The sequence below is a fragment of the Streptomyces sp. NPDC012510 genome (assembly GCF_042955065.1).
In the GTDB taxonomy this organism is placed as follows: domain Bacteria; phylum Actinomycetota; class Actinomycetes; order Streptomycetales; family Streptomycetaceae; genus Streptomyces.
Genome location: NZ_JBIBEN010000035.1, coordinates 1 through 57,671, shown reverse-complemented (window position 1 = coordinate 57,671; position 57,671 = coordinate 1). Strand labels below are relative to the sequence as shown.

The 57,671-nt window shown below is 70.5% G+C and carries 46 protein-coding genes, 1 tRNA gene and 1 pseudogene (1 of these 48 running past the window's edge); 18 read left to right on the top strand and 30 right to left on the bottom strand.

Features of this window, described 5'->3' with window-relative positions; genetic code table 11:
• The 9 genes from tmk to bldG form a co-directional block, all read right to left on the bottom strand.
• Positions 1–2,478 carry the 5' portion of a dTMP kinase gene (gene tmk / locus ACFY9I_RS39690; protein ID WP_391011639.1) on the bottom strand. Its footprint begins 873 nt before the window's first position, so only the first 2,478 of its 3,351 coding nucleotides appear in the window; its start codon is at positions 2,476–2,478; its stop codon lies off the left edge, out of view.
• Positions 2,479–2,713: 235 nt separating this feature from the next.
• On the bottom strand, positions 2,714–5,599 hold the full coding sequence (gene topA, locus ACFY9I_RS39685; RefSeq protein WP_391011636.1) for a type I DNA topoisomerase: 2,886 nt from the start codon (positions 5,597–5,599) through the stop codon (positions 2,714–2,716).
• Between the two features lie 306 nt (positions 5,600–5,905).
• On the bottom strand, positions 5,906–6,103 hold the full coding sequence (locus ACFY9I_RS39680) for a hypothetical protein (protein ID WP_391011633.1): 198 nt from the start codon (positions 6,101–6,103) through the stop codon (positions 5,906–5,908).
• Positions 6,104–6,198: 95 nt separating this feature from the next.
• A complete protein-coding gene (locus ACFY9I_RS39675; protein WP_391011630.1) occupies positions 6,199–8,637 on the bottom strand; it encodes a protein kinase in 2,439 nt (812 codons plus the stop codon).
• A gap of 297 nt (positions 8,638–8,934) precedes the next feature.
• On the bottom strand, positions 8,935–10,467 hold the full coding sequence (locus tag ACFY9I_RS39670) for a methyltransferase (RefSeq protein WP_391011627.1): 1,533 nt from the start codon (positions 10,465–10,467) through the stop codon (positions 8,935–8,937).
• A gap of 319 nt (positions 10,468–10,786) precedes the next feature.
• Positions 10,787–11,380, bottom strand: a complete 594-nt coding sequence (locus tag ACFY9I_RS39665; RefSeq protein ID WP_391011624.1) for a small secreted protein — start codon at positions 11,378–11,380, stop codon at positions 10,787–10,789.
• A gap of 225 nt (positions 11,381–11,605) precedes the next feature.
• Positions 11,606–14,011 carry a sodium-translocating pyrophosphatase gene (locus ACFY9I_RS39660; RefSeq protein WP_391011622.1) on the bottom strand — a complete coding sequence of 802 codons (2,406 nt, stop codon included), beginning with the start codon at positions 14,009–14,011 and terminating at the stop codon, positions 11,606–11,608.
• A 323-nt stretch (positions 14,012–14,334) separates the two neighbouring features.
• Positions 14,335–14,769: an ATP-binding protein gene (locus ACFY9I_RS39655; RefSeq protein WP_391011619.1), complete on the bottom strand. Its 435-nt coding sequence runs from the start codon at positions 14,767–14,769 to the stop codon at positions 14,335–14,337.
• Between the two features lie 112 nt (positions 14,770–14,881).
• Positions 14,882–15,223 (bottom strand): anti-sigma factor antagonist BldG, encoded by a 342-nt coding sequence (gene bldG / locus ACFY9I_RS39650; RefSeq protein WP_005475923.1) that lies wholly within the window; start codon positions 15,221–15,223, stop codon positions 14,882–14,884.
• 83 nt (positions 15,224–15,306) lie between these two features.
• Between bldG and ACFY9I_RS39645 the strand changes: the two genes are divergently transcribed.
• Complete coding sequence (locus tag ACFY9I_RS39645) at positions 15,307–17,772, top strand: DEAD/DEAH box helicase (protein ID WP_391011616.1); 2,466 nt, start codon at positions 15,307–15,309, stop codon at positions 17,770–17,772.
• On the opposite strand, the gene ACFY9I_RS39640 is transcribed toward ACFY9I_RS39645, so the two are convergent.
• From ACFY9I_RS39640 to ssd, 7 genes are all read right to left on the bottom strand, one after another.
• On the bottom strand, positions 17,769–18,203 hold the full coding sequence (locus tag ACFY9I_RS39640; RefSeq protein ID WP_391011656.1) for an Rv3654c family TadE-like protein: 435 nt from the start codon (positions 18,201–18,203) through the stop codon (positions 17,769–17,771). The genes ACFY9I_RS39645 and ACFY9I_RS39640 overlap by 4 nt on opposite strands.
• Before the next feature lie 242 nt (positions 18,204–18,445).
• Positions 18,446–18,853 carry a TadE family type IV pilus minor pilin gene (locus tag ACFY9I_RS39635; RefSeq protein ID WP_391011613.1) on the bottom strand — a complete coding sequence of 136 codons (408 nt, stop codon included), beginning with the start codon at positions 18,851–18,853 and terminating at the stop codon, positions 18,446–18,448.
• Positions 18,840–19,064, bottom strand: a complete 225-nt coding sequence (locus ACFY9I_RS39630) for a DUF4244 domain-containing protein (RefSeq protein ID WP_391011653.1) — start codon at positions 19,062–19,064, stop codon at positions 18,840–18,842. Before ACFY9I_RS39630 ends, ACFY9I_RS39635 begins: the two co-directional genes overlap by 14 nt.
• Before the next feature lie 180 nt (positions 19,065–19,244).
• Positions 19,245–20,033: a type II secretion system F family protein gene (locus ACFY9I_RS39625; RefSeq protein ID WP_391011610.1), complete on the bottom strand. Its 789-nt coding sequence runs from the start codon at positions 20,031–20,033 to the stop codon at positions 19,245–19,247.
• A complete protein-coding gene (locus ACFY9I_RS39620) occupies positions 20,030–20,869 on the bottom strand; it encodes a type II secretion system F family protein (protein ID WP_391011651.1) in 840 nt (279 codons plus the stop codon). The genes ACFY9I_RS39625 and ACFY9I_RS39620 overlap by 4 nt, the downstream gene beginning before the upstream one ends.
• Before the next feature lie 14 nt (positions 20,870–20,883).
• Positions 20,884–22,143, bottom strand: coding sequence for a TadA family conjugal transfer-associated ATPase (locus tag ACFY9I_RS39615; protein WP_391011607.1), 1,260 nt, complete (start codon positions 22,141–22,143; stop codon positions 20,884–20,886).
• Complete coding sequence (gene ssd / locus ACFY9I_RS39610; RefSeq protein WP_391011604.1) at positions 22,140–23,234, bottom strand: septum site-determining protein Ssd; 1,095 nt, start codon at positions 23,232–23,234, stop codon at positions 22,140–22,142. Before ssd ends, ACFY9I_RS39615 begins: the two co-directional genes overlap by 4 nt.
• A gap of 673 nt (positions 23,235–23,907) precedes the next feature.
• Here ssd and ACFY9I_RS39605 point away from each other — a divergent pair.
• Positions 23,908–24,732, top strand: coding sequence for an HAD-IB family hydrolase (locus ACFY9I_RS39605; RefSeq protein ID WP_391011602.1), 825 nt, complete (start codon positions 23,908–23,910; stop codon positions 24,730–24,732).
• Between the two features lie 372 nt (positions 24,733–25,104).
• Here the strand turns inward: ACFY9I_RS39605 and ACFY9I_RS39600 are convergent, their stop codons facing one another.
• Positions 25,105–25,938 carry an oxidoreductase gene (locus tag ACFY9I_RS39600; RefSeq protein WP_391011599.1) on the bottom strand — a complete coding sequence of 278 codons (834 nt, stop codon included), beginning with the start codon at positions 25,936–25,938 and terminating at the stop codon, positions 25,105–25,107.
• A gap of 99 nt (positions 25,939–26,037) precedes the next feature.
• Here ACFY9I_RS39600 and ACFY9I_RS39595 point away from each other — a divergent pair, with 99 nt between their 5' ends.
• A complete protein-coding gene (locus ACFY9I_RS39595) occupies positions 26,038–27,018 on the top strand; it encodes an ATP-binding protein (RefSeq protein WP_391011597.1) in 981 nt (326 codons plus the stop codon).
• A gap of 154 nt (positions 27,019–27,172) precedes the next feature.
• On the opposite strand, the gene ACFY9I_RS39590 is transcribed toward ACFY9I_RS39595, so the two are convergent.
• A complete protein-coding gene (locus ACFY9I_RS39590; protein ID WP_391011594.1) occupies positions 27,173–28,510 on the bottom strand; it encodes a hypothetical protein in 1,338 nt (445 codons plus the stop codon).
• Between the two features lie 264 nt (positions 28,511–28,774).
• Between ACFY9I_RS39590 and ACFY9I_RS39585 the strand changes: the two genes are divergently transcribed.
• The 6 genes from ACFY9I_RS39585 to ACFY9I_RS39560 all read left to right on the top strand — a co-directional run bounded on the left by ACFY9I_RS39585 (position 28,775) and on the right by ACFY9I_RS39560 (position 36,685).
• Positions 28,775–31,240 (top strand): SulP family inorganic anion transporter, encoded by a 2,466-nt coding sequence (locus tag ACFY9I_RS39585; RefSeq protein WP_391011592.1) that lies wholly within the window; start codon positions 28,775–28,777, stop codon positions 31,238–31,240.
• A gap of 161 nt (positions 31,241–31,401) precedes the next feature.
• Positions 31,402–33,357, top strand: coding sequence for an acetate--CoA ligase (acs, locus tag ACFY9I_RS39580; RefSeq protein WP_391011589.1), 1,956 nt, complete (start codon positions 31,402–31,404; stop codon positions 33,355–33,357).
• Positions 33,358–33,509: 152 nt separating this feature from the next.
• Positions 33,510–34,913, top strand: a complete 1,404-nt coding sequence (gene nhaA / locus ACFY9I_RS39575; RefSeq protein ID WP_391011587.1) for a Na+/H+ antiporter NhaA — start codon at positions 33,510–33,512, stop codon at positions 34,911–34,913.
• 57 nt (positions 34,914–34,970) lie between these two features.
• Positions 34,971–35,450 (top strand): phage holin family protein, encoded by a 480-nt coding sequence (locus ACFY9I_RS39570; protein ID WP_391011585.1) that lies wholly within the window; start codon positions 34,971–34,973, stop codon positions 35,448–35,450.
• Positions 35,447–36,409, top strand: a complete 963-nt coding sequence (locus ACFY9I_RS39565; RefSeq protein WP_391011583.1) for an alpha/beta fold hydrolase — start codon at positions 35,447–35,449, stop codon at positions 36,407–36,409. The genes ACFY9I_RS39570 and ACFY9I_RS39565 overlap by 4 nt, the downstream gene beginning before the upstream one ends.
• A 96-nt stretch (positions 36,410–36,505) precedes the next feature.
• Positions 36,506–36,685 carry a hypothetical protein gene (locus ACFY9I_RS39560; RefSeq protein WP_391011580.1) on the top strand — a complete coding sequence of 60 codons (180 nt, stop codon included), beginning with the start codon at positions 36,506–36,508 and terminating at the stop codon, positions 36,683–36,685.
• Between the two features lie 51 nt (positions 36,686–36,736).
• Here the strand turns inward: ACFY9I_RS39560 and ACFY9I_RS39555 are convergent, their stop codons facing one another.
• From ACFY9I_RS39555 to nth, 3 genes are all read right to left on the bottom strand, one after another.
• Positions 36,737–37,936 carry a MarP family serine protease gene (locus tag ACFY9I_RS39555; RefSeq protein WP_391011577.1) on the bottom strand — a complete coding sequence of 400 codons (1,200 nt, stop codon included), beginning with the start codon at positions 37,934–37,936 and terminating at the stop codon, positions 36,737–36,739.
• A gap of 118 nt (positions 37,937–38,054) precedes the next feature.
• Positions 38,055–38,786, bottom strand: coding sequence for an NUDIX domain-containing protein (locus tag ACFY9I_RS39550; protein WP_391011574.1), 732 nt, complete (start codon positions 38,784–38,786; stop codon positions 38,055–38,057).
• Between the two features lie 145 nt (positions 38,787–38,931).
• The gene (gene nth, locus ACFY9I_RS39545) at positions 38,932–39,888 is read right to left on the bottom strand and encodes an endonuclease III (RefSeq protein WP_391011572.1); all 957 of its coding nucleotides are present in this window, start codon (positions 39,886–39,888) and stop codon (positions 38,932–38,934) included.
• Between the two features lie 327 nt (positions 39,889–40,215).
• Between nth and ACFY9I_RS39540 the strand changes: the two genes are divergently transcribed.
• Both ACFY9I_RS39540 and ACFY9I_RS39535 read left to right on the top strand, forming a co-directional pair.
• A complete protein-coding gene (locus tag ACFY9I_RS39540; protein ID WP_005476003.1) occupies positions 40,216–40,890 on the top strand; it encodes a Crp/Fnr family transcriptional regulator in 675 nt (224 codons plus the stop codon).
• Positions 40,891–41,219: 329 nt separating this feature from the next.
• The gene (locus ACFY9I_RS39535; RefSeq protein ID WP_391011569.1) at positions 41,220–42,056 is read left to right on the top strand and encodes a nucleotidyltransferase domain-containing protein; all 837 of its coding nucleotides are present in this window, start codon (positions 41,220–41,222) and stop codon (positions 42,054–42,056) included.
• A gap of 217 nt (positions 42,057–42,273) precedes the next feature.
• On the opposite strand, the gene ACFY9I_RS39530 is transcribed toward ACFY9I_RS39535, so the two are convergent.
• The 4 genes from ACFY9I_RS39530 to ACFY9I_RS39515 all read right to left on the bottom strand — a co-directional run bounded on the left by ACFY9I_RS39530 (position 42,274) and on the right by ACFY9I_RS39515 (position 44,663).
• Positions 42,274–43,104 (bottom strand): MBL fold metallo-hydrolase, encoded by an 831-nt coding sequence (locus tag ACFY9I_RS39530; protein ID WP_391011566.1) that lies wholly within the window; start codon positions 43,102–43,104, stop codon positions 42,274–42,276.
• Positions 43,101–43,970 carry an NUDIX hydrolase gene (locus tag ACFY9I_RS39525; RefSeq protein WP_391011564.1) on the bottom strand — a complete coding sequence of 290 codons (870 nt, stop codon included), beginning with the start codon at positions 43,968–43,970 and terminating at the stop codon, positions 43,101–43,103. Before ACFY9I_RS39525 ends, ACFY9I_RS39530 begins: the two co-directional genes overlap by 4 nt.
• A gap of 70 nt (positions 43,971–44,040) precedes the next feature.
• Complete coding sequence (locus ACFY9I_RS39520; protein WP_391011561.1) at positions 44,041–44,508, bottom strand: Atu1372/SO_1960 family protein; 468 nt, start codon at positions 44,506–44,508, stop codon at positions 44,041–44,043.
• On the bottom strand, positions 44,505–44,663 hold the full coding sequence (locus tag ACFY9I_RS39515) for a DUF4177 domain-containing protein (RefSeq protein ID WP_086785308.1): 159 nt from the start codon (positions 44,661–44,663) through the stop codon (positions 44,505–44,507). The genes ACFY9I_RS39520 and ACFY9I_RS39515 overlap by 4 nt, the downstream gene beginning before the upstream one ends.
• A 185-nt stretch (positions 44,664–44,848) precedes the next feature.
• Between ACFY9I_RS39515 and ACFY9I_RS39510 the strand changes: the two genes are divergently transcribed.
• Entirely contained in the window at positions 44,849–45,826 is a 978-nt protein-coding gene (locus ACFY9I_RS39510; protein WP_391011558.1) for an ArsA-related P-loop ATPase, read from the top strand.
• Positions 45,823–47,262, top strand: a complete 1,440-nt coding sequence (locus ACFY9I_RS39505) for an ArsA-related P-loop ATPase (RefSeq protein ID WP_391011555.1) — start codon at positions 45,823–45,825, stop codon at positions 47,260–47,262. Before ACFY9I_RS39510 ends, ACFY9I_RS39505 begins: the two co-directional genes overlap by 4 nt.
• Before the next feature lie 252 nt (positions 47,263–47,514).
• Here the strand turns inward: ACFY9I_RS39505 and wblA are convergent, their stop codons facing one another.
• Together wblA and ACFY9I_RS39495 are read right to left on the bottom strand one after the other, a co-directional pair.
• Positions 47,515–47,853, bottom strand: coding sequence for a transcriptional regulator WblA (wblA, locus tag ACFY9I_RS39500; RefSeq protein ID WP_033524587.1), 339 nt, complete (start codon positions 47,851–47,853; stop codon positions 47,515–47,517).
• A gap of 415 nt (positions 47,854–48,268) precedes the next feature.
• Complete coding sequence (locus ACFY9I_RS39495) at positions 48,269–48,610, bottom strand: hypothetical protein (RefSeq protein ID WP_391011552.1); 342 nt, start codon at positions 48,608–48,610, stop codon at positions 48,269–48,271.
• Between the two features lie 120 nt (positions 48,611–48,730).
• Here ACFY9I_RS39495 and ACFY9I_RS39490 point away from each other — a divergent pair, with 120 nt between their 5' ends.
• Positions 48,731–51,031 (top strand): transglycosylase domain-containing protein, encoded by a 2,301-nt coding sequence (locus ACFY9I_RS39490; RefSeq protein WP_391011549.1) that lies wholly within the window; start codon positions 48,731–48,733, stop codon positions 51,029–51,031.
• A 409-nt stretch (positions 51,032–51,440) separates the two neighbouring features.
• On the opposite strand, the gene ACFY9I_RS39485 is transcribed toward ACFY9I_RS39490, so the two are convergent.
• Positions 51,441–51,908, bottom strand: coding sequence for a GatB/YqeY domain-containing protein (locus tag ACFY9I_RS39485; protein ID WP_391011546.1), 468 nt, complete (start codon positions 51,906–51,908; stop codon positions 51,441–51,443).
• Positions 51,909–52,084: 176 nt separating this feature from the next.
• On the opposite strand from ACFY9I_RS39485, the gene ACFY9I_RS39480 reads away from it, so the two are divergent.
• From ACFY9I_RS39480 to ACFY9I_RS39470, 3 genes are all read left to right on the top strand, one after another.
• Positions 52,085–53,014: a metallophosphoesterase gene (locus ACFY9I_RS39480; protein WP_391011543.1), complete on the top strand. Its 930-nt coding sequence runs from the start codon at positions 52,085–52,087 to the stop codon at positions 53,012–53,014.
• Between the two features lie 201 nt (positions 53,015–53,215).
• Complete coding sequence (locus tag ACFY9I_RS39475) at positions 53,216–54,058, top strand: Pr6Pr family membrane protein (RefSeq protein WP_391011540.1); 843 nt, start codon at positions 53,216–53,218, stop codon at positions 54,056–54,058.
• A 29-nt stretch (positions 54,059–54,087) separates the two neighbouring features.
• A tRNA-Pro gene (locus ACFY9I_RS39470) sits at positions 54,088–54,161 on the top strand.
• A 113-nt stretch (positions 54,162–54,274) separates the two neighbouring features.
• Here the strand turns inward: ACFY9I_RS39470 and ACFY9I_RS39465 are convergent.
• Positions 54,275–54,466, bottom strand: a pseudogene (locus tag ACFY9I_RS39465) (site-specific integrase); the annotation flags it as partial.
• A gap of 58 nt (positions 54,467–54,524) precedes the next feature.
• A complete protein-coding gene (locus ACFY9I_RS39460; protein WP_391011538.1) occupies positions 54,525–56,366 on the bottom strand; it encodes an IS481 family transposase in 1,842 nt (613 codons plus the stop codon).
• Between the two features lie 873 nt (positions 56,367–57,239).
• Here ACFY9I_RS39460 and ACFY9I_RS39455 point away from each other — a divergent pair.
• A complete protein-coding gene (locus tag ACFY9I_RS39455) occupies positions 57,240–57,611 on the top strand; it encodes a trypco2 family protein (RefSeq protein ID WP_391011535.1) in 372 nt (123 codons plus the stop codon).
• The last annotated feature ends 60 nt before the right edge of the window (positions 57,612–57,671 follow it).

Genomic DNA, 57,671 nt, shown 5'->3' with positions numbered 1-57,671 from the left:
GTGACGACGCCGTTCCTCCTCGGCCCTCCGCCGTTCCTCTTCCTCGGCCCGAGCCTTCTCCTCCGCGAGGAGCCGCGCCTGCTCCTCCTCGGCACGACGACGCGCCTCCTCGGCCCGCCGCCGGGCCTCCTCGGCCTGCCGCTCAGCCTCGCGCCGCTGGGCCTCCTCCAGCTCGCGCCGCTTGCGCTCCTCCTCCTCGGCACGCAGCCGGGCGAGTTCCTCCTGACGCTCCCGCTCCAGGCGCTCCTCCTCGGCCTTCCGCGCGGCCTCTTCCTCGGCCTTGCGCCGCGCCTCCTCCTCGGCCTGGCGCCGCGCCTCCTCCTGCGCCTCGATCTCGGCCTCGGACAGCGGAAGCATCACATCCAGCCGATGCCTGACGACCGTCGTGACCGCCTCGGGGTCCTGCCCGGCGTCCACCACCAGGTACCTGCCGGCGTCCGCCGCGGCCAGCGTCAGGAATCCCGCCCGCACCCGCTCGTGGAACTCGACCGGCTCCGACTCCAAGCGGTCCGGCGCCTCGGTGAACCGCTCCCGCGCTGCCTCCGGCGACACATCCAGCAGCACCGTCAGATGAGGCACGAGCCCATCGGTCGCCCACCGCGAGATCCGCGCGATCTCGGTCGGCGAGAGATCCCGCCCGGCTCCCTGGTACGCCACGGACGAGTCGATGTACCGGTCCGAGATGACCACCGCGCCCCGCTCCAGCGCGGGCCGCACCACGGTGTCCACATGCTCGGCACGGTCCGCCGCGTAAAGAAGCGCCTCCGCCCTGTGCGACAAGCCTGCGGAGGACACGTCCAGCAAGATCGACCGCAGCCGCTTGCCCACCGGAGTCGCCCCCGGCTCCCGCGTCACCACGACCTCGTGGCCCTTGGCCCGGATCCACTCGGCGAGCGCCTCGACCTGGGTGGACTTCCCCGCACCGTCACCGCCTTCCACGGCGATGAAGAAGCCGGTCCCGGCGGGCGCCTGCTCCGGATCGTCGCCGCCTAGCAGGGCATCGCGCAGATCCTGCCGCAGCGGCACTCCGGACCGATCGTCGACCTTGGCGAGCACCAGCGCGGCCACCGGCAGCAGCAACGCCCCCACCAGCATCAGCGTGAACGCCGCGCCCCCGTGTGCGAACACGAACTTGCCGCTTTCCAGCCGGTGCGGCCCGATGACGGCGGCGAGCAGCGGGGCGACGAGCACCGCCAACGCCACGAACACTCGTACGACGGCGTGCAGATGCTCGGTCGTCCGGCCGCGACGGAAGTCCTCTGCCTCCTGGTCGAGCAGGGTGTGCCCGGTGTTCGCGGCGATCCCCGCGCCGGCTCCCGCCAGGCCCATGATCAGCAGCACGCTGGTGACATCCGGCACCAGGCCGGCCGCGAGCAGCGCTACACCCGTGAAAGCGATCGCCAGCGCGAGCAGCCGGCGCCGTGACAGCGAGGGCAGGACGGCCGGCGCCCGACGGATCCCGAGAACGACGCCACCCGTCAGCGCGGCGACGAGCAGCCCGTACAACACGGGTCCGCCACCCAGATCCTTGGCGTGCAGTACCGCGACGGCCACGGCGGCGGCGACCGCACCGGCGACGGCCCCACAAGCCGGCACCAGGATCGGGATCGCGCCGGTACGGCCCTTGTCCACACCCGTCCCGGTCCTGGGCCGGCGCAGCCCCTCCAGCGGTGACCGCGCGCGCGGCGTACGCGTCTTCGGCAGCTCCAGGAAGGTCACCAAGGACAGCGAGGCGGCGAAGAGCCCGGCGGCGACGTACGAGGCGAGCGCGGCCTGGTGCTGACCGAACCAGTCGACGCCCGCGCCGAGCAGGTTGTTGAGGAGCGCGGCGACGACGAGCACGGTGGCCGCCAGGGGCACCGCCACGAATCCGGTGCGCAGGGCCAGGCGCCGCAGCGCGTCCATGTGGTCCGGCAGCGGTCGTACGGTCGCGCCCTCCAGCGGCGGAGCGGGCAGCAGGGCGGGGGCCGCGCTCTCCCGGCACACCGTCCAGAACCGTTCGGCGACACCGGTCACGAACACGGTGACCAGCAGCACCGCGAGCGCGTTGTCCGGCGTCCAGTCGATCCACAGGGGCGCCACGATCAGCAGCAGGACCCGCACCCCGTCCGCGCCGACCATGGTCCAACGGCGGTCGAGCGGACCCTCCTGGGCGGTCAGCGAGGTGAGCGGCCCGAGCAGCACGGCGCCGAAGAGCAGGGTCGCGAGTGCCCGGGTGCCGAAGACGACGGCGACCGTCAGGGCGACGCCTCGGTAGCCGCCGCCGAAGGGGGCCTCGGCGATCGCCGTCTGGAAGGTGAGGAGCACCAGCACGAACAGTGCGAGCACATCGCCCACACCGCCCACCAGCTGGGCGCTCCACAACCGTTTCAGCTGAGGCAGGCGCAGCAGCGCCCGTACGGCGCGCTCCCTGGAGTCGGCTGCCAGGGCGTCGTCGGGGGCCGGGTCGTGGGCCGTAGGCTGCTCGGCTCGCATCATGCTTTCAGCCTATCGGCACCCACCGACACCCCGAGCAGCGCCCGAACGCACGCACAGCTCCACACCAAGTCGCGTAAATCGCGCACGTTCAGCGAAGGAGAGGTGAAGATTTCAGCCACGTCGAAGGACGGCCGACCCGCGGCGCGGGGAACTGCGCGGCCAGCCACAGCCGACCGGCAGCCGCCGATCCGCCGAGTCGCCGATCCGCCGAGCCGCCGCCCGAACCTCCGGGCTGCTAGGAGCTCTCCCCGGCCGCCGTCGCCTTCTTCGCGGCCGTCTTCTTCGCCGGAGCCGCCTTCTTGGCCGCGGCGGTCTTCGAAGCAGCCGTCTTCGAAGCAGCCGTCTTCTTCGCAGCGGCGGCCGTCTTGGCCGGCGCGGCCTTCTTCGCGGCGGTCTTGGTCGCCGTCTTCTTCGCGGGCGCCTTCTTCGCCGTCTTCTTGGCGGGCCCCTTCGCCCGCTTCTCCGCCAGCAGTTCGAACCCTCGCTCGGGCGTGATCGTCTCCACGCTGTCCCCGGACCGCAGCGTCGCATTGGTCTCGCCATCGGTGACGTACGGCCCGAAACGCCCGTCCTTCACCACGACCGGCTTCCCGCTGACGGGGTCGGCGCCCAGTTCCTTGAGCGGCGGCTTGGCCGCGGCCCGCCCCCGCTGCTTGGGCTGGGAGTAGATCTCCAGCGCCTCCTCGAGGGTGATCGTGAAGAGTTGCTCCTCGGACTGCAGCGAACGCGAGTCGGTGCCCTTCTTGAGATAAGGCCCGTACCGCCCGTTCTGCGCGGTGATCTCCTGTCCCTCGGCGTCGGCGCCGACGACACGCGGCAGCGACATCAGCTTCAGCGCGTCGTCCAGGGTGACCGTGTCCAGGGACATCGACTTGAACAGCGAGGCCGTACGCGGCTTGACCGCGTTCTTGCCCGTCTTCGGCGTGCCCTCGGGGAGGACCTCCGTGACGTACGGCCCGTAACGCCCGTCCTTGGCGACGATCTGGTGTCCGGTCGCCGGATCGGTGCCCAACTCGAAGTCGCCGCTGGGCTTGGCCAGCAGTTCCTCCGCCAGTTCGATGCTCAGCTCGTCGGGCGCCAGGTCCTCGGGGACGTCGGCGCGCTGGTGGCCCTCGGCGTCCTTCTCACCACGCTCGACGTACGGGCCGTAGCGGCCGACGCGCAGCACGATGCCGTTACCGACAGGGAACGACGACACCTCGCGGGCGTCGATCGCGCCCAGGTCCGTCACCAGTTCCTTCAGCCCACCGAGGTGGTCCCCGTCTCCGTTGCCGGCCTCCGCCGCGCTGCCGTTGGCACCCTCGACGGAGTGGGCGTCGGCCGCGGTCTCGCCGAAGTAGAACCGCTTCAGCCACGGCACGGCCCGGGCCTCGCCGCGCGCGATGCGGTCGAGGTCGTCCTCCATCTTGGCGGTGAAGTCGTAGTCGACGAGCCGCCCGAAGTGCTTCTCCAGCAGGTTGACCACGGCGAAGCTCAGGAAGGACGGCACGAGGGCCGTGCCCTTCTTGAACACGTAGCCACGGTCGAGGATCGTGCCGATGATGGACGCGTACGTCGACGGGCGGCCGATCTCCCGCTCTTCCAGCTCCTTGACCAGCGACGCCTCGGTGTAGCGGGCCGGCGGCTTGGTGGCGTGCCCGTCGACCGTGATCTCCTCGGCCACGAGCGCGTCGCCCTCGCCGACCTGCGGCAGCCTGCGCTCGCGGTCGTCCAGCTCGGCGTTGGGGTCGTCGGCGCCCTCGACGTAGGCCTTGAGGAAGCCATGGAAGGTGATCGTCTTGCCGGAGGCGCTGAACTCGGCGTCCCGGCCGTCGGCGGCGGTGCCACCGATCTTCACCGTGACGCTGTTCCCGGTCGCGTCCTTCATCTGGGAGGCGACGGTCCGCTTCCAGATCAGCTCGTAGAGCCTGAACTGGTCGCCGGTCAGCCCGGTCTCGGCAGGCGTGCGGAAACGATCACCCGAGGGGCGGATCGCCTCGTGCGCCTCCTGCGCGTTTTTGACCTTCCCGGCGTACGTACGCGGCTGCGCCGGCAGGTAGTCGGCGCCGTAGAGCTGAGTGACCTGGGCGCGGGCGGCGGCCACAGCGGTGTCGCTGAGCGTCGTGGAGTCCGTACGCATATAGGTGATGAAGCCGTTCTCGTACAGCTTCTGCGCCACCTGCATCGTCGCCTTGGCCCCGAAACCCAGCTTGCGCGAGGCCTCCTGCTGGAGCGTCGTCGTACGGAACGGGGCGTACGGCGAGCGGCGGTACGGCTTGGACTCGACGGAGCGGACCGCGAACCGGGTGTTCTCCAGAGCGGCGGCCAGCGCGCGGGCGTTCGCCTCGTCCAGATGCAGGACGTTCGCGCCCTTCAACTGGCCGAGCGAGTCGAAGTCACGGCCCTGGGCGACACGGCGGCCGTCGACGGACTGCAGGCGCGCGACCAGCGACGACGGGTCGGAGGCGTCACCGGTGCGGCCGGTGGCGAAGGTGCCGGTCAGGTCCCAGTACTCGGCCGAGCGGAAGGCGATTCGCTCCCGCTCCCGCTCCACGACGAGCCGGGTCGCGACGGACTGGACGCGGCCCGCCGACAGGCGCGGCATGACCTTCTTCCACAGGACCGGCGAGACTTCGTAGCCGTAGAGGCGGTCGAGGATGCGGCGGGTCTCTTGGGCGTCGACGAGCTTCTGGTTCAGCTCGCGCGGGTTGGCGACGGCGGCCTGGATCGCGGCCTTGGTGATCTCGTGGAAGACCATCCGCTTGACCGGGACCTTGGGCTTCAGCACCTCCTGGAGGTGCCAGGCGATGGCCTCGCCCTCGCGGTCCTCATCGGTGGCGAGGAAGAGCTCGTCGGAGTCCTTCAGCAGATCCTTGAGCTTCTTGACCTGGGCCTTCTTGTCCGCGTTGACCACATAGATGGGCGCGAAGTCGTGTTCGACGTCCACGCCGAGGCGGCGCACCTCGCCGGTGTACTTCTCGGGCACCTCCGCGGCGCCGTTGGGAAGGTCGCGGATGTGCCCCACGCTCGCCTCGACGATGTAGCCGGGGCCGAGATAGCCCTTGATCGTCTTCGCCTTGGCAGGCGACTCGACGATCACGAGTCGGCGGCCGCCCTTCGCGGTCTCGCTGGTCGGGGACAACTTCGCTCTTCTCTCCGGTCGACGCTGGGTTCCCCCAGGCTTGCGCACCGGGGCGGGCGCCCCCTGGAGCCGGTGCCTCGCACGGGGCTCGGCGGTCGGCCCGGGGGTCGGGTCATGCTGACGCTGCGGAGTGTGACGGTACATCCCGCCCCCGTGTCAAACGGGAAAAGCCCGCAACGGCCACTCGAACGGTAACCCGACTACCGCCATTCCTGCCGCCCGGCGTGTGCATCGATCCGTTCGGGGCGATGCGGAGGGTCACCTCTCCGTTACCGCGGCTACCCTGTCCCGGCTTGCGGAGCCCGCTCAGAGCCAGGTGAAGCACCAGGCGCCGAGCACCAGGGAGGTGATCGCCACGACGCTCGCGAATGTCGCCGATGTCACGGGACGCACTCCGTGGGCGACGGGCTCGCCCTGGCGCAACCGGGTCGTGGTCCAGAGCAGCAGCCCGCCCCCGAACAGGGCGAACACCACCCCCACGAAGATCGCCGGCCCGCTCTCCATGTCTCGTCCTCCCACCCCTCGACCGCCCGGGACGGGAGACTGGCACGGACGGGAAGCGGGCGCGCGAACCCGGGGTGAACACCAGGAGTGGGACCTCAGACCGATCCGGGCGTGGGTATCTTCCCGGTCGTCTTCGACACATCGGCGTTGCGCACCGTGCACACCACCTTGTTGAAGCCCTTCTCCCATTGCGTCTTGTCGGAGATCCAGCCCGACACGATCAGGTCAGCTCCGGGTGCCCAAGTCGACTCGAACCTGTTGGTGCACAGCTTGCCCCCTTCGTCGAGGGCGCCCTTGAAGGTCATGCTGTCCGGGGCCTGCACCGATCCAACCACCTGGTCGGTGTGCGCTTGGGCACAGTCGGTCAGTGGGGCGTCGTACCCCTCCTCCCTGGTGGTGTAGTCCCAGCAGTCACCGATGGCCATCTGGGTGGGCCACAGCTTCATGCCCGCGTCACGGAGTCGGCCCACCTCGCCGCCGATCGGGACGTGCTTGCCGAGTACGAGACATGCCGTACCGCCCTTGGCGGCGGTGAAGCCCTCTGCCGTCGGGACGAGCGCGTAGACCCCCGCGTCGGGCAGGGCCTCGGCCACCGGGCCGGCCTGGCCGGCGCAGCGCTGGGCGCCGCCCGCCTCGGCGTCCGCGTGGTCCGACGCCGTCTCTATCGCCACCACCTGGCCGTCGGGCCAGTCCTCGTCGCAGTCCACCACGCCGAGGTCGGGCACCGACTCGAACGCCGTCCCCGTCCAGACCGCCTTGACGCAGTCCCCCACCTGCAGCGCCTTCTTGAGGGCGGCCTGCTCGCCGTAGGGGTACTCCGACCCCGGCGGCGACACCAGCGCCCCCGGCGTCTGGGAGGGAGAGGGACCTGACGGGCCGTCCGTCCAGTTGACGACCGCCCACGTCCCGCCGCCCGCCACCAGCAGGACGGCGACGACGATCGCCACGATCGCAGCCGCGGGCGTCCCGCGCTTCGGCCCACCGGGCGGCAGACCCGCGGCCGTGACGGTCGCGAACCCCGCGTTCCCCGGCGGTTGAGCGCCACCGGCCGCGTACGGCGTCGACGGACCGGCCGCGTACGACGGCGACTGATGGCCCACCCTGCCGCCGTACCCCGACGGCTGACCGCCCGCGCCACCTCCGTACGGGGCCGGCCGGGGGCCGGGGGCACCGCCGTGCGGCGGCGACTGGCCTCCGGCGGCGCCCCCGTAGGGCGTGGGCCGACCGCCCCCGTACGGGTTGTAGCCGTCGTAGGGGCCGCGCTGCCCCTGCTGCCAGGGGTCGTACGGCGAAGGACCGCCCGGCGATCCGGCGGGGGTGGCCGGACCGGCGCCCGGAGTGGACGGACCGCCCGTCGGGGTGTGCGGGGTGTTCGGTGACGCGGGCCCCCCGGGGACGTGCGGCGCCGCGGCCGCCCCCGGAGTGTTCGGAACCCCCGGGGTCTGCGGTGTGTACGGCGTGTGGGGCGCGCCCGGTGTGTTCGGTGTGGCCGCGATGCCGTGCTGTCCGGCGGCCACATAGCCGGGTGGGGCGCCCGCCACATATCCGGGGGGTGCGCCGACGTTCGCCTGGCCGCCGGGCGTGACGGGTGTGCCGGGAGCCGGTCCGAAGCCCTCCGGCGCCGACGCGGGGGTGGCTCCCCAGCCCGGCGGTGCTGACACGCCGCCCGTGTCCGCGACCCGCCCCAGGCCGCGTGCCACCGCCTCCGGCGACAGGCGGCGCACCGGGTCCTTGATGAGCAACCCGTGCAGGACGGGGGCCAGTTCACCGGCGTGGACCGGGGGCGCCGGCTCCTCGCCGAGCAGGGCCGTGAGCGTGGCGTACTCGCCATGGCGGTCGAAGGGGCCTCGGCCCTCGACCGCCGCGTACAGCGTGGCGCCGAGCGAGAACAGGTCGGCGGCCGGGGTGGGCGGCTCGCCCCGCGCGCGCTCGGGTGCCAGATACCCGGGGGTGCCGAGGATGCCGGCGGTGGCCGTGAGCCGGGGTTCGTGGGACTCCGGCTGGAGCGCGATGCCGTAGTCGGTGAGCAGCACGCGGGCGTAGGGGTCTCCCGAGGCGTCGGCCGCGAGGAGGATGTTGGCCGGCTTCACATCGCGGTGGAGTATGCCGATCCGGTGCCCCGCCGTGAGCGCGTCGAGGACGGCGAGCCCGATCCGGGCGGCCTGCTCGGGCGGGAGCGGCCCCCGCTGCCGCAGGACCGCCTGAAGGTCGACGGCGTCCGGCACGTACTCCATGACGATCCAGGGCAGGCCCTCGTGCAGCACCACGTCATGGACCGTCGCCACATGCGGATGGCCACGCAGCCGCGCGGCGTGCCGGGCCTCGCTGCGGGCGCGGGCGATGCGCTGGGCAGGCTCGGCCGCGGACACCGGCACGTCGGGCAGGGAGATCTCCTTCATGGAGACCTCGCAGGCCAACTCCTCGTCATGGGCGAGCCAGACCTTGCCCATGCCGCCCGCGCCCAGCGTGCGCAGCAGGCGGTAGCGGCCGTTGATGATCCTTCCCTGGCCCTGCTCCGGCGTATCCCCCGCCATCGCGATCCCCCGATCCCCCAGAGACAGCGCGTGCCTCCCCCGAGGACACGTCGAATCCGTCTCTAGAAAATAGCTTCGCACGCACCACTGACAGGAGTCCTTTTACCGACCAATCCAGACAGAGGGGGCACATGCGCCCCAGCCATGCGCATGTGCCCCAGGTGTCACGCTCAGGGGCGCCGGGCGCGGTACCAGTACGGTCACCGCACCGTGCGGAAATCGTCACGGGCGGAAATCGTCACGGGCGGAAATCGTCACCGGGCGGCGGAGCACGGCCGGCTCCCGCCGCCGGACGGCTCAGGGAGCCGGTTCCAGGAAGCCTTGTTCGACGAGGAGCCGGATCTGGACCGGGGTGCGGTCGCGCAGTGCCACCGGATCCTCCCCGACGAGCTGGGCGATGGCGTCCAGAATCCGGCCCGCGCTGAGCGTGCCATCGCACACGCCGGCGAATCCCGCGCCGACCGTGTCCACCTTCGTGGCCCGGCGCATACCCCGGTTCTGACGCAGCACCACATGCTCGGGATCCTCGGCGCCCGGCAGCCCGACCTGCTCCTGGACAACTTCGGCGGTGAGCCGGAAGTGTGCGGCGAGGAGCGCCGCGTCGTCGTTCGCCCGCAGGTAGTCGACGCGCGAGAAGTGCTGCCGCACGGTCTCACCGAGCGGCTGTTCGACCGGATGCGGCCACTCCTCCACGGTGACGGAGGGCGCGGACTCTGCGGCGGCCGACTTCCGCAGCGTGATCCATCCGAACCCGACGCCCTTCACCTTCCGCGCCTCGAACTCGTCGAGCCACGCGTCGTACCGCGTCTGGTACTCGGCCACGTCACCGCGGTGGTCACCCGCGTCCCGCAGCCACAGCTCCGCGTACTGCGCGACGTCCTGGACCTCCCGCTGCACGATCCACGCGTCGCACCCGCGCGGCACCCACGACCGCAGCCGCTCCTGCCAGTCCTCCCCCTCCACGTGCTGCCAGTTGGCGAGGAACTGCGCGTACCCTCCCTCGGTCAGCCGTTCCCCCGCCTGCGACACGAGCGTGCGGCACAGATCGTCCCCGTCCATCCCGCCGTCCCGGTAGGTCAGTCGGGCACCGGGCGAGATCACGAACGGGGGATTCGACACGATGAGGTCGTACCTCTCGTCCTCCGGGACCGGCTCGAAGAGCGAGCCCTGACGCAGCTCGGCCGCCGGTGCCCCGGAGAGCGCCAGCGTGAGCGCCGTGATGTGCAGCGCGCGCGGGTTGAGATCGGTCGCCGTCACGCGCGTGGCGTGCTGGGCGGCGTGCAACACCTGGATGCCGGATCCGGTGCCGAGGTCGAGGGCGGAGGCGACAGGCCTCCGTACGGTGATCCCGGCGAGTGTCGTGGACGCCCCACCCACCCCGAGCACGACCCCTTCGTCCCTGCTCCCGACACCCCCGGCACCGCCGACCGCGCACCCCAGGTCGGACACGATGAACCAGTCCTCACCACCCGGCCCGCCGTACGGCCGCACATCGACGGCGGCGGCGACCTCGTCACCGTCCTCACCGACGCGCACGAGCCACCCGCTCTCCACGCACGCGTCGACGGGCAACACAGCCTCCACGCGCGTGCGTGTCACCGGCTGCTGCAAAAGGAACAGCCGCACCAGCGCCTCGAGCGCCGTCTCCCCGCGCGTCGCCCTGAGCGCCGGCACGACTTCACTCCGCGCCAGGGCCGCGTACGCGGACGCCCCGAGCAGTTCCAGCAGCCCGTCCGCGGTGAAGTCGGCGCCGAGCAACGCCTCCCGAAGCCGCACGGTGACATCGGTCCGGTCGGTGGAGGGCAAGGACGACAGCTTGGAGTTACTCACGACGCTCAGCGTAGCCGGGCAGCCCCGACGCCCCACCCAACCGCGACGACAGCGCCGCCGCCTCCCACACGACCGTTCCCAGCCGCCGGACAACCGCGCCACCGACCCGCCGCACAGCCGTTCCGGGCTGCGGGCGGCTGGGAACGGCTGTGCGGCACGGGTGGGCGCAGCGGCACCTCGTCACCGCCGAGCGCGGAACCCGACCGCGCCCAGCCCACCGCCGGGCGCACGATCCGCCCCCGGCCCACCCCGGCCAGCGGCGACAGTGGGCGCCCGGTCGAGCCCCGGCCCAGTCACCCCACCGCCGAGGGCCACCCGATCAGCTCTTCGTAGGCACAGCCGGTGCCGACGCCGCGCCGGACGTGGTCGCGGACCTGCAGCTCTCCTGCTCGGCCATCGCCTGCCCCACCTCCCCCTTCTCCAGCTCCTTGAGCGCGTCGCTCCCGGTCTTGCTCAGCTTCTCCAGCTCCGTGGCCACGCCTTCGAGACCGTCCGCGAACTTCGCCTGGTCCTTCGTGTTCAGCGCGTCCGACTTCTTCTTCAGATCGGCGTACGCCGTCGACAACTGGTTCAGCTCCGCGACCGCGGCCTTCTGCTTCTTCTGGCCGTCCTCGACATCCGGCGCCCCGGCCTGCTGAATGGCCGTCGCCATGGCCTTGTAGGCGTCGGAGATGTCCTGGAAGCCCTGGGAGTCGGCCTTCTGCACGTCCTCCGGTGCGCTGTCGTCCGAGGTCTCCTTCTGGATCGAGGCGTTGGCCGCCGCGATCTTCTTGATCTGCGGCTGCACGGAGTCGCAGACCTCCTTGGCCCAGGAGTTCAGCTTGTCGTTCGTCTCGTCGTCGCCGCCGCAGCCGGACAGCGCCAGTACCAGTACCGCACCGCCGGACAGTGCGGCCGCGAGCTTCTTGTTCACCGGATTGGTCCCTTCCGTGGCTCTCGGCCCCGGAACATACACGCCGGATGCACGACACCTGTGTGCCGAGCACCCTCCGTGCAGCCTTTTATAACCATTCGCACCAAGAGAGATTCGCTCACGAAGAGCGCCGAGGGGACACAGAGGGCGGGCGGCCGACACGTCAACACGCGCCGACCGCCCGCCCCTTGAGCTGGGCCCTCGTGAGCCCTGCCGCCGGACCCCCTACGAAACCACCGCCGGGTCCGCCGACTTGGCCACCCGCTCGGAGTTGCCTTCGTCACCCATGGCGATTCCGCGTCGCTTCGACACGTACACCGCCCCGACGATCACGGCGATCGCTGCCGCGGCGATGGCGACGCGCAGTCCGACGCTCTTGTCCTCGCCGTAGCTGAACTGGACGATCGCGGGCGCGATGAGCAGCGCGACGAGGTTCATCACCTTCAGCAGCGGGTTGATGGCCGGTCCCGCCGTGTCCTTGAACGGGTCGCCCACCGTGTCGCCGATGACGGTCGCGGCATGGGCCTCACTGCCCTTGCCGCCGTGGTGGCCGTCCTCGACAAGCTTCTTGGCGTTGTCCCACGCGCCACCGGAGTTGGCGAGGAAGACCGCCATCAGCGTCCCGGTCCCGATCGCACCAGCGAGATAGGCGCCAAGCGCGCCCACCCCGAGCGTGAACCCGATCGCGATCGGCGCCATGACGGCGAGCAGACCCGGAGTGGCCAGCTCCCGCAGGGCGTCCTTGGTGCAGATGTCGACGACCCGGCCGTACTCCGGCTTCTCGCTGTAGTCCATGATCCCGGGGTGCTCGCGGAACTGCCGCCGCACCTCGTAGACCACCGAACCCGCCGACCGCGAGACCGCGTTGATCGCCAGCCCCGAGAAGAGGAAGACGACCGCCGCGCCCGCCACGAGCCCGACGAGGTTGTTGGGCTGCGAGATGTCCATCATCAGGTTCATGGGCGCGCCTTCACCGGCGACCTTCTCGCCGACGTCGTTCGCGGCCGTGAGGATCGCGTCCCGGTACGAACCGAAGAGCGCGGCGGCGGCGAGGACGGCCGTGGCGATGGCGATGCCCTTGGTGATGGCCTTGGTGGTGTTGCCGACGGCGTCCAGGTCGGTGAGCACCTGCGCGCCCGCGCCCTCGACGTCGCCGGACATCTCGGCGATGCCCTGCGCGTTGTCGGATACCGGCCCGAAGGTGTCCATGGCGACGATGACGCCGACCGTGGTGAGCAGACCGGTGCCGGCCAGCGCCACCGCGAACAGCGCGAGCAGGATCGACGTACCGCCGAGCAGGAACGCCCCGTACACGCCGAGGCCGATCAACAGGGCGGTGTAGACGGCCGATTCGAGACCGATGGAGATACCGGCGAGGACGACGGTGGCCGCGCCGGTGAGCGAACTCTTGCCGATGTCCTTCACGGGACGCCGGCTGGTCTCGGTGAAGTAGCCGGTCAGCTGCTGGATCAGCGCGGCCAGCAGGATGCCGATGGCCACCGCGACGACCGCGAGGACCCGGGGGTCGCCGCCGTGGCCCGCGATCGCCGTGTCCGTGACCCCGTCGAGGTCGGCGTACGACGACGGCAGGTAGGCGTAGACGGCGACGGCCACCAGTACCAGGGAGATCACCGCGGAGATGAAGAAGCCCCGGTTGATGGCGGACATGCCGCTGCGGTCGCTGCGGCGTGGGGCCACCGCGAAGATGCCGACCATCGCGGTGATCACGCCGATCGCGGGCACGATCAGCGGGAACGCGAGACCGGCGTCGCCGAACGCCGCCTTGCCGAGGATCAGCGCGGCGACGAGCGTGACGGCGTACGACTCGAACAGGTCGGCCGCCATGCCCGCACAGTCGCCGACGTTGTCGCCCACGTTGTCGGCGATGGTCGCGGCATTGCGCGGGTCGTCCTCCGGAATGCCCTGCTCGACCTTGCCGACCAGGTCGGCGCCGACGTCGGCGGCCTTGGTGAAGATGCCGCCGCCGACACGCATGAACATGGCGATGAGCGCGGCCCCTAGGCCGAAGCCCTCCAGCACCTTCGGCGCGTCGGCCGCGTACACGAGGACCACGCAGGACGCGCCGAGGAGGCCGAGCCCCACCGTGAACATGCCGACGACGCCGCCGGTGCGAAATGCGATCTTCATCGCTTTGTGCGAGACGGCGGTGAGATCTTTTTCCGGCTCGCCTTCCGCCGGTGTCGCTTCCCGGGCCGCCGCGGCGACGCGCACATTGCTTCGCACGGCGAGCCACATACCGATATAACCGGTGGCCGCCGAGAACGCCGCGCCGATCAAGAAGAACACCGATCGTCCGATGCGCTGATTCCAGTCGTCCGCAGGCAGCAGCATGAGCAGGAAGAACACGACGACGGCGAATACACCGAGCGTGCGCAACTGCCGTGCCAGATAGGCGTTGGCGCCTTCCTGCACAGCCGCCGCGATCTTCTTCATGCTCTCGGTGCCCTCGCCCGCCGCGAGCACCTGGCGGACCAGGACCCCGGCGACGGCAAGTGCGGCCAGTGCCACGACACCGATCACCAGAACGATGATCCGGTTGTCGTCGGTCAGCACCGCTGCTGCGAAGTTCGTGGTGTGGTCAAACCTTTGAGGGGTAGAAAGCCCCGCCATTCGTCCTCCTTGACGCTTGGGCTGAGCTCAAGATGTGGACGGATTGTAGGGAGCGGACCCTGATCAAAACAGTGCGCGACAAACAGAATTGACCTTCGCATGCTCTTCAGCAAATGATCCGCACGCGGCCAGATTACTCGAAAGAAGTAACGCCTCAAAGGCATTGACGCTTGATCAAATTATGGAGTGCTGATCGTGAATTCCTTCACGAATTCCGGCAACCTGATGAACGGTGATCGGAATAAATGCCGAATAAACACGAAGGGCCCTGCTCAGCAGGGCCCTCGCGGTACTACTTGAAGTGGTGAGATCAGGATCAGGTCTCAGGGCAGGACGGCGACCGACGGTGTCGTCGGCCAGGTCATCCTGATCACCCCGCCGTTCTCTCCGGCGGACACCTCGACGTCGTCGACGAGGCCGCTGATGACCGCGAGACCCATGTCGTCCTCCTCGAGGTCGACGTCCGCGTCGCCGCCGGCGCCCGATGTCCTGGCACCGGGGACGGTGTGCGGCGCATCGTCGCCCACCTCGATGGAGAACTGTTTCTCCTCCTCGATCAGCGACACCCGCACCGGCGCCGAGATACCGCTGCTCTGATGCAGTCCGACGGCGCGGGTGCACGCCTCGCCGACGGCCAACCTGACCTCGTCGAGGACGGCCTCGTCCACTCCGGCCCTGCGCGCCACCGCTGCCGCCACCAGTCGGGCGGTCCGGACGTGCTCGGGCAGCGCGCTGAAGCGGAGTTCAACGGTGGCCATGCATCCCCCTCGGAACTACGGGCGTGCTGTCGGAGGGCCGGGCCACGGACCCGGTCCCCCTCACTCTCACTTGTCTCTTGCCGTTCCGGGCACGAGGCCCGGGCGGGCGTGATCAGTCGGTGGCCGCCACCGCTTCGTCGACCGAGGTGTGAATCGGGAACACCTTGGTCAGACCGGTGATGCGGAAGATCTTCAAAATCCGCTCCTGATTGCACACCAGGCGCAGCGAGCCCTCATGGGCCCGTACTCGCTTCAGGCCGCCCACCAGAACGCCGAGCCCGGTGGAGTCGAGGAAGTCGACGCCCTCCATGTCGACGACGAGGTGGAAACTCCCGTCGTTGACCAGCTCGACCAGCTGCTCACGCAGCTTGGGCGCGGTATAAACGTCGATTTCGCCACCGACCTCGACGACCGTACGATCGCCGACGGTACGGGTCGACAGGGACAGGTCCACGGATCCTCCAGCACCTTGCTATCGAGCGTTCGCCCCTCGGGACACCTCGGCTTGAAAGCCCCCGGGACGGTTCGCCAGCCGCGATGGCATTCAATCACTTACCGGCAGGCGTGCACGACGCCTTGGCTCCATTGTCCGTCACGCCGGTGACACACTCGATGCCGATGGCCAAGAATCACCGATCCGATCGATCCTCGACGGACACCGCCCCCAGCCCCTCGCCGGGCACGGTCCTGGACCGCCTCGCGTCGGGCCCGAGCCGGGCTTCGCGCATCACTCATACGGAGCATGTGCCCCCGCGCGCGGGCCGCCATGCCGTCTGGCCTGATCGGATCCGCTCGGAGGTCGTCGCCGCCGTACAGGCCTCGGGAATCGAACATCCCTGGGCCCACCAGGCACGCGTCGCCGAGCACGCGCTGGACGGCGACTCGGTCGTCGTCGCCACGGGTACCGCCTCCGGCAAGTCGCTCGCCTACCTCATGCCGGTGCTGTCGCGCCTCCTGGACGGCGCCGAGGCCCCCAACGGCCGGGGGGCGACCACGCTCTACCTGGCCCCCACCAAAGCGCTCGCGGCGGATCAGTGCCGGTCAGTGAAGGAACTTTCACAACCTCTGGGAAACGCCGTACGCCCGGCCGTGTACGACGGCGACACCCCCGTCGAGGAACGCGAGTGGATCCGGCAGTACGCCAACTACGTCCTCACCAACCCCGACATGCTCCACCGGGGGATCCTCCCCTCCCACCCCCGCTGGTCCTCCTTCCTGCGCGCCCTCACGTACGTCGTCGTCGACGAGTGCCACACCTATCGCGGTGTCTTCGGCTCGCACGTCGCCCAGGTCCTGCGCCGTCTGCGTCGCCTGTGCGCCCGGTACGGCGCCGAACCCGTCTTCCTGCTGGCCTCCGCGACCGCCGCCGAACCCGCAGTTGCCGCCGGCCGTCTCACCGGCCTGCGGGTCATCGAGGTCGCGGACGACGCCTCACCCCGCGGTGAACTGGTGTTCGCCCTCTGGGAGCCCCCGCTCACCGAGCTCCACGGCGAGAAGGGCGCACCGGTCCGGCGTACGGCCACCGCCGAGACGGCCGACCTCCTGACCGATCTGACCGTCCAGGGCGTCCGCTCGGTCGCCTTCGTCCGCTCCCGGCGCGGCGCCGAGCTGATCTCGGTGATCGCCCAGGAACGCCTCGCCGAGGTGGACCGCTCCCTCGCCCGCCGCGTGGCCGCCTACCGCGGCGGCTACCTCCCCGAGGAACGCCGCGCCCTCGAACGCGCCCTCCACTCCGGTGAACTCCTCGGCCTCGCCGCCACCACCGCCCTCGAACTCGGCGTCGACATCTCCGGCCTGGACGCCGTCCTCATCGCCGGCTATCCGGGCACCCGCGCCTCCCTGTGGCAACAGGCAGGCCGAGCCGGACGCTCCGGCCAGGGCGCCCTCGCCGTCCTCGTCGCCCGCGACGACCCGCTGGACACCTTCCTCGTCCACCACCCCGAGGCCCTGTTCGACCAACCGGTGGAATCGACCGTCCTCGACCCCGACAACCCGTACGTCCTCGCCCCGCACCTCTGCGCCGCGGCGGAGGAGATGCCCCTCACCGACGAGGACCTCGCCCTGTTCGGCCCGTCCTGCGAAGAACTGCTGCCGCAACTGGAGGCCGCGAAACTGCTCCGTCGGCGCGCCAAGGCGTGGCACTGGACCCGCCGCGAACGAGCCGCCGACCTGACCGACATCCGGGGCCAGGGCGGCCGCCCCGTCCAGGTCGTCGAGACCGGCACGGGCCGCCTCCTCGGCACGGTCGACGCGGGCGCCGCCCACACCAGCGTCCACGAGGGCGCGGTCCATCTGCACCAGGGCCGCACCTACCTGGTGCGCGAACTGGACCTGGAGGACTCCGTCGCCCTCGTCCAGCAGGCAGACCCGCCCTATGCGACGGTCGCCCGCGACACCACCGCCATCTCCGTCCTGGAGACCGACACCGAAGTCCCCTGGGGTGACGGCCGGTTGTGCTACGGCTCCGTCGAAGTCACCAACCAGGTCGTCTCCTTCCTCCGCCGCCGCCTCATCACCGGCGAGGTGTTGGGCGAGTCCAAGCTCGATCTCCCTCCTCGTACGCTGCGGACCCGCGCCGTGTGGTGGACCGTCACCGAGGACCAGCTCGACGCGGCCCGGATCAGCCCCGAGATCCTCGGCGGTGCCCTGCACGCCGCCGAACACGCCTCCATCGGCATGCTCCCCCTCTTCGCCACCTGCGACCGCTGGGACATCGGCGGCGTCTCCGTCCCGCTCCACCCGGACACCCTGCTGCCGACCGTCTTCGTCTACGACGGCCACCCCGGCGGCGCGGGATTCGCGGAGCGCGCCTTCCACACCGCCCGTGACTGGCTCACCGCCACCCGCCAGGCCATCGCCTCCTGCGAGTGCGACGCCGGGTGCCCGTCCTGCATCCAGTCCCCCAAGTGCGGCAACGGGAACGATCCGCTGCACAAGCGGGGGGCCGTGCGGCTGCTGACCGAACTGCTGCGCGGCGCTCCGCGGGAGGACCGGGTGCCTTAGGGCTCGGGTGCCTTGAGCCCCGGGTCTACGGGGTCACAAGGGCCCGGGGCCGAGGGCCGGGGGCCGCAGAGCTCGGGAGCTCCCTGGGGATCTGGCGACTGCCGGTCGTATGTGGCTGATCGCGCAGTTCCCCGCACCCCTCGCGGGACGCTCCGGGGAGCCTCCTGGCCCGGTGGGCCCGCCCGTGCCCTGGACTCGGCAGTGAGCGGGCCCGTCCCCGAGGCCGCCGTGAGGTCCGAGATCTCTCCCTCGACCTCGCATCGCATGATGCGGCCGCCCTGGGCCCTCGCCACGCGCTCGGCGGTCGCACAGGCGCCCTCGCCGCCCTTCATCCAGTGGTCGGCGGCGGCAAGGGCCGCGAGGTCGGCCGTGGCTGCCGCCCGATGACGGATCACGTAGACCTGTCCCATGGCGAGTACGGCACCGAACACGACGCACAACACGGCGATCACACCGACCGCCCAGACCGTCGCGGAGCCTCTGTCCGAGCGCGCGTAGCGCGCCGAGCGGACGCGACGGACCGAGAGGGCGCGGCAAACCGTGAGGGCACCGCGAGCCATGCTGGCACGACAGGTCAAGAGGACGCGGCGAACCGTGAGGGCGCGAAGGACCAAGACGGCGCGGTGCGCCGAGCGAGCGGGCCGTGGCAGGCCGGCCGGCCATGAGGAGTCGCTCACCCGGCCCCCACCTCCCCCGCCCCCACCGTCTCCTCCGCCAGCGCCACTGCCGTGTGGCTGAGGTCGAGCCCGAGTCCTTTCGGCCCGGGTGCCGGGGCGGAGACCAGCACCCGCACGAGGTCGCCCTCCCGGCCCATGGTCACCTCCGCCCCGTCCGGCGCTGCACGCCGGGCCGCCGCGAGAACCGTGGGAGACGGGTCCTGCCGGGCTGCCGCCCGGGCACCGGCCCGGGCGGCGTCCACGACCTGGATCTGCGCGCAGGCGGCGAACAGGGCCCACAGGAGGGCCGACGCGAAGAGAAGCATCACGGGCAGGACCATGGCAGCCTCGGCCGTCACGAACCCGTCGTCGCCGCTCAGGGCCCCACGGCGTCGCCGTGGCCCACGCGGCTCACGCCCCGCCATTGAGAGCCCGCGCGACGATCTCCTGCAGTTCCGCCTGGACCTGCCCACTGGTCACCACCTTGTAAAGCACCGCGGCGAACGCCACCGCCGCGATGATCCCCACCGCGTACTCGGAGGTCACCATCCCCGCGTCCCTCCGCGCCGCCCGCACCCGGCGCATCGCGGCCCGTCCGGCCCGAACCCGCACCGTTTCCCACACTGCCTTGTACATCTCAACCCCCATGAGGCTCTGTTCCGTCCGCCCGCCGATCACCGACGAATCGCTGCTGATCATCGGACATTTCTGATCATGCTGGTCATTGCTGGTCGTCACTGGCCATCGCTGGTTCGCTTCCACTCACCGACCCCCTTCGCTCGTTCACCTCCGCCCCGCCCCGCCCCGGCCCGCCCCTCACCCACCCCCTCCCAACAACCCGTCCGCCAGCCCGATCACCACCGGCAGGACCCCTACCGCGATGAAGGCGGGCAGGAAGCACAAGCCCACCGGTGCGGTGACCAGTACGGCGGCTCGGCGGGCGCGTTCCGTGGCCGAACGTCCCCACTCGGCACGGGCCTCGGCGGCGAGACGGGCGACCGGGTCGGCGGCCGGCACGCCGGACTCGTCGGCGCGTTGCAGGAGGCGCGCCAGGGCTCCGGCGCCGGGAAGCGCGGCCAACGCGCGCCACGCCTCGGCCGGTTCTCCTCCTAGCCGTGCCTCGGCCGCGCCCTTGGCGAGCCGCTCACCCACAGGCCCGCCCAAGGCCTCTCCCACAGCCTGCGCGGCCACCACGGGGCTCGCCCCGGCCGTGATGCAAGCGGCCAGCAGATCGGCGGCTAGCGGAAGTTGCCGAGCGGCGTCGGCGGCGGCGTAGGCCGTCTCCGGGTCACCGACCGCGCGCCGCGCCCTCCGCAGCCAGTACCAGGCTCCGGCCCCGGCGACCAGCCCGAGCATCAACCCCGGGAGGCCGCCGACGAGCGCCCAGCCTGCGCAGACGGCTCCGGCGACCGGCAGCCCTCGCCGTACGGCTCCCCGTGACACCAGGTGCCGCCGGGGCGGTGCGGCCGTGAGGGCGAGCACCCTTGCCAGTCGCATGCGCAGACGCCGTTCGCGTCGCGCGGCGTCGAGCGACCGGGCCAGCCACCACAAGGCGCCGACCGCGCAGACGGCCACCCCCAGCCTGTGGACAGCCTCGCCGCTCACGCCGCCTCAGCTCCCCGAACGATCCGTAGCGCCCACCACAGGCCGCCGCCTTCCAGTGCCGCGCCGACGAACAGACAGCCCAGCCCTGCCATGCTGTGCAGCACCACGTGCAGCGGGTCGGCGCCGAGCGCGGTGCCCAGCAGGAGGCCCAGCACCGGGAGCCCGGCGAGCATCACCGCCGTCGACCGGGCACCGGCCAACTGGGCGCGCAGGTCGGCCCGCTGGTCCCGTTCGGCGCGCAGGGCGCCCTCCAGGCGGTCGAGCCCGGCGGCGAGGCCCGCGCCCCGGTCCACGGCCACGCGCCAGCACGCGGCGAGCCCCAGCAACCCGTCTCCGCCGGGCTGCCGCGCAGCGTCGGCGAGCGCGCCCGGCACGTCCCCGCCGAACCGCGCCGCCGCCAGCACCAGGGCCTGGGCTTCACCGAGCCCGCCCGAGTCCCGTGCGGCCCGTGTCAACGCCTCACCCGGCTGCCATCCGGCCCGCACCTCCCCGGCGAGCGCCGCGCACAGCGCGACCACCGCATCGCCCCGCCTCTCCCGGTACCGGCGCTCCTCCGCCGCCCGCCGCACCCGCCTCAGCAGCGGTACCCCGGCCGCCCCCGCGAGCAACGGCAGCACCGAGGCCCCCAGCACCGCGATCACCACACCGGCCACCGGCGCCCACCACTCCGCCCGTAGCCCGCGCATGCGACCGGCCACCCGCATCCAGACCGGCGGTCCCACAGCCCCGCCACCGTCCAACAGCGACCGCGCCCGCCGACTCGCGGCGCCACGCCCGTCAGCCACCATCCAGGCCGCCACCCCGGCACACACCACGGCCACCACCCCGGCGGACATCTCCCCGACCCACGTCACCGCCGTTCACTCCCTTCAGGAAGCCCGTCACCGTGCACCCCGCCCAGGGACGCATCCCGCCCGTGCACCCCGCCGAAAGGCCCGTCGCCCCGGCCGTGCACCCCGCCCCGGAGCAACCCCCGCAGCCGCTCCCAGCCCCGTTCGTATGCGAAGGCCTCCGTGCCCCAGCGCAGCGCGGGCACCGTCATCACCAGCCCCGACTCGTCCCGCTCCAGCACATGCACCTCGTCGATCCGGCGCCGCCCGTCCCGGTCCCGAACCAGGTGCAGGACCACCGACAGGGCGGCCGCCAACTGGCTGTGCAACGCGGCCCGGTCCAGCCCCGCGGCCGTGCCGAGGGCCTCCAGACGGGCCGGCACCTGTCCCGCGGCGTTCGCGTGAAGAGTTCCGCAGCCGCCCTCGTGTCCCGTGTTCAGAGCGGCCAGCAGTGAGACGACCTCGGGGCCCCGCACTTCGCCGACGACCAGCCGGTCCGGGCGCATCCGCAGGGCCTGGCGTACCAGGTCCTGGAGCTCGACCAGGCCCACGCCCTCCTGGTTGGCGGGTCTGCCCTCCAGCCGCACCACGTGCGGGTGGTCGGGCCGCAGCTCCGCCGAGTCCTCGGCCAGCACGATCCGCTCCCCGGGGTCGACCAGACCGAGCAGCGCGCTCAGGAGCGTGGTCTTGCCGGTCCCCGTCCCGCCGCTGATGACGTACGACAACCGTGAGCGGATCAGAGCCCGCAGAATACGGTCGCCACCGGGCGGCACCGTGCCGGCCGACGCCAGTTCGGTGAGGGTGAAGGCACGGGGACGTACGACCCGGAGGGACAGGCACGTGGAGCCGACGGCCACCGGTGGGAGCACCGCGTGGAGCCGGGTGCCGTCCGGGAGCCGGGCGTCCACCCACGGCCGGGCGTCGTCCAGTCTGCGGCCCGCGACGGCCGCCAGGCGCTGCGCGAGCCGTCGTACGGCTGCCGCGTCCGGGAAGGAGACCCCGGTCAGTTCCAGGCCGCCGCCCCGGTCGACCCACACCCGGTCCGGCGCCGAGACCAGCACATCGGTGACCGACGGATCGGCCAGCAGTGGCTCCAGGGGCCCGCTCCCCACCAGCTCCGAACGCAACCGCTCCGCCGCTCCGAGCACCTCGGCGTCCCCGAGCACCCGTCCTCGCTCCCGCAGCGCCTGCGCCACCCGCGCGGCCGTCGGCTCGGCGCCACTCTCGACGAGCCACTGCCGCACGCCGTCCAACAGCCCGTCGTCAGCCGGCCTGCTCATCGCCCCTCACCCCCGGCCGCCACCCGCTCCCAGAAGCCCTCGCAGAACCGTGCGAGGGCTCCGCGTGGAAGCCCTCCTGGGGGCTTGCCTCCTTCCGGTGGCGGGGCCTCCGTGGGCACTTCTCCGGCGAGAGGGAGACCGAGGAGGCGGGCCACCTCGCGGTCGTCGAGGCCGGGGGCGTACGGACCGCGGACCGCGACACGGAGGTCACGCAGGACCATGCCGAAGGCGGAGGCGACTCGGGAGGCGGCGGCGAGGGCCCGCAGGTCGGCCGGGACGAGCAGGAGACCGAGGTCGATCTGGGCCAGGGCCTCGGCGACGCCCTCGTCGATGCGGCGCGGCAGGTCCACGACGACCGCGCCGCCGCGCCGCCGGCCCGCCGCGAGGACCGCGCGTACCGCCTGGGGTGGGACCACGACGGAGTCGCCCCGGCCCCAACTCAGGACGCGCAGGGAGTGCAGCGCGGGCAGCGACTCCTCCAGGGCACCACCGCCGACCCGGCCGCGTGAGGCCGCGAAGGCCGGCCAGCGCAGCCCCTCGGCACCCTCGCCGCCGAGGAGCACATCGAGGCCACCGCCCAGCGGATCGGCGTCCACGAGGAGCGTGCGCCTGCCCTGCCGCGCCGAGGTGACCGCTAGGGCGCAGGCCAACGTGGACGCCCCGGCGCCGCCTCGGCCGCCGATCACGCCGACGGTGAGCGCGGGCCTGCCGACCCCTTCGGCCACGTCGGCGATGCGGTCGACGAGCCACTGCTCGCCGTCCGGCAGCATCAGGACATGGTCGGCGCCGATCTCCACGGCCCGCTGCCAGACCCCTGAGTCGTCCTGGTCCCTGCCCACGAGCACCACGCCTCGTCTGCGCGCGGCCCCGCGCAGCCGCCGCGCCGCGTCGTCCCCGACGAGCACCAGCGGCGCCGTCTCCCACCTCCCCCGGCCCTGTGGCACGCCGTGGTGGACCTCCGGCCTGGCGCCGGCCGCAGCGCACAGCCGCAGCAGGTCGTCCAGCAGTTCCATGTCCTCGGTGACGATCAACGGCCTGCCCTGCCGCCCCTCGGCGGCGGACGGCCGGTCGTCGGTGATGGCTCCCGCCATGATCTCCAGCCCCCTTTCGACGCGCGTCCCGCACGAGCCCCGCGGTACACCCTGCGGCGCGCCGCGACTGCCGCCCGTGCCCGGACGCCCGCGTTCCAAGGCACCCGCCTGCGGGGTACCTGTGTCCGGAGCACCCGGCGTTGCGGGCGCTCCTGCTCAAGTCCTATGGAAGAACCGGCGATCGGCCGCCATAGGGCGGCCGCCGGAAACCGGCCATACGCGTCCGGGAAAGGGAAGCGGCCATGAACTCGCCGCTGTCGGGACGCGCTGGAATCACGGTGCATCGATCCCGGAAAACGTGTGGATCTTGGTGGATAACTGTGGACAACTTGATGGTTGTGGATATCGCCATCACCCGAACAGGCGGCTCGGAGCGCCTTCCACAGCGCAGCGCCGCAGCTACGGACAGTGATGGATCCTGTGCTCGGGCACAAGAAAGCCCGCAGGGACGCACAAGCGCCTCGCGGGCTGTGGAGAAGCGGGGAAAACGCACCCGGACATGCGACGACCCCCACCGGGGGGGAGAGTGGGGGTCGTCTCCACGGCCGACTCGGGGGGGGAGGAGCCGGACCGGGTTAGCACGGTCGCGAACGATCCGTGACTTCCATGGTGTACCCGAGAGGCCTCTCAGGCAAACCCACACGCCCCACACTAGCCCGAATGGTGGGCGCATATGCTCGGCCCCGTGGAAAACCACTCCTTGCCTCGCACAGCGGCCTTCTTCGACCTGGACAAGACGGTCATTGCGAAGTCGAGCACGCTCACCTTCAGCAAGTCGTTCTACCAAGGTGGCCTGATCAACCGCAGGGCCGCGTTGCGGACGGCGTACACCCAGTTCGTGTTCCTCGCGGGCGGCGCCGACCACGACCAGATGGAACGGATGCGGAAGTACCTGTCCGCGCTGTGCCGGGGGTGGAACGTCCAACAGGTGAAGGACATCGTCGCCGAGACGCTGCACGATCTGATCGACCCGATCATCTACGACGAGGCCGCCTCTCTCATCGAGGAGCACCACACCGCCGGGCGGGACGTCGTCATCGTCTCCACCTCCGGCGCCGAGGTGGTCGAACCGATCGGCGAACTCCTCGGTGCGGACCGGGTGGTGGCGACCCGGATGGTCGTCGGCGACGACGGCTGTTTCACCGGCGAGGTGGAGTACTACGCCTACGGCCCCACCAAGGCGGAGGCGATCCGGGAACTGGCCGAGTCCGAGGAGTACGACCTCGCGCACTGCTACGCGTACAGCGACTCGGCGACGGACCTGCCGATGCTGCAGGCCGTGGGCCACCCGCACGCGGTGAACCCGGACCGGACGCTGCGCAAGGAGGCCCTCGCGCGCGGATGGCCCATTCTCGACTTCCACCGCCCGGTGCGCCTCAAGCAGCGCCTGGCCGTACGGCCGCGCCCCGCGCTCCTCGCGGCCGCCGCCATAGGTGCCGCGGCCGCCACCGCGGGGCTCGTCTGGTATGCGAGCCGGCGCCGGGTGGCGACCGTGTGACCCGCGGTCGACACGCCTAGCCGATTGCCCCTCTTTGATCCCAAAAGTAAAGAAGCGCATCAAGGGGTTCCGCTTGCCCCGGTCCTGGAGTAGAAAGGATGCAAGGCCCGCGAGACCAAAGGACATCCGAGAGGATCACCTTTAACAACTCATTTTGGCCCCACGGACCCAGCATGGACACCAGGCACCCACGCGACGTCGACCCGTCGATTACGGGCCAGCCGCACCAGGTGACGGGCCGCAGTTCCCGGCCTGATGGGCACATATCGAGGACGCTTGGTAACCAGGTGAACATGCCAGCGGCGGTACGAATTCTCGTACCGCCGCAACCCTTTCCAGGGGTTTCCCGCTTCGTCAGCGGCGGCTTCCAGGCTAGGCCGCCCCGCGCTGCAGCGCCTCGCACACCGCCGTCGACTCGCGCGCGCCCAGTTCGATCGCCCTGCCGCAGTGGGTGATCCAGGCGGCCATCCCCTCCGGGGTGCCGGAGACATAGCCGTCGAGGGCGGCGAGATAGGCGGCCCGCCCCAGTTCCGCGTGACCGACCTCCGCCGGACAGACCGACTTGGGGTCGAGGCCACTGCCGATCAGGACGATCCGCTCGGCCGCGCGCGCGACGAGACCGTTGTGGAAACCGAAGGGCCGCAGGGCGAGCAGTTCGCCGTGGACGACGGCGGCGCTCACCAGTGCGGGCGCCGAACTGCCCGCGATGATCAGCTCGGAGAGGCCGTCAAGACGGCCGGCGACCTCGGCCGCACCCGGCAGGGGCAGCTCGACGAGGGGCTCGTCCACGGGCTCGCCGTCCTGTCGGGGACGCCCCACGCGCGCGTCGTCGCTGCCGGCCGCCACCAGATGCAGCCGGGCCAGCACCCGGAGGGGTGACTGGCGCCAGATCGACAGCAACTGGCCGGCCTCGGCCGTCAACCGCAGGGCGGCGCCCATGGCGCGGGCCTCGTCGTCGCCGTCCTGACCGCTGAAGTCGGTACGCCGCCGTACCTCTTCCAGGGCCCAGTCGGTCCCGGACAGCGCAGCCGAGCCGCGCGCGCCGCGCAGGGCCGCCTCGGAGGTGACGGCGTTGCTGCGACGCCGCATCACGCGGTGGCCGTAGACCCGGTCCACGGCCCTACGCACGGACTCCACGGACTCGGCCACACCGGGAAGCTCTCCGAGGGCCGCTAGCGGATCGGCGGCCGCACCTGTCGTACTCATGAGTTCGACCCTACGCGTACCCGAGGTCGACCCCTCGAAGGAGTGGTCTTTCACCGCTCGCGAACACGATCGGCGCTCATCCCACTACCGTTAGTGAACATGAAAATTGCTTTCGTCGGGAAGGGCGGGAGTGGCAAGACCACGCTGTCCTCCCTGTTCATCCGCCATCTCGCCGCCTCCGGAGCGCCGGTCGTCGCCGTCGACGCCGACATCAACCAGCATCTGGGCGCCGCCCTCGGCCTCGACGAGTCGGAGGCCGCCGAACTGCCCGCGATGGGCGATCGGCTGTCACTGATCAAGAACCATCTGCGCGGCTCCAACCCCCGGATCGCCTCCGCCGAGACGATGATCAAAACGACTCCGCCCGGCGACGGATCGCGTCTGGTGCGGATCTGCGAGCCCAACGCGATCTACGACGCCTGCGCCCGCCCGGTGGAACTCGACGGCGGGGCCGTCCGTTTGATGGTCACCGGCCCCTTCACCGACGCCGACCTGGGGGTCGCCTGCTACCACTCCAAGACGGGAGCGGTGGAGCTGTATCTGAACCACCTGGTGGACGGCCGTGACGAGTACGTGGTGGTCGACATGACGGCCGGCTCGGACTCCTTCGCCTCCGGCATGTTCACCCGCTTCGACATGACGTTCCTCGTCGCCGAGCCGACCCGGCGGGGCGTCTCCGTCTACCGCCAGTACAAGGAGTACGCCAGTGACTACGGCATCGCCCTGAAGGTGGTCGGCAACAAGGTGCACGGTCAGGACGACCTCGACTTCCTGCGCGCCGAGGTCGGGGACGACCTGCTGGTCACCCTCGGGCACTCGGACTGGGTGCGCGCCCTGGAGAAGGGCCGGCCGCCCCGCTTCGGGCACTTGGAGGAGCCCAACCGCCGGGCCCTTCGCACACTGCACGACGCCGCCGACGCCACCTATGAACTGCGCGACTGGGAGCGCTACACCCGTCAGATGGCGCAGTTCCACCTGAAGAACGCGACCAGTTGGGGCAACGAACGGATGGGGGCCGACCTTGCCGCGCAGATCGACCCCGACTTCGTGCTAGCCGAGGAGGTCGCGGCCCGGGTCTGACGTCCGCGCCGCTCGCCCCTTCGTCGGTCCGTCCCTCCGCTCGCTCGCCCCTTCGCCCGTCCGCCCTTCCGCCCTTCCATCCTTCCGCCCGCACGCCCTGCCCTCTTTCGCCACCTCTTGCGCCCACTGCCCCTTCGGCCCGTCTCCGCCTCGCTCAGCCCCTCGGCCTGGCCGCTGGGGCGCCCGGGACTCCCTTCGGAGCCGGTGCCGGTTCGGCGGAGGCGGAGAGGAAGCGCCTCCAGCCCCTCTTGGGGGACTGACCGACGTTCAGGGTGCGCAGCGTGTCCAGGACCTCCGGGTCCTGGGCGTCGAGCCAGTCGACGAGTTGACGGAAGGAGACGCAGCGGACCTCGGCCTTGCCGCAGACCGCCTTGATGGTCTCCTCGACGGCCCGCATATAGACGCCGCCGTTCCAGGACTCGAAGTGGTTGCCGATGATCAGGGGCGCGCGGTTGCCCTTGTAGGCACGCTCGAAGCCCGCGAGCAGACCGTCGCGGAACTGATCGCCCCAGTACTCCCGCTTGGCCAAGGGGCCCGGCCGGGCACCGGACTGGTTCATGTAGAAGTTGTAGTCCATGGTCAGCGTCTCGAACTCCCGGCCCGGAACGGGGACGAGTTGCATCGACAGGTCCCAGAGCCCTTCCTTCTTCTCGGGCCAGACCTGCTTGCGTACACCGCTGGTGTCGTAGCGGAAGTCCAGTTCGCGGGCTGCCCGCATGAAGTTCCGCTGACCCTCCAGGCAAGGGGTGCGGGCGCCGATCAGCTCCTTGTCGTAGTCGAAGGGCAGAGGCTCGGCCTTCTTCGTGCCGGTGTTGGTCCTCCATGTCTTTACGAACGCCTTGGCCTGGGCGATCTCGCTCTTCCACTCCTCCACTGACCACTCGCCGACTCCACCACCGGCGCCGCAGAAGTGCCCGTTGAAGTGCGTACCGATCTCGTTGCCCTCCAGCCAGGCGCCCCGCAGTTGGTCGACGGTGTCCCTGACGCCGCGGACATCGTTGAAGCCGATGTCCGACCGGCCCGGTGAGTGCTGGGGCGGGCGGTACAGGTCCCGTTTCTCCTCCGGGAGCAGGTAGACGCCGCTGAGGAAGTACGTCATCGTCGCGTCGCTGGCCCTGGCCACCTCGCGGAAGTGGGAGAAGAGCCGCTGGCTGTCCTCGCCCGCGCCGTCCCAGGAGAAGACCACGAACTGCGGGGGCCTCTGACCGGGCCTCATCCGCTCGGGTCGGGACAGATGCGGCTGTGCACCGGTGTAGGCGGTGGAGCCGTCGCCGATCAGCCGGACCCCGGCCTTCGGCGGAGCCGGGACGCCCTCCTCCTCGGCGGGCGCCCCCTTCTTCGCACCCTGCCCGCTCTGTCGGCCCTCCTTCTCCCGCGTCCTCACATCAGGAGAGCCGACGGTTCCCGTGTCGCCGATCCCGCAGCCGGCGAGCGCCGCGGCGCAGGTCGCGGCGAGCGTGACACCCACGGCGATCCTCTGGGTGACGGCCATCTTCCGCCCACCTTCTTCCTTGGCTCAGAGGCAGTGCGGACACAGTCACACAGAAGTGCGATCTCGATTAATACGACAAGCCGATAAAAAGCCTGCTTCCTCCTCAGGAGTGATCTGATCACCCATTTGCCAGGAATGTCCTTGCATACCCTTTACTCTGCATTACGATTCGTTTACTGAGCGTTGAGAAATCCCGCCACTAAGAAGCCGTGACCCACGGCCGCGAACCACGCGACCGCGCAGCCCCGGAGGAGACGGGAGAACATGTCCACCTGCGCCCCCACCCCCACCATCGACCCGGACTCGAACGTTACGGAGGGTGATCACCAACCGCACAGCCCCCCGGTGGAACCGCGCCGCCGGTTCCATGTCTCGGCCGACGATCTGTCCGCCTCCATCGCGGTCTTCCTGATCGCCCTCCCCTTGTCCCTGGGCATCGCCCTCGCCACCGGCGCCCCGCTCCAGGCCGGCCTCGTCGCCGCCGCCGTCGGCGGACTCGTCGCCGGACGCCTGGGCGGTTCCCCCCTCCAGGTCAGCGGCCCGGCGGCCGGTCTCACCGTCGTCACCGCCGACCTCATCCACCAGTACGGCTGGCGCACCACCTGCGCCATCACCGTCCTCGCCGGCCTCTCGCAGCTAGGCCTGGCCCATCTGCGCGTGGCGCGCTCGGCGCTCGCTGTCAGCCCCGCGATCGTGCACGGGATGCTCGCGGGCATCGGCGTCACCATCGCCGTCGCCCAACTGCACATCGTGCTCGGCGGCACCCCGCAGAGCTCGGTCAGTGCCAACGTGGCGGCCCTGCCCGCCCAGTTGGCGCGTCTGCAGCCCGCAGCGGTCGCCATGAGCACCCTCACACTCGTCCTGCTGCTCGTCTGGCCCCGGCTGCCCGGTCGGGTCGGCCGGCAACTGCGCATCGTCCCTGCCGCCCTCGTGGCCGTCGCGGGCGCCACGGTCGCGGCCATGGCCGCCGGGCTGAGCCTGCCCAAGGTCGAACTGCCGTCCTGGCGGAGCCACGCCCTGGCCGGACTGCCGGAAGGGCCGACGCTCGGTCTCGTCGCGGCCGTCCTCACCACCACGCTCGTGTGCAGCGTGCAGTCGCTCCTCGGGGCCGTGGCCGTGGACAAACTGGCGGCGGGCCAGACCGACGTACGGCGTTCGGACCTCGACCGCGAGCTACGCGGCCAGGGCGCGGCCAATGTCGTCTCCGGCGCTCTCGGCGGCCTCCCCATCGCCGGCGTCGCCGTCCGCAGCACGGCCAATGTCCGCGCCGGCGCCACCAGTCGGAACTCCACGATGCTGCACGGCGTCTGGGTGGTGGCGGCCACACTGCTCCTGGTCCCCGCCCTGGAGCTGATCCCCCTCGCCGCACTCGCCGCCCTGGTGATGGCCGTCGGCATCCAGATGGTCTCCCTGCACCACATCCGCACGGTCACCCGCCACCGTGAGGTGCTGGTCTACGTCGTCACCACCCACGGCGTCATTCTCCTCGGCGTTCTGGAAGGCGTGGCGATCGGCATCGCCGTGGCCATCGGGGTCGCCCTCCACCGCCTCACCCGCACCCGCATCACCCACGAGAAGAGGGAAGGAGTGCATCACGTCCACGCACGAGGACAGTTGACGTTCCTCGCCGTGCCGAGGCTGAGCCGCGCCCTGCACCAGATCCCCCAGGGGGCCACCGCCGTCGTGGAGCTGGACGGGTCGTTCATGGACCACGCGGCGTACGAGTCACTGCAGGACTGGCAGCACGCGCACCGGGCGCGCGGTGGCTCCGTGGAGATCACCAGCCGCGCTGGGACACATATCGCCGAACCCGTCGGCACCACGGCGGCCGGCTGCCGTTGCCGGCCTTGGACACCGTGGCGCAACCACCAGTGCGAGGCGCCGGCCACGCCCACCGCGGGCATCTGGGTAGAGGAAGCCGCCGAAGGCCCGAGCGGTCATCAACTGGCGCGCGGTATCAGCGCGTTCCAACGCAATACCGCACCTCTGGTGCGCGACGAGCTGGCCCGGCTCGCTCGTGAGGGGCAGCAGCCCTCGCAGCTCTTCCTGACCTGTGCCGACTCCCGGCTGGTCACTTCCATGATCACTTCCAGCGGCCCGGGTGACCTCTTCGTCGTACGCAACGTGGGCAACCTCGTGCCCCTTCCCGGCGAGGAGAGCGGCGACGACTCGGTTTCGGCCGCGATCGAGTACGCGGTGGACGTGCTGCACGTACGGTCCATCACCGTCTGCGGGCACTCAGGCTGCGGTGCCATGCAGGCCCTGCTCAAGGCCGATCCGCACGGCACGCAGACACCCCTCAAGCGCTGGCTGCGGCACGGCCGGCCGAGCCTGGACCGCGCGACCGACAAGAACCGGACGTGGGCCCGGCTCGCCGGCCGCGAGCCCGCCGACGCCGTCGAACAGCTCTGCCTCACCAACGTCATCCAGCAACTGGAGCATCTGAGAGCGCACGACTCCGTCGCCCGCGCCTTGCGCGAGGGCGCGCTCCAACTGAACGGGATGTACTTCCACGTGGGCGAGGCGCAGGCGTACCTGCTCACCGAGGAAGCCTCCGACGGAGGGGTCTTCGACCGCGTCACCGGAACGACCGCGGCGGAGGCGGCGACGGAGGCGACGGAGGCGACAGCGGAACCAGTGGTGCGGACGATGGCGGGAACGGCCGGGCCGGCCGGGCCAGCCGGATCGGCCGACCCCGCCGAGACGGTCCTGCACGACACGCGCACGTGAACCGAATACCGTCCCGGTCCGTGGGAACGGGTGGCGTCCTGGCCGCAGGGCCACCCGCCCACAGGTCTAAACCAATCCCGGGAAGGCCCTTGTCATCGAGGGGCCGGGTCTGATGAGCTGTGGCCTGGGACACAACGGACACCCTGGGAAAGGGAGATGTCGTGAGCAACGAAAGCCTGGCCAACCTCTTGAAGGAGGAGCGACGCTTCGCGCCGCCCGCTGACCTGGCCGCGAACGCCAACGTCACGGCCGAGGCGTACGAGCAGGCCAAGGCTGACAGGCTCGGCTTCTGGGCGGCTCAGGCCCGGCGGCTGACCTGGGCCAAGGAGCCGGCCGAGACACTGAACTGGTCGAACCCGCCGTTCGCCAAGTGGTTCGAGGACGGCGAGCTCAACGTCGCGTACAACTGCGTCGACCGCCATGTCGAGGCCGGCAACGGCGACCGGATCGCCATCCACTTCGAGGGCGAGCCCGGGGACAGCCGGGCCATCACCTACGCCCAGCTCAAGGACGAGGTGAGCAAGGCCGCGAACGCCCTGCTGGAGCTGGGAGTTCAGGCGGGCGACCGGGTCGCGGTCTACATGCCGATGATCCCGGAGACGGCCGTGGCGATGCTCGCCTGCGCCCGGATCGGCGCCGCGCACTCCGTCGTGTTCGGCGGCTTCTCCTCGGACGCGCTCGCGACCCGTATCCAGGACGCCGACGCGCGTGTGGTCATCACCTCCGACGGCGGCTACCGGCGCGGCAAGCCGTCCGCGCTCAAGCCGGCCGTGGACGAGGCGGTCGCCAAGGCGGGCAATGTCGAGCATGTGCTCGTCGTCCGCCGCACCGGTCAGGACGTCGCCTGGACCGACTCCCGTGACGTGTGGTGGCACGAGATCGTCGACCGGCAGTCCACCGAGCACGCCCCGCAGCCGTTCGGGGCCGAGCACCCGCTGTTCATCCTGTACACGTCCGGCACCACGGGTAAGCCCAAGGGCATCCTGCACACCTCCGGCGGTTACCTCACACAGACGTCGTACACCCATCACGCCGTCTTCGACCTCAAGCCGGAGACGGACGTGTACTGGTGCACGGCCGACGTCGGCTGGGTCACCGGCCACTCGTACATCGTCTACGGGCCGCTGGCGAACGGCGCGACGCAGGTGATGTACGAGGGCACGCCGGACACCCCGCACCAGGGGCGGTTCTGGGAGATCGTGCAGAAGTACGGGGTGACGATCCTGTACACGGCGCCCACGGCCATCCGTACGTTCATGAAGTGGGGCGACGACATCCCCGCGAAGTTCGACCTGTCCTCGCTGCGCGTCCTCGGGTCCGTCGGTGAGCCGATCAACCCCGAGGCGTGGATCTGGTATCGCAAGCACATCGGCGGGGACGTGACGCCGATCGTCGACACCTGGTGGCAGACCGAGACCGGCGCGATGATGATCTCGCCGCTGCCAGGCGTGACGCAGACCAAGCCGGGCTCCGCGCAGACGCCGCTGCCGGGCATCTCCGCGACCGTCGTCGACGACGAGGCGAACGAGGTGCCGAACGGCGGCGGTGGCTATCTGGTCCTCACCGAGCCGTGGCCGTCGATGCTGCGCACCATCTGGGGCGACGACCAGCGGTTCCTCGACACGTACTGGTCGCGGTTCGAGGGCAAGTACTTCGCCGGCGACGGGGCCAAGAAGGACGACGACGGGGACATCTGGCTCCTCGGACGCGTCGACGACGTGATGCTGGTGTCGGGCCACAACATCTCGACGACCGAGGTGGAGTCCGCGCTCGTCTCGCACCCGTCCGTGGCCGAGGCGGCCGTGGTCGGCGCGGCCGACGAGACCACCGGCCAGGCGATCGTGGCCTTCGTGATCCTGCGCGGTACGGCGGCCGAGACCGAGGACCTGGTCGGCGAGCTGCGCAACCACGTCGGGGCCACCCTCGGCCCGATCGCCAAGCCGAAGCGGATCCTGCCGGTGCAGGAACTGCCGAAGACCCGGTCGGGGAAGATCATGCGGCGACTGCTGCGCGACGTGGCGGAGAACAGGCAGCTCGGAGACGTCACGACGCTGACCGACTCCACGGTGATGGACCTGATCCAGGCCAAGCTGCCGGCGGCGCCCAGCGAGGACTGAGCCCGCGTACGTCCCCGCGAGACGACATACGTCCGTGAAGGGCACCCGGCGGCGAGCACGCCGGGTGCCCTTTAGCTAAGCTAAAGAACAGGTGTGCCGGGAAGTCTGGTCGGCGAGTGTTTCGTCATGCCCACCGACCGGAGGTCCCCACCGTGCCCGCGTCCCGCACGAACCCCACCCGCAAGTTCCTCGGCCGGCTCTCCCTGCCCGAGCGGACCTTCCTGGCGGACGCGCTGCGCACCGAGACCGTCGGCGGTGTACTGCTGCTCGCCGCTGCCGTCACCGCGCTGATCTGGGTCAACATCCCCGCGCTGCACGACAGCTACAAGAGCGTCAGTCACTTCCACTTCGGCCCCGAGGCACTCGGCCTCAACCTGTCCGTGGCGCACTGGGCGGCCGACGGGCTCCTCGCGGTCTTCTTCTTCGTCGCCGGCGTCGAACTCAAGCGCGAGCTGGTCGCCGGTGACCTCAGGGACCCCAGGGCGGCCGCGCTCCCGGTCGCCGCCGCACTGTGCGGCATGGCCGTACCGGCGCTGGTCTACACGCTCACCAACCTCACCGGAGGCGGCTCCCTGGCCGGCTGGGCGGTGCCCACCGCCACCGACATCGCCTTCGCTCTGGCCGTGCTCGCCGTCATCGGCACCTCCCTGCCGAACGCGCTGCGGGCCTTCCTGCTCACCCTCGCCGTCGTCGACGACCTGTTCGCCATCCTGATCATCGCGGTGTTCTTCACCGACGGCCTGAACTTCACCGCGCTCGGCGGCGCCTTCGCCGGTCTCGCCGTCTTCTGGGTGCTGCTGAGAAAGGGCGTGGGCGGCTGGTACGTGTACGTTCCGCTCGCCGTCGTTATCTGGGGGCTGATGTACAACAGCGGCGTCCACGCCACCATCGCCGGTGTCGCGATGGGCCTGATGCTGCGCTGCACCCGGCACGAGGGCGAGGAACGCTCCCCCGGCGAGCGCGTCGAGCACCTTGTGCGCCCCTTGTCCGCCGGTCTCGCCGTACCGCTGTTCGCCCTGTTCAGCGCGGGGGTCGCGATCTCGGGCAGCGCGCTCGCGCAGGTGTTCACCCAGCCCGAGACGCTCGGGGTGGTGCTCGGACTCGTCGTCGGCAAGGCGGTCGGGATCTTCGGCGGGACCTGGCTGACCGCCCGCTTCACCCGGGCCTCGCTCTCCGAGGACCTGACCTGGCCGGACGTCTTCGCGGTCGCCTCGCTCGCCGGGATCGGCTTCACCGTGTCGCTGCTCATCGGCGAACTGGCCTTCGAGGGCGACCAGGCGCTCACCGACGGCGTCAAGGCGGCTGTCCTCACCGGATCCCTCGTCGCGGCGGTCCTGGCGACCGTTCTGTTGAAGATACGCAATGCCAAGTACCAGGCGTTGTGGGCGGCCGAGGAGCGCGACGACGACCTCGACGGCGTCCCCGACATCTACGAACAGGACGACCCGGCGTACCACCTGCGCATGGCGGAGATCTACGAACGCAAGGCCGCCGAGCACCGGAGGCTTGCCGAAGTGGCAGGCGGGGCAGGCGACGGCGACGGCGGTCCGGCATGATCTGACAGGACCGCATGACCTGACAGGACCGTACAAACGCATATGAGGGAGATCCCGATGAGCGCACCCGACGGCAGCCCGGTCGGAGCCGAACGCAGTGTCGGCCAGTTGTTCGCCTCGGCGACGGCCGAGATGTCCGCGCTGGTGCACGACGAGATCGCGCTGGCCAAGGCCCAGCTCCGGCAGGACGTCAAGCGAGGCATGGTCGGCGGCGGCGCGTTCACGGCGGCCGGCGCGGTGCTGATCTTCTCCCTGCCCATGCTGAGCTTCGCCCTGGCGTACGGCATCCGCACCTGGAGCGACTGGAACCTGGCGATCTGCTTCCTGCTGTCGTTCGCGGCGAACGTGGTGGTCGCCGTCGTCCTGGCACTGATCGGCGTCGCCTTCTCGAAGAAGGCCAAGAGGGGACAGGGCCCGCAGAAGGTCGCCGCCTCCATGAAGCAGACGGCGGGCGTGCTGCAGAACGCGAGGCCCCACCCCCGCAGGCCCGCCCCGGCCGACGACGCCGTCGAGGCTGTGGCACGCTCGACGTCATGACCGACCCCGCCGCCACCCCGGCCGCCCCCTCGAACCAGCCCGCGTCTCCTGTACGGCTCGACGTGCCCGGCGCGAAGGAGCTGATCCACCGGGACGTGGCCGCCAACGGCGCGCGCTTCCACATCGCCGAGGTGGGCGACGGGCCGCTGGTGCTGCTGCTGCACGGCTTCCCGCAGTTCTGGTGGACCTGGCGACACCAGATGGTCGCCCTCGCCGACGCGGGCTTCCGAGCCGTGGCCATGGATCTGCGCGGGGTCGGCGGCAGCGACCGTACGCCCCGGGGTTACGACCCGGCGAACCTCGCCCTCGACATCACCGGCGTCGTACGGTCCCTCGGCGAACCCGACGCCGCGCTGGTCGGCCACGACCTGGGCGGCTATCTGGCGTGGACGGCGGCCGTGATGCGCCCCAAGCTGGTACGACGGCTCGCGGTGGCCTCCATGCCGCACCCGAGACGCTGGCGCTCGGCGATGCTCTCGGACGTCAAGCAGACCTCGGCGGGCTCCTACATCTGGGGGTTCCAGCGTCCCTGGATCCCCGAGCGTCAACTCACCGCCGACGACGGCGCGCTGGTCGGCCGGCTGATCCGGGACTGGTCGGGGCCGCGCCTGCCCGACGACGAGGCCGTGGAGGCCTACCAGCGGGCGATGTGCATCCCGTCGACGGCACACTGCTCGATCGAGCCGTACCGGTGGATGGTGCGGTCCCTGGCCCGCCCTGACGGCATCCAGTTCAACCGCCGGATGAAGCGGCCGGTGCGCGTGCCCACTCTGCACCTGCACGGTTCGCTCGACCCGGTGATGCGGACGCGGAGCGCGGCCGGGTCCGGGGAGTACGTCGAAGCACCGTACCGGTGGCGGCTGTTCGACGGCCTGGGGCACTTCCCGCACGAGGAGGATCCGGTGGCCTTCTCGTCCGAACTCATCAACTGGCTCAAGGACCCGGAGCCCGACCGCTGAACACCTGTTCCCCGGACAGCCACTTGCCCGGCGCATAGGCCAATTGGGGGGCATGGGGGCGGTTATCGACCTTGGGGCGGGGGCACACGTCGGGGTATGGGCTGGACGCACGACTACAGTGACGCAGCACGCAACCGCCGCTCGGCCACGGGCCCGAGCTCCCACCAGAGGGGCGCCCCGCCGATGCCGGGCACGGATCCCCGGCTGGGTATTCCGCGCATCCTGCGCCGCCGGGCCCGCTGGGTCTCGGCCCGGCTGCGCCATTCTCGTCCTTGACCCGTACGGGGCGACCCGCACAGGACTTCACCACACCGGCCCAGCTCGGCCTCAGAGCGCGCAGCTGTCGCTGTCCACCTGCTGGTTGGCGGTACGGCCCTTGGCGATGTCCTCCTCGATCTCGTCCGCGGTGAGCGCGTAACCCGTCTCCGGGTCATCGAGGGACTTCGCGAAGACCACGCCGTACACCTTGCCCTCGGGGGTGAGCAGCGGGCCGCCGGAGTTGCCCTGACGGACGGTCGCGAAGAGCGAGTAGACATCGCGGTGGACGGTGCCGCGCTTGTAGATGTCGGCGCCGTTGGCCGTGATGCGACCGCGCACGCGCGCGGGGCGGATGTCGTACGCGCCGTTCTCCGGGAAGCCTGCGACGATCGCGTCGTCGCTGCTGACGGCGTCCTCGGTGGTGAACTTCAGCACGGGCGCCTTCAGTCCGGGCACGTCCAGGACGGCGATGTCGCGCTCCCAGTCGTAGACGACGACCTTGGCGTCGTACTTGCGGCCCTCGCCGCCGATCTGGACGGTGGGTTCGTCGACTCCGCCGACCACGTGCGCGTTGGTCATGACGCGGCGCTCGCCGAACACGAAGCCGGTGCCTTCGAGAACCTTGCCGCAACTCTGCGCGGTACCCATGACCTTGACGATGGACGCCTTGGCGCGCTGGGCGACCGGGCTGTACGCGAGGGCCGGGTCGGGGGGCTGGACATCGGTGATCGGCTCGTTGGAGAACGGGCTGAAGACCTGCGGGAAACCGTTCTGTGTGAGGACCGAGGAGAAGTCCGCGAACCAGGTGGCGGCCTGGTTGGGCAGTGCCCCGGCCACGCCCTGCAGCACCTTGGAGTTGCGGACCTCCTTGCCGAGCGTCGGCAGCGTCGTGCCCGCGAGTGCGGAACCGATCAGCCAGGCGACCAGGAGCATCGCCACCACATTGACGAGGGCGCCGCCGGTGGCGTCCAGGGCGCGGGCCGGGGACCAGGTGATGTAACGGCGCACCTTGTTGCCGAGATGGGTGGTCAGGGCCTGGCCGACGGAGGCGCAGACGATCACGATGACGACCGCGACGACGGCGGCGGCCGTGCTGACCTCCGAGTTGTCGGTCATCCAGTCCCAGATGACGGGCAGGGCGTAGACCGCGACGAGGCCACCGCCGAGAAAGCCGATCACCGACAGGATGCCGACGACGAAGCCCTGTCGGTAGCCCACGATCGCGAACCAGACAGCGGCGACCAGCAACAGGATGTCCAGCACGTTCACCGCTTCAAGCCTCGCCTCGTCACTTCGCGATCACTACAGGCCGGCCGGGGTCCGGTCCGCCGCGCGGCGACAGGGGGCCGCAACAAGCCCCAGAAGACGCAGCACGGCAGACACCCTGTCATGAGCGCCAGTCGAGCGGGACCCGCTTCTCACGGTCCCAGGGACGCTCCCAGCCCGCGTAGTGCAGCAGACGGTCGATCACTCCGGCGGTGAATCCCCACACGAGGGCCGATTCGACCAGAAATGCCGGACCCGCGTAGCCGCGGGGGTGTACGGCGGTGGCTCTGTTCGCCGGGTCCGTGAGATCCGCCACGGGGACGGTGAAGACGCGGGCGGTCTCGTTCGGGTCGACGACCCGGACCGGCGTCGGCTCCCGCCACCAGCCCACGACGGGCGTCACGACGAAACCACTGACCGGGATGTACAGCTTGGGCAGCACACCGAAGAGCTGGACGCCGGCGGGGTCCAGTCCGGTCTCCTCCTCGGCCTCGCGCAGGGCGGCCCGCAGCGGGCCGTCGGACTGCGGATCTCCGTCCTCGGGGTCGAGGGCACCGCCGGGGAAGGACGGCTGGCCCGCGTGCGATCTGAGCGAGCCGGCGCGCTCCATGAGCAACAGCTCGGGCCCGCGGGGGCCCTCCCCGAACAGGATCAGGACCGCCGATTGCCGCCCCGAGCCGTTCTCCGGCGGCAGGAATCTGCTCAACTGCAGCGGCTCGACCGACTCCACGGCACACACCACCGGGTCCAGCCAGGCGGGCAGGCCCGTCTTGTCCAGGCCCAGGCGCCCGTCCCACATGTGCTTTCCGTGATCCGTGTCCGTACCGCCGTCCGTCCGGCTCGCGTGCGTCATAGCCACCCCCGTCGCTCTTCCGGTCCCAACGCCCGGGAGACCGCTGATCGTTCCGTTCTCGCCCCGCATCCCTCTTGTGGGTGGCTCGCCGCGAGGTGGCGGGGGTGCGCGCCGGTGGTCGCGCCCGTTCGCTGTGCGCGCGCCGTCATCCGGCGGCTCCCAGGGGCGGGGCCGGGACACCACCCGCGTCCAGGTACGCCTGCGGGGGCTTGAGGCGCTGGCCGGGGAAGCCGCCCTTCTCGTACTTCAGGAGCTTCCTGGCCTTCTCCGGATCCGTCTCGCCCTCGCCGAACGCGGGGCAGATCGGGGCGATGGGGCAGGCACCGCAGGCCGGTTTACGGGCGTGGCAGATGCGGCGGCCGTGGAAGATCACGTGGTGCGACAGCATCGTCCACTCGCTCTTCGGGAAGAGCGCGCCGACGGCCGCCTCGATCTTGTCCGGCTCGGTCTCCTCGGTCCACCGCCAGCGCCGGACGAGTCGCTGGAAGTGCGTGTCCACGGTGATTCCGGGCCGACCGAAGGCGTTGCCCAGCACCACGAAGGCGGTCTTGCGGCCGACGCCGGGCAGTTTGACGAGGTCTTCGAGACGGCCGGGGACCTCGCCCTCGTGGTTCTCCACCAAGGCCTTCGAAAGCCCTATCACCGACTTCGTCTTGGCCCGGAAGAACCCGCACGGCCGCAGGATCTCCTCGACCTCCTCCGGGTTCGCCGACGCGAGGTCCTCAGGGGTGGGGTACCGCGCGAAGAGCGCGGGTGTCGTCTGGTTGACCCGCAGGTCGGTCGTCTGGGCGGACAGCACCGTCGCGACGATCAACTGGAAGGGGTTCTCGAAGTCCAGCTCCGGATGGGCGTACGGGTACACCTCGGCGAGCTCGCGGTTGATACGCCGGGCGCGGCGGACGAGAGCGGTCCGGGACTCCGGCTTGCGGGGCCTGGTGGTCGTGGGGGGCTTGGGGGCGGCCTTCTCGGGGAGGGCCGGCTTTCGCGCCGCCGTCGCCTTCTTGGCGGCCGCCTTGCTTGCCGTCGTCTTCACCGGGGCCGTCTCTTCCGCCGTGGTCGTGTTCTTCCGGGCGGGTTTCTCCGCTGCTGATGGATCGGACACCTTCGTCGCCTTTGCCGTTTTGTTCGCCCCCGTGAGGCCCTGTTCGCCCACAGCGGAATCGCGCCGTACAACCACCCGCCCAGCCCCCTTGGCCTGTGCTTCCACCGGCGATTTGGACACCCGGCCAGCCTAAAGCCCGGCACCGACATCCGTCCCGGGGCCAGAAGATCGGCCCCCAATTGGACCCCTGACGCTTACCACGGGACATGTGTGCGGCATCCTTGTGACAGATCACACTGTTAGGTCCGTCCGGCAAGATGGGGAACACGGTCCCCTGGTAGTACGGGGGAGCAAGATCCCCTGAGCAGGTCGACAAGGAGAGAACTCGTGGACGACGTTCTGCGGCGCGCCCCGCTCTTCGCGGCGCTCGATGACGAGCAGGCCGCGGAGCTCCGCGCCTCCATGAGTGAGGTGACCCTCGCGCGCGGTGACGCTCTCTTCCACGAGGGCGATCCGGGTGACCGCCTCTATGTGGTCACCGAAGGCAAGGTCAAGCTGCACCGCGCGTCGCCCGACGGCCGCGAGAACATGCTGGCCGTGCTGGGCCCCGGTGAGCTGATCGGCGAGCTGTCGCTGTTCGACCCCGGTCCGCGGACGGCCACCGCCACGGCGCTGACCGAGGTGAAGCTGCTCGGCCTCGGACACGGCGACCTCCAGCCGTGGCTGAACGCGCGGCCCGAGGTGGCCGCGGCGTTGCTGCGAGCCGTCGCGCGGCGGCTGCGCAAGACCAACGACCAGATGTCCGACCTCGTGTTCTCGGACGTGCCCGGGCGGGTGGCTCGTGCGCTGCTCGACCTCTCCCGGCGCTTCGGGGTGCAGTCCGAGGAGGGCATCCACGTGGTGCACGACCTGACGCAGGAGGAGCTGGCGCAGCTGGTCGGGGCGTCCCGCGAGACCGTGAACAAGGCTCTGGCGGACTTCGCGCAGCGGGGGTGGCTGCGGCTGGAGGCCCGTGCGGTGATCCTTCTGGACGTGGAGCGGCTGGCGAAGCGGTCGCGCTGACGCTTGGTCGTGCGCCGGAGCAGGGCGTGCGGCGGAGCACAGCGTGCGCCGGGGGCGTGCGGCGGAGCAGGGCGTGCGGCGGCTCGTATGTCGATGGGGTTCGTCTCGTTCGCGGGGCGGGCCCCGTTTGTTTTCGCCCCGCCGCCCCTACCCGTTCATCCCCAGAGGCTGTGTCCCTTCGACCCCCTTGGGTGCGTTCTTCGGGTGCGGGTGGGTGGGGGCTGGTCGCGCAGTTCCCCGCGCCCCCTGCAAGCAGGGGCGCGAGGTCGATCCCACCCCTCCCGCGCAATCCGCCTGCCCCTCACGCGCCCCCGGTGCACAGTGGTTCCATGGCCGAAACATGGCGTCGAAGAGGGCTGGACAGTCGGGGGTACATCGAGCGGGAGGGGGCGCTCGGGCAGGTCTCCGATGTTTTCCGGCCGGTGGTGGCGGTGGCTCGGGACCGGGTGCTGGAGGTGTTCGGGGCAGGGCTGCACAGTGCGTATCTCTACGGGTCGATTCCCCGGGGGACCGCTCGGCCGGGGCGCAGTGACTTCGATCTGCTGCTGGTACTTCGTGCGGAGCCGACGGAGACGGACCGGGCCGAGGCGCGGGCCTTGGACGAGGCGCTGGACAAGGAGTTCCCGCAGATCGACGGGGCCGGCACGCTGCTGGTCAGCCGGGCACAGGTGCTCAGCGACCTGGAGCGGTACGACCTGGGCTGGTTCGTGGCGTGTCTGTGCACGCCGTTGTTGGGCGAGGACCTGGCCGAGGACCTGCCCCGCTACCGGCCCGACTCCCTCCTCGCCCGCGAGACCAACGGCGACCTGGCGCTGCACCTGCCGCGCTGGCGTGAGCGAATCGCGGAAGCCTCCACCTACGACGCCCGCCGGTCGCTCGTCCGTGCTTACTCACGTCGCCTCGTCCGCACCGGGTTCACCCTCGTCATGCCCCGCTGGAACGGCTGGACCAGCGATCTGCGCGAGATGGCGGAGGCGTTCGGCGCGTACTACCCCGAACGCGCCGCCCAGATGCGCGCGGCGGCCGCCGCCGGATACGAGCCGGACGCCGAACCGGGCACCCAGGACACCGTCCTGCGGTCGTACGTGGACGACCTCGGGCCCTGGCTGGCCGAGGAGTACGCGCGCGTGCACGGCGTCAAAGCGCCTCGCCCCCCGACCCCCTGAGGGACTGAGATCCCCTGAGGGACGGAGCCCGTTCAGGGACGGAGACCCACTCAGGGACGGAGCCCGCTCAGGGCCATGGGAACCGCCAGGGCCCCGGGGGAGGCTGAGACGCTCCGGCCGCCTCAGACGGCCCTCAGGCGCGCCGCTGAGGCCGAAGAGGCGCGGAAGGCCCTCTGAGTCCGGTGGCGCGGCAGTGGGCCCGGAGAGAGCCGCTGGGTCAGATCAGGCCGTGGTCGGTCAGGTACTCCATCTGGGCGCGTACCGAGAGTTCCGCGGCCGGCCACAGGGAGCGGTCGACGTCGGCGTAGACGTGGGCGACGACCTCGCCGGAGGTGCGGTAGCCGTTCTCGACGGCCGTCTCGACCTGGGCGAGCCGGTGCGCGCGGTGGGCGAGGTAGAACTCGACCGCGCCCTGGGCGTCGTCGAGGACGGGTCCGTGACCTGGGAGGACGGTGTGGACGCCGTCGTCGACCGTGAGGGACCTGAGGCGCCGGAGGGAGTCGAGGTAGTCCCCGAGGCGGCCGTCGGGGTGGGCCACGACCGTCGTACCGCGTCCCAGCACGGTGTCGCCCGTCAGGACCGCCCGGTCGGCCGGGAGGTGGAAGCAGAGCGAGTCGGCGGTGTGGCCGGGCGTGGGAACGACGCGGAGCTCCAGGCCGCCGACCGCGATGACATCGCCCGCGCCCAGTCCCTCGTCGCCGAGCCGGAGCCCGGGGTCGAGGGCCCGTACGTTCGTCCGGGTCAGCTCGGCGAAACGGGCGGCGCCCTCCGCGTGGTCCGGGTGGCCGTGGGTGAGCAGCGTCAGGGCGATCCGCTTGCCGGCGCTCTCCGCCGTGGCGACGACCTGGCCCAGATGCGTGTCGTCCAGCGGGCCGGGGTCGATCACGACCGCCAGGTCGGAGTCCGGCTCCGACACGATCCAGGTGTTGGTGCCGTCGAGGGTCATCACGGACGCGTTCGGCGCGAGCACGTTGACCGCGCGCGCCGTGGCGGGGCCCGAGAGGACCCCGCCCCTCGGTTGTCCGGGAAGAGCTGCCGCGTCCGTCATGTGGGGTCTCCGCCGGCTGGTATGCGCTTGGTGAACTCGTCATGGCCCGGCCAGGAGAGGAGCACGTCGTCGTTCTCCAGGCGAGCCTCGGCGAGGACCGGGGTCATGTCACGACCGGGCGCGGCGGCGAGCGCGGCGGCGGCCGTGTCGTACTCGGCGAGCCGGCGCAGGGTCGCGATGGTGGGCGGCATCATCAGCAGCTCGCCCTTGTCGTAGCCCTCCGCCGCGTCCCGGGGGCGGATCCACACCGTGCGGTCGGCCTCCGTGGAGGCGTTGCGGGTGCGCTGGCCCTGCGGGAGGGCAGCGACGAAGAACCAGGTGTCGTAGCGGCGGGACTCGAACTCGGGGGTGATCCAGCGGGCCCACGCGCCCAGCAGGTCGGAGCGCAGGACCAGTCCCCTGCGTTCCAGGAACTCGGCGAAGGACAGGTCCCGGGCGGTCACCGCGGCCCGGTCGGCCTCCCAGTCGTCGCCGGTCGTGTCGCCGACCACGGTCTCGGAGCTGGAGCCGGCCAGCAGGACGCCCGCCTCCTCGTACGTCTCCCGGACGGCCGCGCAGACGATCGCCTGGGCGTCTGTCTCGTCGACCCCGAGCCGGGACGCCCACCACGCGCGCGTGGGGCCCGCCCAGCGGATCCGGTGGTCCTCGTCGCGCGGGTCCACACCGCCGCCCGGATACGCGTACGCGCCTCCGGCGAAGGCCATGGAGGCGCGTCTGCGCAGCATGTGCACGACCGGGGTGTCGGCCGTGTCCTTGAGCAGCATGACGGTGGCGGCCCGCCTGGGGGTCACCGGTGTCAGCGTGCCGGCCGCCAGCGCGCGGATGCGGTCCGGCCACTCGGGTGGGTACCACTGCCCGTTTGCCATGGGCGGAGGCTAACTCCTCACAGGCGGATGTTCGAGTGAGCCTCCGCGATCTTGACACCTCACCCCGTGGTCAGGCGGCCACCAGTTCGACCTGGAGTTCCACCTCGACCGGCGCGTCCAGCGGCAGTACCGCCACGCCGACCGCGCTGCGCGCGTGGACACCCTTGTCGCCGAAGACGGCGCCCAGGAGTTCGCTCGCGCCGTTCAACACGGCGGGCTGGCCCGTGAAGTCGGACGCCGAGGCCACGAAGCCGACGACCTTCACCACGCGTGCGACACGGTCCAGGTCGCCCGCCACCGACTTGACCGCGGCGAGGGCGTTCAGCGCGCAGGTGCGGGCGAGTTCCTTGGCCTCCTCGGGGGTGACCTCGGCGCCGACCTTGCCGGTGACGGGCAGCTTGCCGTCCACCATGGGCAGCTGCCCGGATGTGTACACGTACACACCGGTCTGTACGGCCGGCTGGTACGCGGCGAGCGGCGGGACCACCGCGGGCAGGCTCAGCCCGAGCTCCGCAAGCCTGGCCTCGACGGCGCTCACGGCTTGGGCCGCTTCAGGTAGGCCACGAGCTGCTCGGGGTTGTTCGGCCCGGGCACGACCTGGACGAGCTCCCAGCCGTCCTCGCCCCAGGTGTCCAGAATCTGCTTCGTGGCATGGACGAGCAGCGGTACGGTTGCGTATTCCCACTTGGTCATGCGGCCGACTTTATCCGCTGCCCGGCCACGGCTCGGCACGGGTTCCGCCACGGCCCAGCGCCGTTCGTGGCGCCGACCCGGGCCGGTGGGAGAGGCGGAAAAGGGCGTTGTCCACAGTTCGGGCCGGGACAGGTTGTCCACAGCCTCCCGCGTATGCCGAGCGCGGACTGGTTAGTCTCGAATACGTGAGCAGGCTCCAGGTCGTCAGCGGCAAGGGCGGGACCGGTAAGACCACGGTCGCCGCCGCACTCGCGCTCGCCCTCGCGACCGAGGGGAAACGCACCCTCCTGGTCGAGGTCGAGGGCAGACAGGGCATCGCGCAGCTCTTCGAGGCAGAGGCATTGCCGTACGAGGAGCGGAAGATCGCGGTGGCACCCGGGGGCGGGGAGGTGTACGCGCTGGCCATCGACCCCGAACTGGCCCTGTTGGACTACCTCCAGATGTTCTACAAGCTCGGCGGGGCGGGGCGGGCCCTGAAGAAGCTGGGCGCCATCGACTTCGCCACCACCATCGCACCCGGCCTCCGGGACGTACTGCTGACCGGCAAGGCCTGCGAGGCGGTGCGCCGCAAGGAGAAGAGCGGGCGGTTCGCGTACGACCACGTGGTGATGGACGCGCCGCCCACCGGCCGCATCACCCGCTTCCTGAACGTCAACGACGAGGTGGCGGGGCTCGCCAAGATCGGCCCGATACACAATCAGGCCCAGGCCGTCATGCGGGTCCTGAAGTCCCCCGAGACGGCCGTGCACCTGGTGACGCTCCTGGAGGAGATGCCCGTCCAGGAGACGGCGGACGGCATCGCCGAGCTGAGGGCCGCGAAGCTGCCGGTGGGACGGATCATCGTCAACATGGTGCGGCCCGAGGTGCTGGACGCCGACGAGCTGGAGTTCGCGCGCGCGGTGCCGCGCACGGCCGTCGCCAAGTCCCTGTCCGCGGCGGGCCTCGGCGGCGCTCGGCGCGGAGGCAACGCCGAGCGGCTGGTGGATCCGCTGCTCGCGCAGGCCGAGGAGTACGCCGAGCGGCACAGCCTGGAGCACGAACAGCGGGGCGTGCTGGGCGAGCTGGACCTGCCGCTGCACGAACTGCCGCTGCTCGCCGAGGGGATGGACCTGGCGGGCCTGTACGAACTGGCCACGGAACTGCGTCAGCAAGGGATCTCATGACTCCGGACCCGGCCGCCACGCACGACTCGGCCCACGCCCACGACCCGGCCCACCACGCCCACGATGCGGATCACGCGCATGATCCGTCCCACGCACCCGACGGGCACCGCGTGATCGGCTCGGCCCGCCCCCTCGCCGTCGATCCCCTGCTGGACGACCCGCAGACCCGCATCGTGGTGTGCTGCGGCGCCGGCGGCGTCGGCAAGACGACCACGGCGGCGGCCCTGGGGCTGCGTGCGGCCGAGCGGGGCCGCAAGGTGGTCGTGCTCACCATCGACCCGGCGCGGCGGCTGGCCCAGTCCATGGGCATCGACTCGCTGGACAACACCCCGCGCCGGGTGAAGGGCATCGAAGGCGACGGCGAACTGCACGCCATGATGCTCGACATGAAGCGCACCTTCGACGAGATCGTCGAGGCGCATGCGGACCCGGACCGGGCCTCCGCGATCCTGAGCAACCCCTTCTACCAGTCGCTCTCGGCGGGCTTCGCGGGCACGCAGGAGTACATGGCGATGGAGAAGCTGGGCCAGCTCCGGGCCCGGGACGAGTGGGATCTGATCGTCGTCGACACCCCGCCGTCCCGTTCGGCGCTGGACTTCCTGGACGCCCCCAAGCGGCTCGGCTCGTTCCTGGACGGCAAGCTGATCCGTGTCCTGCTGGCGCCCGCGAAGGTCGGCGGGCGGGCGGGCATGAAGTTCCTGAACGTCGGCATGTCGATGATGACGGGCGCCCTGGGCAAGCTGCTCGGCGGACAACTGCTCAAGGACGTACAGACATTCGTGGCCGCCATGGACTCCATGTTCGGCGGCTTCCGTACGCGCGCGGACGCCACGTACAAGCTGCTTCAGGCGCCCGGCACTGCCTTCCTGGTGGTGGCCGCGCCGGAGCGGGACGCGCTGCGCGAGGCGGCCTACTTCGTGGAGCGTCTAGCCGCCGAGGACATGCCGCTGGCCGGGCTGGTGCTCAACCGTGTCCACGGCAGCGGCGCGGCCCAGTTGTCCGCCGAGCGCGCGCTCGCCGCCGCGGAAAATCTTGACGAGCCCCGCATTGTGGATCATATGGCCGGGAAAGCAGTCCGTAACTCTCCCGACCCTGACGGCAGTTCAGACCAACCAGAAAGCCCAGGCAGTCCAGCTTCTTCCGCGACCACCGGTGTCCAGGACGGCTCCCCCGCCCAGGACCGGCAGGATCAGGGCGTCGCCCCGGACCGGACCGTGGAACACCTCACGGCGGGCCTGCTCAGGCTGCACGCCGAGCGGATGCGGCTGCTCTCCCGCGAGCAGCGCACGCGTGACCGCTTCACCGCGCTTCATCCCGAGGTGGCCGTGGCCGAAGTGGCCGCGCTGCCCGGGGACGTCCACGACCTGGCAGGCCTGCGGGACATCGGGGACCGGCTCGCGACCACGACGCCGGAGCTGCCCACTGCGGAGAACTGACGCCGCACGAGGACCCGGCCGCACGAGGACCCGGGCCGTATGGCAACCGTGTCGTACGGCCATCGCGCCGTACGACTGCCCCGCCGTACGACTGCCCCGCCGTACGAGGACTCACGCACGGCTGACTGAGGAACGATCTGTGCCCCGACGGCCGTTCCACGCACCGGGGCACGGGAGAGCCGGCACACCTGCCCGACGCGCCGACACCTCACAGGCGTCCTCGATGGACGTGGTCCGGACGGGGCCTCGCCCTCAGCTGACCGCCGCGTAGTTCTCGTACATCTCGTCATCGTCGAGCGGCAGAATGCCCGCGCCACGCTCGTACTCCGTGCGCGCGGTCTCCAGCAGCCTGCGCCACGACGTGACGGTCGGTCGCCTGCGCAGCAGTGCGCGGCGCTCTCGTTCCGTCATTCCTCCCCACACGCCGAACTCGACGCGGTTGTCCAACGCGTCCGCCAGGCACTCCGTGCGTACCGGGCATCCGGTGCACACCGCCTTGGCCCTGTTCTGCGCTGCTCCTTGAACGAACAGTTCATCCGGATCGGTAGTGCGGCAGGCAGCCTGCGCACTCCAGTCGGTTACCCAGCCCATACCGGCGCCGTCCTCTCCCGAATCGAGGCTCCCCCACGGCGGCAGCGGCATATTCACCGCCGCCAGTTGAGGACGTTACGGAAGGTGGGCACAGCGCAACACCCCCTTCGGGCCCAATCTTGAATGGCCCGAACGGACTATGCGTAAGCGGCAGATCACCCGCGGGAGTGACCTGAGGACATACGTGACTATCCCGACAGAACGGGATAGTTGACATGCGTCACAACGGACACCGAATGACACACGAGGTGGATTCGGACACGGCTCCGAAAAAAAATCGTAAGAACGCCAGAACGATTCGGGTTCGCCGGACGTACTGATACAAGGGCCTATGGCTGTGACAGTTGAGAGCAGCTTAGGCCAACGCCTGCGCGCGTGTCCGGCGAATGAGAACGTAGACAACCATTCAAGTTCTTCACGCCTCGAAGGCATCCGCTTCCCGGGCGGCGCTCGCGTCTTCGGTCAGGCCACCGAACACGGCGCGGTCGTAGAGCCGGTGGGGCCACTCCCCCGCGTCCGCCGCAGGGCGGGTCGTCAGCACGGGGTTCGGCCCGGTCTCGATGAGATGCAGCAGGGTCCAGGCGACGCCGTAGCAGTCGTCCGGCCCGAAGCAGCCGACCAGCGCCACCGCCTCTTCCGCCGACACCGGCGCGGTTATGGCGTTCAGTTGGCGTACACGCGCATCGATCTCTTGCTCGCTCGCGTCCCAGTCGGGCAGGGGGCCGTCGGCGACGAACGCGCGCACTTCAGGTCTCATGGACCAGATCATCGGCGCCAGGGCCCGGCAGCGGCAACGGATGTCACGATCCGGCACTTGTACGTCGCCTGAAGCACCCGCTCTTTCGGAACGGTCATGACGACGGATTAGGCTGCCCTCATGCCAAACAAGCGCTCGGGTGGTGGTCTGTCCGCCACACAGCAGGCCGCCAAGTTCCTAGGGGTCAGCGTCCTCGCCGGTGCCGTCATGGCGGGCATCGCGTTGCCCGCGGTCGGCGCCCTGGGGCTCGCGGCCAAGGGTTCGGTCGAGGGGTTCGACGAACTCCCCGCCAACCTCAAGCAGCCGCCGCTGAGCCAGCGCACCACGATCCTTGACGGCAAGGGCGACCAGATCGCCACTGTCTACTCGCGTGACCGTACGGTGGTCGATCTCAAGGAGATCTCGCCGTACATGCAGCAGGCGATCATCGCCATCGAGGACTCCCGGTTCTACCAGCACGGCGCGGTCGACCTGAAGGGCGTCCTGCGCGCGCTCAACCGGAACGCGCAGAGCGGTGGAGTCACCCAGGGTGCTTCCACGCTGACGCAGCAGTTGGTGAAGAACGTCGCGGTGGAGGAGGCCGGTGACGACCCGACCCTGGTCGCCCAGGCCATCCAGCAGACGATCGGACGCAAGATCCGCGAGCTCAAGTACGCGATCCAGCTCGAGGAGGAGCTCGGCAAGAAGAAGATCCTCGAGAACTACCTGAACATCACCTTCTTCGGCCAGCAGGCCTACGGCGTCGAGGCGGCCTCCCAGCGCTACTTCTCCAAGTCGGCCAAGAACCTGGACGTCGAGGAGGCCGCGCTCCTCGCCGGCATCGTGCAGTCGCCGAGCCGGTACGACCCGGTGAACGACCCGCAGGAAGCCACCAAGCGGCGCAACATCGTGCTGCAGCGCATGGCCGATGTCGGCGACATCACGCAGGCGGAGGCCGACAAGGCCAAGGAAAAGCCGCTGGGCCTGGACATCAGCAAGCCGAAGAACGGCTGCATCACGGCCGTCAAAGGCGCCGGCTTCTTCTGCGACTACGTGCGCGAGGTGTTCCTGAACGACCCGGTGTTCGGCAAGACCAAGGAGGAGCGGGCCAAGATCTGGAACCAGGGCGGTCTGACGATCCGGACGACGATGGACCCGAAGGCCCAGAAGTCGGTCCAGGCCTCCATCAAGCGGCACGTCTACCAGAAGGACGAAGTGGCCACCGCCGCCACCATCGTCGAGCCCGGCACCGGCAAGATCCTCGCCATGGGCCAGTCGCGGCCGTACGGTCTCGACACCAAGAAGAACGAGACGTCGATAAACCTCTCGGTCGACAAGTCCATGGGCGGCGGCGCGGGCTACCAGCCCGGTTCGACGTTCAAGCCGATCGTCGCCGCGGCCGCGATCGAAGGCGGCATGTCCCCGGGCAAGATCTACTCCGCGCCGTACGAGATGGCCTATCCCAGCCCGATCTCGGCCTGTGACGGCAAGACCTGGCGGAACAGTAGGAGTACGCCGACGAAGCTCACCAACGAGAACGAGTCCGAGGTCGGTCCGTACCCGATGGAGGAGGCGACCGCGCTGTCGGTCAACACCTACTTCGTGCAGATGATCGCGGACATCGGCATCTGCCCGGTGACCAAGATGGCCAAGAAGATGGGCGTCGAGCGGGCCGACGGCCGCAAGATGGACCAGGCCCCGTCGATAGCCCTCGGCACGCAGGAGATGTCCCCGCTGACCATGGCGAACGCGTACGCGACCTTCGCCGCGCGCGGTATGTACTGCACGCCGGTCGCCATCGAGTCCATCACCCAGCGGGTCGGCGACAAGTCGAAGTCGCTGGAGGTGCCGAAGTCGACGTGCTCACGTGCGATGTCCGAGAACACCGCCGACACCATCAACACCTTGCTCAAGGGTGTCGTGGAGGACGGTACGGGTAGGGAGGCGGGTCTCGGCAGCGGCCGCCCCAGCGCCGGTAAGACCGGTACGACGGACTTCCGTTACGCGGCCTGGTTCGTGGGTTACACCCCGAACATGGCCGGTGCCGTCTGGGTCGGCGACCCCGCGCACGAGCGCCGCATGGTCAACATCACCATCGGTGGCGAGCGGCATGACAAGGTCTTCGGCGGCCAAGTCCCCGGGCCGATCTGGGGCGACATGATGTCCGGAGCGCTGGAGGGCAAGCGCGCCCCCAACTTCACCCTCGTCCACATCCCCGACGAGCGGCCGGACCGCGACCGCGGGGACGGCGACGGGAACGGGAACGGGAACAACGACGACAACGGCAACGGTGACGACGGGAACGGCGATGAGGGGTTCATCGGCGGCACCGGCGGCGGCACCTTCCCGACCCCGGAGTTCTCGATTCCCGAGGGCTGGTTCCGGGGCCAGACGAACGGTGGGAACAACGGGAACGGCAATGGTGGTGGCGGGTTCGGATGACAGCCGCCGGGCGACCGGCTGGTTCAGTAGGGTCGGCGGCGGCCCCCGGATGCCCCCGGATGCTATGAACATGCCCATACCCGGACGCGCGACCGATTCCTGAACGATCACGGCGGTGGGGGCGCCCTCTACTAAGGGGCGCCCCCACCGCCGTATCTGCCTGTGCGGGGCATCCGCGTGCGGGGCACCGCGTGTGCGAAACATCCGCATGTGCAGGTGCTGGGCCCTGCTGGTGTGCCGGAGCCAGGCCTGCCGCTGGTGTGCCGGAGCGGCAGGTCATGCTGCTGGTGCGCCTGGGCAGGTCATGCCGCTGCTGTGTCGGAACTGGGCCTGCCGCTGGTGAAGCCGGAGCTGGTCCTGCGGCCGACGTGCGGAGGTGTCCTCGGTCGGCGTGGCGAGTGGTCGACGCTCAGCCGCCCGCGAGCTGCTGCTTGACGATGGCGGCGACACGACCGCCCTCGGCAAGGCCGGCCACCTTCGGGTTGACGATCTTCATGACCTGGCCCATGGCACGCGGGCCCTCGGCACCGGCGGCCCTGGCCTCCTCGACGGCATGGACGACGATCTGCTTCAGCTCCTCGTCGGACAGCTGCTTGGGCAGGTAGTCGGCGAGGATCTCGCCCTCCGCCTTCTCCCGCTCGGCCGACTCGGTGCGACCACCCTGGGCGAACGCGTCCGCGGCCTCGCGACGCTTCTTCGCCTCCTTGGTGATCACCCTGAGTACCTCGTCGTCGGAGAGCTCGCGCTTCTCCTGGCCGGCGACCTCTTCCTTGGTGATCGCGGTGAGAGTCAGCCGGAGCGTCGAGGAGCGGAGCTCGTCGCGCCCCTTGATCGCGGCGTTGAGGTCTTCCTGCAGCTTCGACTTGAGCGTGGTCATGGCGTCGATTGTCGCAGGTGTGGGGCGGGAAGCGCCCCCTGATTTCGCTGGTGTGTGCGGATGAGACGAGAAAGTCGGAGTGGGTTGTCCACAGGGCGAGTTGACATCGTCGGCGATGGTCGGCGGTTGTCCACAGGCGTGTGCTGGGGCTCGGCGGTGTCTGACACGATGGACACATGCGAGCGCGATACGGAGTACCTCTGGGGATCGCGGCGGTCGGTGCCGCCGGTGTGGTGTATGCGGCGGGTTTCGAGGCCCGCTCCTTCCGGCTGCGGCGGGTGACGGTTCCGGTGCTGCCACCGGGCATGCGGCCACTGCGCATACTCCAGGTCTCCGACATCCACATGGTGAGCGGGCAGCGCAAGAAGCAGCGCTGGCTGCGTTCCCTGGCCGGGCTGCGCCCCGACCTCGTGATCAACACCGGGGACAACCTCTCCGACCCCGAGGGCGTACCGGAGGTGCTGGACGCGCTCGGCCCGCTGATGGAGTTCCCGGGCGCCTACGTCTTCGGCTCGAACGACTACTACGGCCCGAAGCTGCGCAACCCCGCCCGTTACCTCCTGGAGAAGGTTCAGGGCCGCCACGGCCTGAACGGCAACAAGCCGGCAGTGGGCGCCGTCCACAACCCTTGGGAGGACCTGCGCGACGGCTTCGACGGGGCGGGCTGGCTCAACCTCACCAACACCCGAGGCACGCTGAAGATCGAGGGCATGTCGATCGAGCTCACCGGCCTCGACGACCCACACATCAAGCGGGACCGCTACGCCCGCGTGGCCGGCGGCCCGTCCGATTCCGCCGACCTCTCTCTCGGCGTCGTCCACGCCCCCTATCTGCGCAGTCTCGACGCCTTCACGGCGGACGGCTACCCCCTGATCCTCGCCGGCCACACCCACGGCGGCCAGCTCTGTGTCCCCTTCTACGGCGCCCTCGTCACCAACTGCGACCTCGACACGGACCGCGTGAAGGGTCTCTCCACTCATACGGCCGACGGCCACACCGCCTATATGCATGTCTCCGCCGGCTGCGGCACGAACCGCTACACCCCGGTGAGGTTCGCGTGCCCACCGGAGGCTTCACTACTGACGCTGGTGGGCCGGGGCGCATAGGACTGCGGGGCAGCCTTGGCGGTCCCCTGCGTATGCCCCGAAGGGCGGGCTCGGAAGGGCGGGCTCTGAAGGGCGGGCTCTGAAGGGCGGGCTCTGAAGGTGGGGCGCCACTGAGGCACCGACGCACCGGGGCACCGGGGCACCGACCCATATGGTTCATCCCGGATAGCCCGTTTCGTCTCGGCGTCCTAGCGTGAGCGCATGACCGCACCGATACCCAGGGACATCCCCGACCTGCCCGCGATCCCGGGCATCCCCGCGCCGGTGACGTCCGTCGTGCCCGCGACGGCGGTGGTGGCACCGACGCGCCGCCCGCTGGCAGCGAAGTTCCGCGCCCTGGTCGCACTGGCAGCGGCAGGGGCCGTGGTGACCGAGATGGCACTGGGCAGCCCCCTGCGCGCCTTCTGCCATTTCTCGGTCCAGAGCACGGCCCTGGTGGCGCTGGTCTTCGCCGTCTCGTCGCGCCGCGCATGGTCGGCCCGTCACCCGCTGCCGTCGCTGGTGACAGGCGGCACGGTTCTCTACGCCGTGATCACGGCCCTGGTGTACCACCTGCTCCTGACGAGGGACGCGTCGGCCTTCTCCCTCTCCATGCCGGTGACGCCGACGAACGCCCCGGCCAGCAGCCCCACCGGCTGGCCGGCCGTGACGGACGCCGCCTTCCACACGGCGATCCCCCTCGCGGTGGTGGCGGACTGGCTCCTCCTGACCCGCCCCTCCCCGCCACGCCTCAGCCACGCGGCGGCCTGGCTGCTCTACCCGATCGCATACCTGGCGTTCACCCTCGGCCGAGCCGCCCTGCTGACACCCGACTGGCCGGCCCCGTACCTCTACCCGTTCCTCGACGTGGACCGCCACGGCTACAAGAGCGTCCTGGGCAACGCTCTCCTCCTGGGCCTCGCCTTCTACGCCCTCGCGCTCCTGCTCATCGCCGTCGACCACCTCCGCCCCGACCCCGTACACCCACGTCGGGGCCGCCCCAGCCGCCACGACCGCCGCCCCGAAAACCGGATTTCGTCTCCAGCCACCAGTGGGCTAAAGTAAACGACGTCGCCGCGACAAGCAGCGACAATCGGGGTGTAGCGCAGCTTGGCAGCGCGCTTCGTTCGGGACGAAGAGGTCGTGGGTTCAAATCCCGCCACCCCGACAGCTAGATAGCAGGTCAGAGGGCCCTTACCGAATCGGTAAGGGCCCTCTGGCGTTGCTGCGTGTCTAACTGCGTGACTATCGATTCTGAGTGCGTGTGCTGAGTGACTACGGCTACTGCGGCCCGGCTCCAAAGATGCCGTCCATGACGACGGCGCCAGTCTGGATCACGGGCCGGATCTGCTTACGGTAGACCTCCTCAGTGACAGCCGTCCCAGAGTGCCCGACGAGCCGCGAGATCTCTTCCAGCGGGACGCCCCGGTCGGAGAGCAGAGACACGAAGCTGTGTCGCAGCTCCCGAGGCGTCTGTCTAGTCCCAGGTGATGTTTGACGTTCTGGTCCCAGGTGATGTTTGACGGTGGGCCTAGACAACATCGGAAACTTTGTGGGGCTTGTTCGCCTTGACGTGGCGGACGGGGATGTCGGTGGTGCGCCGGATGACCCGGACCTGGCCGTCCAGCTCGACGGTGATCGTCGTCTCAGACACGTGCACGGTCACCGTCTGGCCTGCGTACGGGCGGCCGAGGGAGACGCTCTGGCGGCAGACCATGATCGTGCCCACAGCACTGATCCGCCGCTGCACCCGCACCGGCTCGATGCCCGGCCGCGGTGGCGGTCCGGCCGGACGCAGGCCCCGCAGCCGACGCACTTCCTCTCCGGTCAGCGGGTTGGGCCGCACCCGCAGGAGTTCTCGCGAGGATGGGTCGAAGAACGACAGCGTCTCGTCGTCGAGGCGGATGCCCACCTGGCGGCCGCCGAGGATCTCCGCGGCCAGCACCTGGCGCCCGGCCAGGCCCACCAGGCCGCTGTTGTTCACGACCCGGTCCACCTCGAACGCCATCCCCTCACCGGCAGGCAGCGGGGCCGGTCCGGCCGCACGGCCGCCCCGGACAGCCAGCCGTCCCAGGTCAGCCACCGACAGGTGCGACCGCACGCTCTTGATCCGCGTCCCAGCGATCAGCAGATGGATCACCGACGTGTCCGCCCAGAACGTCACCGTCAGCCCCGAACGGGCCGGACCCAGCCAAAACTGCTTGCCCGCCACCTGCAGATTCCCACTCCCAGGCACCACCCGATCGAACTCCACCGGCCCACCGGGCTCCACCGGCGCCACGGCAGGGACCACCTCAGGCAGGGCGGCGGGCACAGCCGAGGCTTCAGCCGGAGCCGGAGCCGGAGCCGGGTCCGCTGGAGGTGTCCGCTGCTGCGGCACCAGCGCCAGCACTCCGGGAATCTTCAGCCCCAGCATGTCCCGCTCCTCCTCAGGCACCGGGGTGAACCGGTCTCCCGGAGACTGCATGTCCAAGGCCTGATGCGGACGCATCGAGTTGTATTCCTGCACCCAACGATCCAGTGCCGCCTGGGCCGCTTCGATGCTCTCGAACGCGCCGCAGTCGTCGAGGAGTTCACGCCGCAGCGTCTGATGGAACCGCTCGACCTTGCCCGTCGTGGTCGGCGAAGCCGGCTGCGTCAGCCGATGCGCGATCCCGTTCTCCCGGCAGATCCGGTCGAACAGCACCTCACCGCCCTGCCCGAACCGGTCGGTGAACTGCTTGCCGTTGTCGGTCAGCACCTCTTCCGGCACCCCGAACCTCCGCAAGGCCCCCGCGAACGCCGCACAGACCGCCCGACCGGTCGCCCGCTCCACCACCGACGCGATCACGCAGAACCGGGAATGATCGTCCACCCCGGTCACGACTTTGGCCTCGGTCAGCTCACCGGTCACCGTGTTGACCAGCATCACGCCGCCGACGATGTCCATCTGCCACAACTGCATCGGCCGGTCCCGCTGCCAGCGCTTGTAATCCGACCGCTTCCGCCGCCGCACCCCCGGCTCCACCAGACCGTGACGGACCAGGATCCGATACACGGTCATCCGTGACGGCAGCGGGCTCACCGCCCCGGACCACTCCAGCGCATGAGCGATCCGCCGCGGACCCCAGCGAGGGTGCTTGCGCCGCAGCTCGCACACGGCCGTCTCCACCTCGGCGGAGGCCTGATGCGGACACGAGGCCGGCCTGCGTGACCGGTCCGCCAGCCCCGCCAGCCCCGCCAGGCCCGAGGCGGCATACCTCGACTTCCACCCGCTCACCGTCTGCCGCGACACCCCCAGCGACGCGGCGATCTCCGTCACCGTCGCGCCCGCCAGCACCGCGAGCACAGCCCGGTATCTCTGCTCGACAACCGACAACTCCACCAGAGCCAATCCCGGCCTCCTGCCACACGCCACAACGACGTGCACAGAAAAGCCGATCACGGCCACCGTCAACCATCAGCTGGGATCGAAGTGTCAAGCATCTCCCGGGACCGGACATCACGGCCAGTAGCGCGTGATTCAAACTTTCTCTACTGGTTCAAGGCCCGCGCAAGCGCGGGCGCGCGCCGCCTCTGCGGCGCGGCCTGCCTCCTGTCTGCGCCCCGGCTGGCCGCGCCCGGCGGCGCGCTACGTGTAGCGGGCAAAGGTAAGGAAGTCGCCTGCGGGTCAAAAACGTGCCTCCGGCGGGGTGCTCAGGCTCCGAGATGGCAGGGGGTCTGTCTGCGTGTGCCGGCTGTGAGTGGCTGGTGCGGGGGCTCCCATCCCGTCTGCCATCGACCCAGGCAGAGCCGAGCAGACGCGGCCCAGGGCGTCAAGGTCGTTCGTACAGTGGCGCGCTCCACCTTGACGCCCTGCACCACGCCCGCTCCACAGTGTGTGGGTCGACGGCAGACGGGATGGGAGCTGGGGAGAGTGGGCTGAGGGCTTCGGCTTACTGATCGTTTCATGATGAGGTTTGCTGGCGCCGGAGGCATATGAGGGCGCGGGCGAGTTCGAGTTTGATGGCTCGGACGGCGAGCCGTCCGCAGCGTACACGTACAGGTCCATTACGGTTGCGTGCAGTTATGGTCCGACGCCAGTCTCGGTCCAGTCCAGTAATCGCCGCCAGGCTGCCGCTCAGGAACAGCCCACCCAGTTCTTGTGGGGATGTCCCCTCTCAGGCCGTCTGTGGATCGGTACGGAAGTGCTGCGGAGTGCATGACGAATGGGACATGCTGATTGCTTTCCGGTTGCGCCAGTTCGGCGCGGTACTTGGGGGTTGCCGTGGAAGCGAAGATCACGCTGGCGGAAGCGTTGATGGAGTTGCGGCGTGAGTTGTATGCCGCGCAGGACGACGGGGCTGGCCAGCAACTGCGGTTCGAGGTGGAGCAGGCACAGCTAACGCTGGATGTGGAGTTCCGCCGCGGCGGTGACGGGAAGGTGAAGGTCGAGGTTGGCCTTCCCGGGGTGAAGGCCGGTGTGGAGACGGGTGGCAGGTTGGAGGCCACGCACCGTCAGACATTGACGCTGAGCCTGCAGGTTCATGATGAGGCCTTGGGCGGCAGCCGTGCCAAGATCCGCCGCTCGTCAGCGGAGAAGGGTGACGACGCCCCCCTAGCTAAGTGCGTTGTGGCAAAGGGAGTCCCTGTTCGATGAGCAGGGGCTTCTTCGTGTGCGGGGCATGACCGCGACGGGGTAGGGGCAGGCAGCGGACGG

Coding starts and splice junctions, on each gene's coding strand:
- ACFY9I_RS39680 (WP_391011633.1), bottom strand. CDS start 6,103: ATGGAGAGCGGGCCGGCGATCTTCGTGGGGGTGGTGTTCGCCCTGTTC.
- ACFY9I_RS39675 (WP_391011630.1), bottom strand. CDS start 8,637: ATGGCGGGGGATACGCCGGAGCAGGGCCAGGGAAGGATCATCAACGGC.
- ACFY9I_RS39660 (WP_391011622.1), bottom strand. CDS start 14,011: ATGGCGGGGCTTTCTACCCCTCAAAGGTTTGACCACACCACGAACTTC.
- ACFY9I_RS39655 (WP_391011619.1), bottom strand. CDS start 14,769: ATGGCCACCGTTGAACTCCGCTTCAGCGCGCTGCCCGAGCACGTCCGG.
- ACFY9I_RS39645 (WP_391011616.1), top strand. CDS start 15,307: ATGGCATTCAATCACTTACCGGCAGGCGTGCACGACGCCTTGGCTCCA.
- ACFY9I_RS39635 (WP_391011613.1), bottom strand. CDS start 18,853: ATGGCGGGGCGTGAGCCGCGTGGGCCACGGCGACGCCGTGGGGCCCTG.
- ACFY9I_RS39630 (WP_391011653.1), bottom strand. CDS start 19,064: ATGTACAAGGCAGTGTGGGAAACGGTGCGGGTTCGGGCCGGACGGGCC.
- ACFY9I_RS39620 (WP_391011651.1), bottom strand. CDS start 20,869: ATGTCCGCCGGGGTGGTGGCCGTGGTGTGTGCCGGGGTGGCGGCCTGG.
- ACFY9I_RS39615 (WP_391011607.1), bottom strand. CDS start 22,143: ATGAGCAGGCCGGCTGACGACGGGCTGTTGGACGGCGTGCGGCAGTGG.
- ssd (WP_391011604.1), bottom strand. CDS start 23,234: ATGGCGGGAGCCATCACCGACGACCGGCCGTCCGCCGCCGAGGGGCGG.
- ACFY9I_RS39605 (WP_391011602.1), top strand. CDS start 23,908: ATGCTCGGCCCCGTGGAAAACCACTCCTTGCCTCGCACAGCGGCCTTC.
- ACFY9I_RS39600 (WP_391011599.1), bottom strand. CDS start 25,938: ATGAGTACGACAGGTGCGGCCGCCGATCCGCTAGCGGCCCTCGGAGAG.
- ACFY9I_RS39595 (WP_391011597.1), top strand. CDS start 26,038: ATGAAAATTGCTTTCGTCGGGAAGGGCGGGAGTGGCAAGACCACGCTG.
- ACFY9I_RS39590 (WP_391011594.1), bottom strand. CDS start 28,510: ATGGCCGTCACCCAGAGGATCGCCGTGGGTGTCACGCTCGCCGCGACC.
- ACFY9I_RS39585 (WP_391011592.1), top strand. CDS start 28,775: ATGTCCACCTGCGCCCCCACCCCCACCATCGACCCGGACTCGAACGTT.
- ACFY9I_RS39570 (WP_391011585.1), top strand. CDS start 34,971: ATGAGCGCACCCGACGGCAGCCCGGTCGGAGCCGAACGCAGTGTCGGC.
- ACFY9I_RS39565 (WP_391011583.1), top strand. CDS start 35,447: ATGACCGACCCCGCCGCCACCCCGGCCGCCCCCTCGAACCAGCCCGCG.
- ACFY9I_RS39560 (WP_391011580.1), top strand. CDS start 36,506: ATGGGCTGGACGCACGACTACAGTGACGCAGCACGCAACCGCCGCTCG.
- ACFY9I_RS39550 (WP_391011574.1), bottom strand. CDS start 38,786: ATGACGCACGCGAGCCGGACGGACGGCGGTACGGACACGGATCACGGA.
- ACFY9I_RS39535 (WP_391011569.1), top strand. CDS start 41,220: ATGGCCGAAACATGGCGTCGAAGAGGGCTGGACAGTCGGGGGTACATC.
- ACFY9I_RS39530 (WP_391011566.1), bottom strand. CDS start 43,104: ATGACGGACGCGGCAGCTCTTCCCGGACAACCGAGGGGCGGGGTCCTC.
- ACFY9I_RS39525 (WP_391011564.1), bottom strand. CDS start 43,970: ATGGCAAACGGGCAGTGGTACCCACCCGAGTGGCCGGACCGCATCCGC.
- ACFY9I_RS39515 (WP_086785308.1), bottom strand. CDS start 44,663: ATGACCAAGTGGGAATACGCAACCGTACCGCTGCTCGTCCATGCCACG.
- ACFY9I_RS39505 (WP_391011555.1), top strand. CDS start 45,823: ATGACTCCGGACCCGGCCGCCACGCACGACTCGGCCCACGCCCACGAC.
- wblA (WP_033524587.1), bottom strand. CDS start 47,853: ATGGGCTGGGTAACCGACTGGAGTGCGCAGGCTGCCTGCCGCACTACC.
- ACFY9I_RS39495 (WP_391011552.1), bottom strand. CDS start 48,610: ATGAGACCTGAAGTGCGCGCGTTCGTCGCCGACGGCCCCCTGCCCGAC.
- ACFY9I_RS39490 (WP_391011549.1), top strand. CDS start 48,731: ATGCCAAACAAGCGCTCGGGTGGTGGTCTGTCCGCCACACAGCAGGCC.
- ACFY9I_RS39485 (WP_391011546.1), bottom strand. CDS start 51,908: ATGACCACGCTCAAGTCGAAGCTGCAGGAAGACCTCAACGCCGCGATC.
- ACFY9I_RS39480 (WP_391011543.1), top strand. CDS start 52,085: ATGCGAGCGCGATACGGAGTACCTCTGGGGATCGCGGCGGTCGGTGCC.
- ACFY9I_RS39475 (WP_391011540.1), top strand. CDS start 53,216: ATGACCGCACCGATACCCAGGGACATCCCCGACCTGCCCGCGATCCCG.